This is a genomic window from Pseudoalteromonas sp. S2721, assembly GCF_005887425.1.
Taxonomy (GTDB): domain Bacteria; phylum Pseudomonadota; class Gammaproteobacteria; order Enterobacterales; family Alteromonadaceae; genus Pseudoalteromonas; species Pseudoalteromonas simplex.
In genome coordinates, this window is sequence record NZ_PNCZ01000009.1 from 1 (window position 1) to 57,671 (window position 57,671).

Consider the following 57,671-nt stretch of genomic DNA (forward strand, 5'->3'; position numbering starts at 1 on the left):
ATGACCACCTGATGCAAGTACTGCAAAAATATCTGCATTAATCATGGTATTTTCAGGTGTTTGCCACAGGTTCATGTTATCGCTTGATTGCTCTAACGCGGCAAGTACGTCGCCATTAGTGCCTATACGACCCGTATGAATGTGAGCAGCAGTGGCGTCACTCACACCTTCGGTTAATGCTCTCAATTCTAAATGGTAGTTATCCATGTTAACTAAGGCATAACCACTACCTGATGCCATCGTATCAACCGCTGGAACTTCTTGCATACCACTAAGTGGGAAAGTAACGAGTTGATAGTTATCTGTTAGGATCTGACCTCTAATTTCGCCACCCGTGTTAGCAGGTGTATGTACGTTAACGTAATGACCACCTGATGCAAGTACCTCGAAGATCTCTGCGTTGATCATGGTATTTGCTGGCGTCATCCACATGCCTGCATCAGTTGTTGACTGCTCAAGCGCTACTAGAACGTCGCCATTGGTGCCAATTCGGCCAGTATGAATGTGTACACCTGTCGCATCATCAACACCCATTGTGTTTACTAATAGCTCTAAGGCATAGTTATCCATGTTAATTAATGCATAGCCTTCACCACTTGCATCAGATTCGACTGCAGGAACTTCTTGCTCACCGCTTAGTTTAAAGCTCGTAAAACCATAGTTACTGGTTAGGATTTGCCCACGAAGCTCACCGCCAGCATTAGCAGGTGTATGAACATTGACATAGTGACCGCCAGAAGCCAGCACTGCAAAAATATCCGCGTTGATTTGCGTATTGCTTGGTGTCATCCAGACATTACTGTCGTCCATTGATTGTTCAAGAGCCACTAATACATCGCCATTAGTACCGATACGACCTGTATGAATATGCGCAGCACTTGCATCGTCTAAGCCTGATGTTACAACAGTAAGCTCTACGCTGTAGTCTGTTGTATCAACAAGGGCATAACCATCACCATCAGCCATGGTGCTGACCATAGGCACTTCTTGATTACCACTTAAGTCAAAGGTCGCAACTGCATAGTTGTCTGTTAAGATTTGGCCGCGAATTTCGCCACCGGCAAATTCAGGCGTATGAACATTAACATAGTGACCGCCGTCTAAAAGTACTGCCAAAGTGTCGCTGTCGATCATGGTATTTTCTGGTACGACCCAGTCAGTCATGACTTCGTCGTCTTGCTCTAAAGTTACGAATACGTCACCATTTGAGCCTAATTTACCCGTGTGGATATGAGCTGCTGTTGCGTCATCAACACCCATAGTCACCGCGCGAAGCCGTAATTCTGTCGTGGCGCTGTCATAAGATGCATAGCCATAACCCATTGCGTCACTGTCGTTCATAGGCACTTGCTGATCGCCATTTAAAACAAACGTGATAATACTCGTTGTATCTGGCACAATTTGCGCACGAAGTTCACCGCTTGCATACTGTTCAGTATGAAGGTTTATATACCAATCACCATCCATTAAATCAGCAATTAGGCTTTCATCAAGGTCGGTAATTGCGACTTCATACATACCATCGGTAGTGGCTTCAAATGCAAATGCAACATCGCCATTAGCGCCCAAATCGCCGTCGTGTATGTGTGCTGCGCTAAAACCTTCGACTGAGCTTGCATCAAGTGTTGCACGAAATTGCATTAAACTTTCGTCAAGCTCTACCGTTGCAGTCGCTGTTTGCATTGAGTCATTCATTGGCACTTCTTGTTTGCCACTTAAAGTTACAGAATAGGTTTTACTTGGAGTGAATTCTTGAACTGGGGGAGGGGTAACAACTTCGGTATTATCGTCATCATCATCGCTACACGCGGTGAGAAAAAGTAAGCTGCTAGCCAGTAGTATGTATTTCATCGTTGTTCCTTATATCTTTGTATGTTCGGACGTTACGACGTGTCCACTTCAATAAGGCGTACGGGCGGTGTTTAAAAAAAGATCAAAAAAGGTTGTTTAAAAGTTAAAAAGTAGTTCTTTAGTGTTGGTTTATTTGAAATGAGGATTCAAAAGTTAAAGTTTAATAACGCTAACTTTAGAGGATTTTACATATTTAGCCGCATAATGGTTTTTGGGTTTTAAACGGGTACGGATCGTGCATCTACTTTGATTTTAAAAAGTTTATAGCTAAACGCCAAAAAATTAACGATAGGAAAACTATGCAGCTAACTTCGTACACATCCTCATTCCTAAAAGAGCCATTATTAGATCAGCAAAATAAAAATGAGCTAAACCCAGCAAGTGAAAGAGCAACAAACCTTCAAGGCTCTAAACAACAAGAAGCGGGCGTTGATTCTGATCCACAAGCAGAAGCTCAATCAAAGACATCACAAACACAACAAGAGCTAGTAGTAAAAATAAAGGAGTTACAAAATAAGATTAATAGTTTAAAAAGCAATAAAGACCTAGCTCCAGAACAACGAGAAAGTGAGTTACTAGAGCTTAATAAACAACTTGATGAAGAAATAAATGCAGTCCAGCTTGCCGTAAAAAGTAATGTTTCTACGATGATAAACTCATTGTTTGCTCCTACTTCTAGTAATCACTCTGGTATGCTGTTTAACAATAAAGCGTAAGTTTAAGGCAAAGCGCTTGTTCGCAGTTACTTTGCCAATTGCATATTTATAAGTCCGCTAAATTACATACTTTATAAGTGAGTAGATGAGAGTACATATAAAGGTAAATAGGAAGAACCATTTTATGTGAACTGTTATTGGTGACCCGCGTTTGGCTGTTCTGATCATAGTTACTGGGTAATCATACTCAACAAGTGTCTTGAAAAGCTCAGGATGTTCTAAGCTCCAGTCATTTAAAGGAATTGAATCACCATAGCGAGTTTTAAAAATAACAGAAAATAGATAGGCACGCCTAGGTTGTGGATCGTTAATATCGTAGCCGCTTTTGGTGCGTGTAAAATTCCATACGGCCTCAACATTAAGTAAATCTTCTCTTTTAAGTGTTCGTGCTTTTCTGTCATCGAATAAAAGTGCAGGCAGGTAAACCTCTTCTTTATTTATTTTAATTTCGCACAAGGGAGATTCATGGATGAAATAACGCTTATTGGCAATAAACATCTGAATTAAAAAATAACTAAGATAAGTAATGACCACAGCGGCAATTGCACCTGCACCGGATTGTGTTTTCCAAACAAGGTGACATGCAATAATGAAAATAACGGCAGTAATTAATTTTGCCTTGAATTTCTGTGCTTTCGGTAAAGGCACTGCGCATCTTATGATAGGTATTTCAGGTTGCACTTTCGTTTTTATGAAAGTCTGAAAAAAGATTGAGTTAAAGTTATCACGGGTTAATTCAAAAGTAGGCGCTTCCATGTGTCCTCGGTTACAGATTTAGTATTAGACGTAAAATAGCAAACGCAGTGCTTTATTACCAACTAAAGGGTTGGCTTTGTTGTGTTATTTAAAAATGGTTTATTTATCATAACGAGTAGCCAACAGGCTCAGGTCTTTCTTTTTGCCCTTTAGCATATTGAAGCCTAATTTTTAGTTATTAACTAACCAAGATTGATACGTGCAAGGATGGCTAGGCTACTACGATTAGAGTTTGCAGGTGCTTTGTATCATGTTACACCGTAAGGGAATGAGCGCACACTCAGCTAGCTGAGGTCTAGACAAGTCCCCCCTTACAGCATTAAGCAACTTGAGTATTTTCTAGCTCATTTTTAAAGGGTAATGCATTTGCATTGCCTGTTCGTTCGTACTAAAATCAAAGCTAATGAAGCAAATAAAAGACAGAGGTTGTTATGGCACAAGTTGCTTTAGAAACTGAATCAACATTGACAGACCGTTTTCAAACTACGGTGCCTAGCCCTGTTCGTAAGGCGTTGCACTTAGGTAAAAAAGATAAAATTAAATACACGATTCAATCTGATGGCAGCGTTGTTATTTCGCGTGCAGCAGTGCAAGAAAGCGATCCTGTACTTGGCGAGTTTTTATCATTCATAGCGCATGATATGCAGGCTCATCCTGAAAGAATAGAACCGTTATCAGCAAGTATGCGAGAAAACGTTGATGTGTTGATTGAAGGTGTTGAAATCGATTTAGATGCTCCGTTATTGGATGAGGACGAGTAAGTTTGCAAAAAACGATACCAATGGTCGTACATGGTTGGACACTTTACACTCATCCATTGTTTAAAGAGCAATACATAAGCCTTAAAACACAAGTTGAGGCTCTTCGGAATAAAGATCCAAAGGGCTACCTTAAAAAAAATGCCACGAAACGATTAGCCGCTATTCAACGGTTAATCTTTGAACTCATACCGCATGATCCTACCAGCCCTGAGTTTCGCCAAGGAAGCACATTAGGTGATGATAACAAGCACTGGTTTCGAGCAAAGTTCTTCCAACAATACCGTTTGTTTTTTCGATATCATTTAGGGTCAAAAATCATCGTTTATGCATGGGTCAATGATGAAAATAATAAACGTGCATACGGTAGTAAAACCGATGCCTACAAAGTATTCGAAAAGATGTTAAATTCTGGTCATCCACCTGAGGGATGGGATGAACTTTTAAAAGCAGCTAAGGACGAGTTGCTCTTCCCATAATCAAGGCGCGTGTTTTTCCAGTTGTTGAAGTGTTGGCTTCTCTGTTATTTACCAATGCTCTGTATCTGAGCCATCCCCTCTTTTTCATTCAACTGCAACACTAACCACCCCTCAAAAAAGTTAAAAATTTTTTCTTTAGCCGCCTTTAACTAACTGCCCAAATCATAAGGGAAAATTTTTAGCTGTGTGCCATTTATGAAATTTCAGTATAAAAGTTATGCAAATATTGCCTATAACACTATTGCGAACTATTACCGTTTAGATTAATATGCTGACCATCAAGAGAAATGAGAGTGGTTTGCATTCATGTATATCTGTTTATGTCATGGTGTGACTGATAAAAAAATCGAACAAACAATTGATGATGGCGCTATGACAATGCGCGATTTATCAAAAGAGCTGCAAGTGGGTAGCCAGTGCGGCAAGTGTTGCGGTTGTTGTAAAAAAATTCTTAATCGCAAACTGATCGAAATTGCAGATATCACTGAGCAAGTAGCGTAATTACTTGCTCTTAAGCATGCGTGCTTAACAATTTTTCCTTCGTTTAATTGTTCTAATTAATCCCCATACTTACGAGTTTTTATTTGCTTTTAACCCCTTCATTTATTAGGGTTATAACAAAGCAGATACGTGTATCACACGGTCATTGGTAGGAAGCCATGATAATAGACTCTTCAAAATCACTTTTTTGTGCAGTACTCATTTTAATCACCGCGGGCTGCGCGCAATTACCTTCACGAGAGTCCATTCAACCAAGCTATGCCATTGCAGCAGATACACCCAGTACCATAGGAGATGCAGTGGGTAATAATCATCCTGGGTTATCAGGGTTTTATCCTTTAGCAGATGGGGTCGATGCCTTTGTAGCTAGGTTGGCGCTCATTGATTCTGCAGAGCACACCATTGATGTGCAGTACTATTTATACCACAGGCAGCAAACCACCATTTTATTTACGGCCTTTTTATTAAAAGCCGCAGATAGGGGGGTAAGAATTCGCTTGTTGCTCGATGACTTATCGCAAGCCGACAGTGAGCTTGATTTAGCCGCACTGGCTGTACATCCAAATATTGAAGTTCGATTATTTAATCCATTTCCTAACCGTCGTTTTAGGGCGCTCGGCTTTATTACCAACTTTAGACAGCTTTCTAGGCGCATGCATAATAAGAGCTTTATAGTCGATAATCGTATTTTTATTACTGGTGGGCGAAACATTGGTAATGCGTACTTTTCGGCTGAAGATCATTCTGAGTTTATTGATTTAGATGTTATGAGTGTTGGTGAAATTGTTCCAAATGCATCAAAAGCATTTGATTTATATTGGAATCATCAATTGTCTTACCGAGTTGAAGATTTACACGGTAAACGTGATGAACAATCACTCATAGATATCACTAAAACATTGTCGAGCTATGTTGAACAAAACCGACAGAGCAATTATGTTCAGCAGCTGCATGAAAGCGAGTTTGTTAAACGCTTGCTTGATGACGAAATTACATTTGACTGGCAAACCTCAGAGCTGTTTTTTGACCATCCTGATAAGGTTTTAAATGATGTACGTGAAAAGTCGTCAAATATGTCGCCACGTTTACTTAAAAGACTTGGGCAACCACAGCAAAGAGTTATTATCATTTCGCCTTACTTTATTCCCAAAGAGCAAGGCGTTAAGTTGCTAACAAACTGGGTGCGGCAGGGCGTTAACGTTACTGTGCTAACAAATTCACTAGCCGCCACGGATGTCTCAGCTGTGCATGCAGGATATAAAAAGTACCGCAAAGATTTAATTTCTGGAGGGGTAAAACTTTGGGAATTAAAGCCAAGTGACTTGATGGCCGTTAAGCGCAAAGCAGGGCGTAAGGTTACTGGGTCATCACAAGCAAGCCTACACGCAAAAACCATGACCTTTGATGATGAAAAGATCTTTGTCGGTACCATGAACCTTGACCCTCGCTCACTTGATTTAAATACTGAAATGGGTGTATTGATCAACAGCTCTAAATTAAGTCGATCACTATCAAAGTGGGTTGATACTGATATGGCTGAGTATGCTTGGAAAGTTGATTTAAAGGGTGATGATTTAGTTTGGCTCGACACAGTGAGTAATGAGCAATTTGATGAAGAGCCACAAACTTCTTCTTGGCGACGTTTTCAAGTGTGGTTTATTTCGTTATTCCCTATCGAGGATGAGCTATAAAGCATTCCTTCAGCATTTACACCTAAGCCCAACTTTTTAGTTGGGCTTTTTATTGTCAGCCTTTAGTTGTTAACCATTTTGGGATAAAAAATAGCGTTTGAGCTTACACGTGTAAACCCATTGTATTCAAGTGCTTAGCATGCAAAGAAAAAAGAAATATAAAAAAATGTTAAAAAAACTGGTTGGACCAATTGATCTATTGCTTATTTTATGACGTAATGTAGGTATTACTATCTGGTCGGATGAGTTTATTATGAGCTTACGTACAAAATTAAAAAAAGTATTACCTAGTATTTCAATTACAGAACAAGAAGCGTTAGATGCGGGTGATGTTTGGTTAGAAGGTTCAATCTACCAAGGTAAACCTGATTTCGATGCACTTCGTGACGTGCCAGCAGCTAAGCTGAGCGCTGAAGAGCAAGCATTCTTAGATGGCCCTGTGAAAGAATTATTATCAATGATTGATGATTCTGAAATTCAAAATGGTGTTCATCTTCCTGACTACATTCTTGATTTCTTGAAAAAAGAGCGCTTTTTCTCGCTTATCATTCCTAAATCATTCGGCGGTTTAGAATTCAGCCCATATGCAAACTCAACAATCGTTGCGACTATCGCGACTAAGAGTTCTGCGGTTGCGGTAACCGTGATGGTTCCTAACTCATTAGGCCCAGGTGAGCTATTACTTCACTTTGGTACTAAAGAGCAACAAGATCACTACTTACCACGTCTTGCAAATGGTCGCGACATTCCTTGTTTCGCACTAACTAGCCCAGAAGCGGGTTCAGATGCGGGTGGTATTCCAGATATCGGTGTTGTTAAACGTGGTCAGTTTAATGGCGAAGAAGTGCTAGGTTTAGAAATTACCTGGGACAAACGCTACATCACACTTGCGCCAATTGCGACAGTATTAGGTTTAGCATTTAAAGTAGTTGACCCTGATGGTTTACTCGGTGGCAAAGAAAACCTCGGTATTACCTGTGCGCTAATTCCTAAAGATCACCCTGGTGTTGAACTTGGTAATCGTCATGATCCTATGGGTATCCGTTTTTACAACGGTACGACTCGCGGTGAAAAAGTATTTGTACCAATGGACTTCATCATTGGTGGTCAAAAGAACATCGGCCGTGGCTGGCAGATGCTGGTTAGCTGTTTAGGTGCAGGCCGTGGTATCTCTTTACCGGCACTAGGTGTTAGTTCATCACAGGTAGCATTTAAAGGTGCTTCTGAGTACGCAGCAGTACGCGAGCAGTTTGGTCTGGCGATTGGTCAATTCGAAGGTATCCAAGAAAAGCTTGCTGATATTGCAGGTAAAACTTATCTTCAAGAAGCAATGCGTGTATTAACAACAGAAGGTTTAGGCATGGGCTTAAAACCATCTGTCGTCACTGCGATTGCGAAATACCACATGACAGAAATTGGTCGTAACGTGCTTGATTCAGCAATGGATATTCAAGCAGGTAAAGCAATTCAAAATGGCCCGCAAAATACATTAGCAAGTGGATATGTTGCACAACCAATCGCAATCACGGTTGAAGGTGCAAACATTCTTACTCGTAACCTAATGATTTTTGGCCAAGGTGTAATGCGTTGTCACCCTTACCTTCAATCTATGGTTGAGTCTATCCATAGCGAAGACAAAAATGCAGATAAAGAATTCAACAGCATCTTACGTAAAACAGTAGGTTACAGCGTAGCTAACAGCTTACGTGCTTTCCGTTTAGGTGTATTACCGTTTACTGCCGGTGCTAAATCGTCACTACCCGAAGTACGTGAATACGAAAAAGCAGCGCATAAATTATCTGCAAAACTAGCAGTTTACGCTGACTTCTCGTTATTGGTACTGGGCGGCAAACTTAAGCAAGCAGAAATGTTATCTGCACGTTTAGGCGACGTAATGAGCTTCTTGTATGCGGCGATGGCATCAATTAAATATTACGAGCAAAAAGTAGCAAGCAGTGAACGTGAGCAAGCTGCGCCTTACTTCCACTATGCGACTCGCTTTGCACTACAAAGCGCTGAAGAAGCATTGCATAAGTTCTTAGATAACTTCCCTGCAAGTGGTACTCGTAAGTTTATGCGTTTCATTACGATGAACTACTCAATGAAAATGCCTAAGATCAGCGATGATTTAATCCGTGAACTTGCGACTCAAGCGCAGATGGATACCGTATTTAAAGCGCAAATCACTCACTTGGTTAACCCAATTGAAGGTGATGGTCATTACATCAATGAGCAAGCGTACAAAGCGAAAATGGCGTGCCTTGATTTACTTGCAAAAGTTAAAAAAGCACTGCGTGCTAAAACTATTAAGCCGGGTGTTCGTTTTGCAGAAACGCTTGATAATGCACTTGTTGCAAGTGTTATCAACGAAGAAGAGTATGCAAAACTGATTGATTACAACAAGAAACGTGAAAAAGCGATTCGTGTTGATGAGTTCGACTTTGACATGAACTTACTGGATGACAATGCAAAGCCAGTAAACCCACTTAAAAGTGTGGTAAACGAGTAATTCAACAATGCAAGTCCTGAGCAGTATTAGGACTTTATCTTCGAAAACCCGTGCTTAGCACGGGTTTTTTATTGCTTATAGGTCGTTGTACCAATAGCCAATATCACCTACCATTGCCATCGGTTTATATAAATTACAGAGCGTTATGGATCTTAGGCAATTTGTTACTTCTCACTTTTCAAACATTACAGAGCTACAGCAAGCGGCATCAGTATGGAGCGGATGCGGTGAGATTATTCGTTGCCAAATGGATGGTGCTGCTAGGGTAATTAAAGCGATTGAAGTGCCAAGTCAGATCAATCATAGTCGTATAAAACAAAGTGATTTTGCGCTTGCCAGAAAGCGGCAATCTTACTTAGTCGAATTTAATTGGTATCGGCATTACGCTAAGCAATTGCCCCATGAAGCTGCGGCTATTCATTGTATTGAGGCAATCCAAGAGGGCAGTAAGCAAGCGCTGTTATTTAGTGATTTCAGTGCACTTGGCTACCAGCAAGCAAGTGCTACACACCGCGACATTGAAGCAATTATAAACTGGCTTGCACACTTTCATGCTTTTCATTTAGCAAGCTCTGCCGATGGCCTTTGGCCGCGAGGTAGTTATTGGCATTTAGCAACACGGCCCGATGAGCTAAAGCGTATGAGCGATTTAAGCTTAAAAGCGCAGGCACACGCTATTGATACTGCGTTGAATGAGTCACCTTACCAAACATTAATTCATGGTGATGCTAAGCTTGCCAATTTTGCTATTGCGCCACAAAACCAGCATGTTCTTGGCTATGATTTTCAATATGTAGGCAGGGGTGTTGGGGTGATTGATGTCATGTATTTTTTAGGCAGTTGCTTAAATGATACGGCATTAAAATCAGTTGCAGATGACTATTTAAATCGCTATTTTGACACCCTCACACAGGCACTAAAACGTTATCAACCAAATGTAAACCCAGCGCATGTTGTTAGCAGTTGGCGAGCGCTTTGGTGTTACGCATGGAGCGATTTTTATCGCTTTTTAGCAGGTTGGAGCCCTGCTCATGCAAAAATAAACGGCTACATGCAGCAGCAATTTGTAACGTACTTAAAAATAAAGGATTAGCAATGAATAAGCCAATGCGATTTGCCATTATCGGCTGTGGTGCTGTAACCGAAGTAAAAAGCGGCCCTGCTTATCAACAAGCAGAAGGTATTGCGCTTATTGGGGTGACACGCCGCGACCTAGAAAAAGCCCATGATTATGCTAAACGCCATAATGTTGCAAAGGTGTTCGCATCGCCAAGCGAACTCATTAACGATAACAGTGTTGATGCTGTGTATATTGCCACGCCGCCAGATAGCCATAAAGCGTATGCTCTTGAGGTTGCTGCGGCAGGTAAACCGTGTTGTATTGAAAAGCCACTGGCGCCAAGTTATCAAGACAGCCTTGATATTGTTACAGCATTTAAAGAGGCTAAACAGCCGCTATTTGTGGCTTATTATCGCCGTTCGTTACCGCGCTTTAATCACGTTAAGCAGTTACTTGAACAAGGTGCCATTGGTAAACCCCGGCATGTTAGTTGGCATTTAAGTAAAGCTCCTAACGCTCTTGATTTGTCGGGTGAATACAACTGGCGTACAGATCAAAACGTGGCACGAGGAGGTTACTTCGACGATTTAGCCAGCCATGGTCTTGATTTACTTGCTTACCTTTTAGGTGATTTTAATAAGGTGCATGGTTTATGTGCTAATCAACAAGGCTTATATTCTGCGTTCGATGCTATTACCGCGCACTGGCAGCATCAATCTGGTGTTACCGGCACTGGGAGCTGGAACTTTGCTTCAGCAAATCGTTTTGATGATGTGATGATTTATGGCAGTGAAGGCGAGCTTAGCTTTAGTGTTTTTGACGAAAAACCGATTTTGCTTAACAACGCACAGGGCAAACAAGAGTTCGTAATTGATAACCCTACACATATTCAACAATATCATGTTGAAAACATGGCGAACTATTTTCATGCTCAGCAACCACACCCATCAACTGGTGAAAGCGCACTTCACACAAGTTGGGTTATGGAGAAAATACTATCGGGTTGAAGAAGTTATACAGGTATGTTTGCTTTTTATTGAATAAAATTAAGTCATTTAAAAGAATTAATGCAAATGTTGTGCATTTTTTGCAGTAGAGCTCATTAATTTACGCTAAAATAGGCGTAATTTATTTCATTTAGGTTCTACTTATGTCTATCCATGTAATTACTCATCCGTTAGTTCAACACAAACTTGGCCTTATGCGCGCAGAAGGTATTAGTACTAAAAGTTTCCGTGAGCTAGCGTCTGAAGTAGGTACCTTGCTTACTTACGAAGCAACAAAAAACCTACCATTAGAAAGCGTACAAATCACTGGATGGGATGGTTCAACATTAGATGTAGAGCATATCAAAGGTAAAAAAATTACTGTTGTGCCTATTCTTCGTGCCGGCCTTGGTATGATGGATGGTGTAATGCAGTTATTACCTGCGGCAAAAGTAAGTGTTGTTGGTCTTCAGCGTAACGAAGAAACACTTGAGCCAGTTCCTTACTTTGAAAAACTCGTGGGTAAAATTGATGAGCGCTTAAGCCTCGTTATTGACCCAATGCTGGCAACCGGTGGTTCAATGATTGCAACTATCGATATGCTTAAAAAAGCTGGCTGTAAAGATATTAAAGTGATTGTATTAGTTGCAGCGCCAGAGGGCGTAGAAAAAACCCTTGCAGCCCACCCTGATGTTGAAATTTTCACAGCATCTTTAGATAGTCACTTAAACGAAAAAGGATACATCATTCCAGGCTTAGGAGATGCCGGTGACAAGATTTTTGGCACAGTGTAAGGCGCTCACGTGGAAAATCATCAAACATTTTCGTTAAAAACCATTCTAACTGGCGCGCAAATGCTGTTTGTTGCATTTGGCGCCTTGGTACTTGTGCCGCTACTGACAGGCCTTGATCCTAATGTGGCTTTATTTACCGCAGGTTTAGGAACCTTGTTGTTTCATGTGGTTACCAAAGGCCAAGTTCCTATCTTTTTAGCATCGTCTTTTGCTTTCATCGCACCTATTATCGCCTCGGTACAAATGTGGGGCATTCCCGCAACTATGGGCGGTTTGATGGTGGCAGGCTTTTGTTATGTTGCGCTTAGCTTGATTGTAAAATTTAAAGGCGTGAATGCGCTGCATAAAGTGTTACCGCCTGTGGTTGTTGGCCCTGTGATTATGGTGATTGGTCTAGCCTTAGCCCCCGTCGCTGTGAATATGGCAATGGGTAAAACAGGGGATGGCAGTGCACAATTAGTTCCTTATGATCAAGCAATTTTAGTGTCTGGTTTATCATTACTGGTTACGCTGATTTTTGCGGTATGGGGCAAAGGTGTATTTAAACTTATTCCTATTCTTGCTGGTGTGGTAGCAGGTTACCTTGCTTCGTTATTTATAGGTATTGTTGAATTTAATGCGGTCACTGAAGCAAACTGGCTAGCAGTGCCTGCATTTACTTACCCTGAGTTTAAGTGGCAAGCTATTTTGTTTATGGTGCCAGTAGCCATTGCACCAGCAATTGAACATATTGGCGACATGATGGCTATTAGCCAAGTAACAGGTAAAGACTATTTAAAGAAACCAGGTTTACACCGCACTTTACTAGGTGATGGCTTAGCAACCTCTGCGGCATCAATTTTTGGTGGTCCACCGAATACAACGTACTCTGAAGTAACGGGGGCGGTAATGCTTACGCGTAACTTCAACCCTCGCGTGATGCTTTGGACCGCTATCATCGCTATTGTGCTGGCGTTTGTGGCAAAAATGGGCGCGGGTTTACAAACTATTCCGGTTCCTGTGATGGGCGGCATCATGATTTTGCTATTTGGCTCTATCGCCGTTGTTGGTTTAAATACCTTAGTAAAATCAGGTGAAGATCTTACCGCGCCTCGCAACTTGACTATCATCGCACTGATTTTAGTGTTTGGTATTGGTGGCATGCATATCGGTGGTGATGAGTTTAGTTTGCAAGGTGTGAGCTTATGCGCAATTTTGGGGATTATCTTAAATGCTGTTCTCCCCAAAGCAGTGCAACAAGCTGATTAGAACTTAAAAACAGCTTGAATATTGCACCAAAAAAGCGCATTTAATATGCGCTTTTTTTGTAACTAACTAAAATTTAAGGAATTATAAAACTGGTCTACTAACTGCATTTATCTCTATGTCATACTGGTAGGAGCGATTATGCAAGAGGCAAATGTTGTGGATATTACCCCGTTTTTAGCGAAGCATCAGTTACCACTCAAGTATCAATACTTAAGTGAGCAGTTTTTTATACCCCTCGCGCACGATATCTTAAGCGCAAAAATGACCGGCCAACCTATGCTGGTGGCGATTAACGGCTGCCAAGGCTCAGGTAAAACGACCCTCGCTGACTTCTTAGTGACTTGGGTTAATAGCAATACCGAATTTAATGGCGTGTCATTATCAATCGATGACTTTTATTTAAGTCGTGATGCACGCAACGAGCTTGCTAAAGATGTTCATCCTTTGTTTGCGAGTCGTGGTGTACCGGGTACGCATGATACGCAATTAATGGAGCAAACCTTATCAGCTTTGTTGGCTGGTAAAGTGGATGTGCCATTACCTCAATTTGATAAGCTAACTGATGATCCGGTGCCAAAAGAGCAGTGGCCTAGTAACCAAAAGCCGATTGATATCGTGTTTTTTGAAGGCTGGTGTGTAGCCAGTACGCCCCAACAGCCTTATCAACTGCAAACTCCGGTAAATGAATTAGAGCAACTAGAAGATGCTGACGGCATTTGGCGCCGCTGCGTAAATAGTTGCTTAGCGAATGAATATCAACATGTATTCGCAATGGCCGATTACACCATTATGTTAAAAGCGCCTTCATTCGAAGATGTGTATGCGTGGCGCTTAGAGCAAGAGCATAAGTTAATTGCCAAAAAAGGCCAAGGGCAGGGCACATTTGACGAAGTGAGTTTAAAGCGTTTTATCTCTCATTTTGAACGTATTACGCTGGAAAACTTAGCCACTCTTGCGCACAGCGTGGATGCGTTACTATTACTTGATACTGAGCGTGATATCACCAAGATGGAACTTCTCGCAGACCAGATTGCTCAACCACTTATTTTTACTGATTTAGACGGCACATTGCTCGATCACGACAGTTACGAATGTGAAGTGATCAAACCATTTTTGGCAAAGTTGAATGATACCGGTGTCAATGTGGTTTTTAATACCAGCAAAACCTTTGCTGAAGTTACTGATATTCAAAAAGGTTTGGATCATCACCAACCCTTTATTGTGGAAAATGGTGCGGTTGTTTATATCCCGAAAGACTATTTTAAAGTAAAGCCAATTGGCTGTGATGAATATAAAGGTTATTGGCGCTTTGCCATGACGCAAAGTACCGATAAATTGCATGACGACCTTAAACAATATGCCAGTCAATTTAGCCATTGTGTACGCTTATTTAGTCAATTTAGTGCACAAGAAATAGCCAAATTAACAGGACTCCCCGTCGATAAAAGTGAATTGGCTCTACAAAGACAGTACTCAGATCCGGTTTGTTTTTCGGGCAGTGATGAAGAAAAGCAAGGTTTTATAGATGCAATGAGCCAAGCAGGCTACGAAGTGCTTGTTGGCGGGCGTTTTATCCATTTAACCAAAGGCAACAACAAAGGACTTGCACAAAAGTGGCTGTTAAATCAGTTCAAAAAAGCCTATCGCAATCCATTTACTGTGATAGCGCTTGGCGACAGTCAAAACGATGTAGCCATGCTAAAAGCGGCCGACACCGCTATTTTAATCAATAACCCTGGCAGCCAAGTGCAATCACAAATATTACAAAAAGCATGGCAGCTCAGCGAAAAGCCCGCCCCTGCAGGTTGGGTTCAAGAAGTTTCTGCGTTAACTATCATCAAAGCGCGTTTTGCAGCAAAACAGGAGCAATCTCATGGCTGATTTTTATCAAAATGGCATTATCACGACCTTACACAATATTGCTGATCGCCCAGTAGAAGAACTAGAAGAAGAGTTACTGAGCTTTTCAAAACAACGCCCAATGGGCCTAATTTTACCCTCGCTTTACAGTGAACTAGAGGGGCCCGCTTTGCAAAATATAATTGCAGAGCTGAAACATGTGCCTTATTTATCGCAAATTACCATTGGTCTAGATCGCGCCGATGAAAGCCAATATCGTCATGCTCTGCAGTTTTTTGCGGAGCTTGATCAGCCTCATAAGGTACTTTGGAATGATGGCCCGCGTTTACAAGCGCTCGATAAAGAACTACAAAAATTGGGCGTTGCGCCACGAGAGCTAGGTAAAGGTCGCAATGTTTGGTATTGCATGGGTTATAAGTTGGCAACCTCAAAAGTAGAGTCAATTGCACTGCATGACTGCGATATTTTGACTTACGACAGAGCGCTTTTAGCACGCTTAATTTACCCTGTTGCTCATCCTCGCTTTAACTATGAATTTTGTAAAGGGTTTTATCCGCGCACCGCTGAGGGCAAAATTAATGGTCGCGTGTCACGATTGCTGGTAACGCCGTTATTGCGTTCATTTAAAACCATTTTAGGCAGCAACGATTACTTAGAATATATGGATTCTTTTCGTTACCCGTTAGCGGGTGAGTTTTCATTCCGTCGCGATGTACTTAACGATATTCGTATTCCAAGTGACTGGGGCTTAGAAATTGGCGTGTTATCAGAGATGTATCGCAATTACTCGCATAACCGTTTATGTCAGGTCGATATTGCTGATAACTATGATCACAAACACCAAGACTTATCGCTAGAAAACCAAGCGGCGGGCTTGTCGAAAATGTCGATTGATATCACCAAAGCTTTATTCAGAAAGCTCGCTACCCAAGGCGTTACCTTTACGACAGAAACGATTCGTTCATTAAAGGCAACCTATTACCGAATTGCACTCGATTTTATTGAAACCTATCACAACGATGCGTTAATGAATGGCTTAACACTTGATATTCACCACGAAGAAAAAGCCGTTGAAATGTTTGCTCAAAATATTATGAATGCGGGTCAGCACTTTTTAGAAAATCCAATGGAAGCACCCTTTGTGCCGAGTTGGAACCGAGTAGCTTCGGCAATGCCGGAGGTGTTTGCTCGCTTAGAAGAAGCCGTAGAGCTTGATAACAAAGAATATATTTAACGGGGAAGGCACGTGACTTTAGAGCTTTTGCAACAAAGGGTTATTCAGCATTTAACCTGCATCTACAGCGAGGTTGAGCTATCAACAACGCTTGAACAACTCGCAGACAGACTAATTAGTACCATGTTAGGTGATGATCCTGTTCGAGACCCAACGCCGCATAAAAACCGTTGGGATGAGCAAGATATGATTTTAATCGCCTATGGTGATTCGATTATTCGTCATGCTAATACGGATGAAGCCGTTGCCAAGCCCGAAGAACCACCTTTGCAAACGTTACATCGCTTTGTAAAAAACCAATGCTTACCTGAACTTAATGCGCTGCACATCTTGCCGTTTTACCCATATAGCTCAGATGAAGGCTTCGCGGTAATGAATTATGTGCAAGTGAATGAAGCGTTAGGTAGTTGGCAACATATCCGTGATATTTCAGCGGATGTTAGGTTGATGGCAGATTTGGTGATCAACCATTGCTCTAGCCGCAGCGTTTGGTTTGAAAACTTTATTCAGGGTAAAGTGCCGGGAAAAGGGTATTTTAAAACGGCAAGCCCAAGTGACGACCTTGTACAAGTTGTTCGCCCGCGAACATCGCCCCTTTTACAAGCGGTTGAAACAAAAGATGGTTTGCAGCATGTGTGGTGTACCTTTAGTCACGACCAAGTTGACTTTGATTTTGCTAACCCAGATGTGCTCAATGAATTTGTCAGCATTATTCGTCATTATTTAGATAATGGTGTGCGTATATTTCGCCTTGATGCGGTGGCTTTTTTATGGAAAAAACTCAATACCCGCTGCATTAACTTACCTGAAACTCACGAAGTGATTAGGCTGCTTCGCACCCTTATTGAGCACTTTGAGCCTAATGTGATTATTATTACAGAAACTAATATCCCGAACCGCGAAAACCTATCGTACTTTGGTAATGCCAACGAAGCGCACTGTATTTACAACTTTTCATTGCCACCGCTGTTATTACACACTTTACTTAGTGGTGACAGCACCGCATTAAAGCACTGGATGATGAGTATGCCACCTCCTCAAGAAGGGACGGCATACTTTAACTTTATAGCTTCACACGATGGTATTGGCTTGCGCCCCGTTGAAGGCTTGTTGGAGCAAAGTGAAATTGCCGAAATGGTAAATACGACTGCGAAATATGGCGGTAAAGTCTCATTACGTACCGCCCCAGATGGCACTAATACCCCTTATGAGTTAAATATTGCCTTATTTGATGCATTGCAAGGTACCCATAAAGGCCCAGATAAATGGGGTGTTACACGATTTTTATGTGCGCATGCCATTATGTTTGCGCTTGAAGGTATTCCAGGTTTGTATATTCATAGCCTACTCGGTACTACCAATGATTATGAACGCTTTGAAAATAGCCAACATAACCGAGCGATTAATCGTCACCGCTGGCAAGAGTCAGATTTACTGGCCAAGTTAAGTAACGAAAATGCCCATCATCGTAATGTGTTTAAAGCGATGAAAAGCCTAATGGCTATTCGAAAGGCGCAAAGTGCATTTCACCCCAATGCGACGCAATATACGTTACATTTAAGCGAAGGGCTCTTTGGTTTTTGGCGACAAAGCATCAATCGTTCGCAAAGTATGTTTTGTGTTTATAACATTAGTGACGAGCCGCAAACGCTTACGCTTGCCGACTTAAATTTGATTGGTACCGAGCAATGGCGAGATTTAATTAGCGGTGAGCAAATTACCGAGCAGACAAAAACAATGTCGCTAACGCCATATCAAGCTGTATGGCTCAGTAATAAGTAATGTAAACGCCCTTTACAGTGCGCTTTTGGTTGCTTCTAACAGAAGTGATTCAACACTGAAGGGAAGGGGGTTTTCATTTGATTTACTGAAAACGCGAAAGTTAATTGCTAAGTTATCACTGTGAATTTGTTCAACAAGCTTGAGTGTTTGTTCGTTATGTTGGCTGAAAATAGCCACTTCATGATGCATAGGTGCGGTTTCGTGTTTATTCAATAAATCATAAATATTTACCAAAGCAAACGCCCCCAACGTAACATGGCCGCCGATAGTGACGTCTATCTTCTCTGCTACGGCTCTGAGCGGCCAATTTATTGCGCCAACTAATACATCTTTGCGTTTGTTTAACTCATCAAGCGCAGTAATTGCTCCTAATGCCATAGCATCGTTGGCAGCCCAGACAATATTCATGTTTGATTGATGGCTAAAGTAGCCAAGACTATGGCGATACGCTTGTGTTGCTGACCAGTTGGCAACCGTTTTTGCGGTGATATTAGCATTCTCATGCGTTTGAACACTTTGCTCTAAACCTTCTTCTCTATCAAGTGCTGCATGGGTGGTGTAATCGCCATTTATAGCGAGAAAATTGGCCGCGTACTGAGCTTTTTCAATCAGTTTATCTGCGAGTAATTGCCCTGCTTGTTTGTTGTCGGGTTCCACACTACCTGCGATTTTAATGCCATGATCAATCAAACGTTTTAGTTCTAATTCTGATGGGCGGTTAAGTAGAAAATAAATAGGTGTAGAGGTGCTATTTAAGCTTAAAAGTTGTTGGGTGAGCACGCTTTTTTCGTCAACTAAAATCAGCATATCAGGCTTTGCTTTAATCGCCTTAGCTACTAATGACTTCATTTCAATATGATTTCGATTGGCATAATGAATCGTTAAATCGAGATCAAAGTCTTTGGCAGCATCACGCATCAACTGAGACACTTCAAACCAAAATGGGCCTGTGACATTCGTATTTTCATAGCCAGGGTTTATAAAAATAATACTTTGTTTGGCAAAAACACTTGGTAAGTAAAATAGGCAAATAATGAAAAATACTGTTCTTAGCATAATCTGATTAGGTTAAAAGGTTGGTATGGTTAAGTATAGCGCGAATCGTTTGCTTTGAAGTAAATGATTGGAGTAGGCTTTGAGGGCTCATACAAAAAAGGGCTGCACGAATGTACAGCCCCAAGAGAATCAAATCTATTAACGATTAGAAATCGTAAGATAGTCTTAAATAGCCAAAACGACCGATGTTGTCGTAACTTGCACTACCAGAGCCGTCGCCTCGAGTACCGAATGGAAGCTCTCGGTTAAAGATGTTATCAACACCAACTTTAACACCAAGGCCGCTTTCGAAGTTATAACCTACTGTTGCATCAGAAATAACATAGCTACCAAACTTCATTAAGCTATTTGGATTTGGGTTATCTTCTAGCTCTTGGTCTGTATAAAGGCTTACTTCATCTAGGTAACGTGTATCAAACGTTGCAAAGAAACCATCACGCTTGTAAGAGATAGTTAAGTTAGCTTGCCATTTTGCCTCACCCGTTGTACCAGCATATTCGATGTAATCTTCAGGTTGGTCTTGGAATGGGAAGTCTTTGCGTTCAATAAGGTATGTACCAATTAAACGTGTTGAGAAGTCGCCATCTAGCGCGTCAAAGTCATATCCTAGCTCAAAATCAACACCCGATGCTTCTTGACCAGAAACGTTTAATACAGAGTTTTGAATTAAGGTAATTTCACTTGATGTGCTATCACGTGTAATTAGATTACAGTATTGGTTATTGATACCGCCTTCAGCGTCAACACAACGATCAAGAATTTCTTGAGAAGCAATCGTTGAGATAGCATCTTCTAGTTCAATTTTCCAGTAGTCAATTGTAACAACTGAGTTTTCTAAGAATGACGGCTGATAAACCAAACCAATTGTTGTACTGGTTGACTCTTCACCCTTAACGTCTCGGTTACCACTAACTAAACCTTCAAGTGTTTGCGAATCGTAATCTGATTCAAAACCTACTGGAACACCTAATGCTGCACAGTTAGCACGGCGAACTTCTGAGTTTTGTAAATCATCTAGATTATCAGCTAAACAAGGGTCATCAACGTTATAGAATGTTTGGCTAGGTGCACCGAAGATTTCTCCAATGTTTGGGGCACGTAGTGCTTCAGATTGTGTTGCACGAACACGTAATTGATCGTTAACAGTCCAATCTAAACCTACCTTCCAGCTTGTTGCATCGCCGATTGTGCTGTAGTCAGCATAACGTACCGCTGTATCTAGTACTAGGTCTTGCACAAGAGGCAAGTCAGCTAATAGTGGGATTGATGCTTCAAAGTAAATCTCGTTTACATCAAAATCACCTTTATCTTCGCCAAGCGCGTTAAAGAACGTACCAACTGCATTATCTGGCTCTTTAGTTTCACTTTCTTCTTTACGGTATTCAACACCGGCAGCAAAACCAATATAACCTGCTGGTAGTTCATAAATCGCTGAGTTTGCAAGTGATGCTGTGACTACTGTTTGAGTAATCTCAGAAGTACCTGTCGATACTGTGTTAATGTAATTAATTGCTTCTTGGCTTGGTGCGCCAAAGCCCATAATGTTTACCGGTACACAACCTTCAGCGCGTGCTTCTTCACTACGACAAACAACATTTCCTTCATCATCTTCAACAGCGTCAAGAGCATTGTAGTAGTTTGCCATGATCATGTTGGCGCCATTTATACGCTCTAATTCAGTTTGACCATGCACAATTGATGCATCTAATTCCCAGTCATTGAATACAGTGCCTCTTAAACCAGCAACAAAACGGGTTGTTTCACGCGTATTGTTTTCGATACGACGACCTAAATCTGTCATCATACGGTTAACCATGATTGAGCTAACACCTTCTTCTTCCATTACTGCTTTTACAGTTGGATCTAGGTAAGCGTTATCAATTTTGATGCTGTTATTAGGGTTAAAGAAGAAAAATGCCGGTTGACCAATACTTTCACCTTCGCTGTTAACATATTTTGCTTCGAAATACGCATTCATGTCTTCAGCAACATCATAGTTAACTTTAAAGTTTACGTTGTAACGCTCAAATTCTGGTTGAATTTCATTGAACTGTGCAAGGTTAAATGAGTCACAGTCAGCACATGCTAGGCCATCTACTCGGTCACCTATATAAATATCACGTAGGCTGCCATCAGGGTTGAATGAGTTAACATAGCCATTGCTTGTTGCAAAAACACCTGCGTTATTAATCGCATAATAGCCAGCATTTGGTGTGTAGATTTTATCTGGGAAGTTTGGATCGTCTTTGTTTTCTTCGTTTTGAGCTGGGTTACGCAAGCTAAAGAAAGAGCCATCAGTCCACGGGTGATCAAGCGCATTTAATGTATTTTGGCCTGAATACTCAACAGCAAAGGCAACATTACCACGGTCATTATCGAAGTTTGTACCATATGAAAACGTTGCTTTTTCATTTTTATAGTCACTTAATTCAGAGGCTCCTTTGGTAACACTAACACTTAAGCCTTCGATATTCTTTTTAAGAATGAAGTTAACTACACCTGTTACAGCGTCGGCACCGTATACAGCTGATGCACCACCTGTGATGATCTCAACACGCTCAACCCAAACACTTGGAATTGTATTGGTATCAACTGATTGAGAGCCTGCAGAGCTAGAAACATGGCGCTTACCATTAACTAGTACTAATGTACGATCAGTACCCATGTTACGTAAATCAAGAATGTTAAGACCGGCAGTACCGATAAAACGACCTGAGTTTGATAATGAGTAAGTATTACCAAGGGCCGGTAACTTATTTAGTGCCTCACCGATATTTACTGCGCCGGTGTTAACTAAGTCTTCACCACTGATAACAGTTACTGGAGCGGGGGCAATAGCACCTTCACGTAAAATACGTGAACCTGTTACCTCGATACGGTCGATAGATTTTGCGCCTTCTTCTTCAGCAGCTAAAGATTGGCTAGAAATGGCGAGGGCCGATGAGCATAGAGCAAGCTTAATGCTAGCACCTAAATAATTATTTTTTATCATTGTTTCACCTGTTACTTTATTGTTTTATCCCTGAATGGGTGTGTTAACGGTAGTTAATAAATGTTAACGATAAAGACTTTATCATTGTTCCTATTTTATGCAAATAAAAACTTCGTAGCATTTTGTAGTTTAAATAAACTTATTCATTACAATGACTTATAATATAGTGTGGTTTTTTGTTAATGTTGGTACTATTTATAGTTAGTTAATGATCAATGATAATTGTTATCAATTGATGCATTTTCTTTTATGGTAATATTGTAATTTAAATTGGTTTTGTTTTTGAATTATGCCAGTGGCATGTTTCGGTTTATAATGATCGCATGGTTTTTTGCATGAGTATTTTATGAGATTAATTCTTGTTATTTTTTTGTTTTTTTCGAGTGTGAGTGTAGCCTCTGATATTGATCTTGAGGCCAATATGAAAAATATGGGGCTTGCTTATAAAAACTCCGTACGGGCTACTGATTTAGCTACCTTTAATGCCGCTATTGATGAGTTTATTGTGTTGTTAGAGACAGCTAAAACAGCTGATTTTAAACAGCATAAAACAGCGTCTCTAGAAGGGCTTGATAAAGTCATAAATCAAGCAAAGCAAGCGAAGCAACTTGCAACGACTCGTGGCCTTGAAGCTGCAAAAGCGCCGCTTAAATCTATTGATGAGTTACGTAAAAAATACCATGAGCTACATGAGCCGCCAGGCTTTTGGGAGTTGTTATTTGGCAACTAAGCTATTGAGTTAGATTTACTTTAATTAAAAAAAAGGTGCCGAGGCACCTTTTTTAACGCTTTTTCTTTTTACCTTGAACTGCTTTAAAACGCGGGTTGTCTTTATTAATAACATAGACACGACCTTTACGTTTTACGATTTGGCAGCCCGGGCGGTTCTTAGCGCTTTTTAATGAACTTAATACTTTCATGTTCTTTCCTTAAAGCAACTATTTGCTCGCCAAGTTTTTGAAACGACGATTAAACGCTGCAACACGGCCATCGCTCGCAACGGCTTTTTGTTTACCGGTATAGAACGGGTGCGAATCGCTTGATACGTCAATTGGTACATAAGGATAAGTTTTGCCTTTAAGTTCGATCGTACGTGTAGTTTTGATTGTCGAACCAATAATAAAGTAGCTGTCTGCCGCTGTATCATGAAAAGCGACTTGCTGGTAATCAGGGTGGATATTTGGCTTCATAATGCACCTGTTTGTTATGTGATAATGTAGCGATTATAGGGTGGTTGACTATTTAGATCAAGATAAAAATGATTCTTATTTATATCGCATTGTCTTAAATTTGTACAAGCTGAACAATCAATAAGCAGTTAGATTTAAAAAGCTGGATATTGTCGATAAGGCTGTTATAACTAGGTATGCGTGCTTATTTTTAAGAGGGATATGGAAGTGAATGATAAAACTAGCCGTGAAGAACTAGATCAAAATGTAATGAACACGCTTCGCGATAAAGACCATTCTGTTTTAGCTAATCATGTAGACACCTTGTCGTGTACTCACAACGATATTATTGAATTATTGGCCCAGTATTTAGCGTTAAGTGAACAAGATGATGATGAGCGTTTCGATACCTGGTTTGATAATCTAAGTAAAGAGCAACACACTGTTGTGAAGACTTTTGAAGTGTATCGAGGTCAGTACGAGCATTTAGATTCTTAATACTTGATCATGTTGTTTTTACATGAAAAAAGCCACCCGAAGGCGGCTTTGCTGATTAGCGCTAACTAATTAATCTAACATGTAAGCTCGCATGGTAATTTGCTCTGCTTGGCTTGAACCATAATCTGAAACAATCGTTCGAATATGGACAAAGTCACCGACGTTTCCAGTATTAGGGATCGTAGCTACCCATTCACCGTCAATGTGTTCAACTTGTGCATCTAACCAGTTTTCGCTTGAGAACTTCGTTGATACAGGGCAATAGATATAAGCAGGCACGTTAGCAATCGTACATTCTTGGCCGTATGCATATTGTAACTGTACATCTGCCAGCGCCACTTCACCTACACCGTCTAGTAAACCCGTTAACTTAACTTGAGCGGCTTCACCTGCTTTCATGCTGTTGTTAATATCAACCGGTAAATCAATCATAGGCACTAAAATTGGCTGAACACCTTGTTGCTGCTCGTCAGCGGTAAATGTATAGAAACCTTGGTAAAGAGAACCTAGCTTATCATTTATTGGAGAGCGCTCACCAACACCACGGGCATAAGAACGCATTTCTAAGGTAATTTGATGAGAGCCCGGCTCAAGTGTTAACGTACCTTGATACGGAGATGCTGGCTCACCATTTACTTTTAAACCAAAGGCTGAGCTACCCATAAAGCCAAAAATACCATCATGGTTTGCGGCATCGCCAAACGAAGCAAGGTTAAAGTAAAGGACATTGGTATCTCGGCTAATAATCGCCGAGCCACTGCTGCCTAAGCTACCAGCACGTGGACCTTTAAACCAAGTGGTACTTTGCTCAGCACCTTCAGTCATAGCGCGTGGACCATCAAAATAAGCGCCTGCGCTTTGAATTTGATAGTTTGGCATAACGACATTCGTCCATGCATTTTTTGTACTTGCTGTGTAATATTCATCACGCTGATGAGGTAACATAATTAACTGTGAGCTACCTGTTGAGTAGAACTCCCCTGTACTGTTGGTCATTGCCATAACATCAGTCCATGCCGGGCGCTCATCATTTTGCGAGTGATAAGACGCACTTATTTTATGCATTTTATGTTCAGCAATATTGATTTGCCCAGATTGAATTCGGCCATCAACAATATGGTTTATTGAATAAGCATAAGGTGAGCGTTCAGCCGCAATACCAGACCAGCTAACAATATTGTTGCCAGCCTCTATTTCTGCCATTAAGGCTTCACCTTGTTCGGTACTAATACCAATCACGGGGACTTTTGGTGTGCCTGTGATTGCCCCTTTATATCGGCCGCCACGACCAGGACGATAAAAAATCACACCGCTGGCGCCATGTTTCATCGCATTACCGACCATGTAAGACGTGAGGTAATTAGGGTTAGCAATAAGCGCAATTTTTCCGTCTAACTCAAATTGACTCCAGTCAGTGCTGTAGCCTGCATCACCTACAGGTACGACTTCTGCGGAGCCTTCACCATGAAAAGACAGTGCTAAACCTTGTTTGATGTAATCAAGTTCAACCCCGTTTTGCATAGTGACGGTTGTTTCTGGAGCTACCGCGCGGGTGGTGATAAATGAACGAAAACGGTCGTCATGACCTTGTGACCATGCATACATATCATTTACGTAATCAGGTGCCATTTCGATAGCAGCAAGCTTCGCAACTTCTTGATCGTCAATCGCGTAAGTAAAGCCAAACGAATAACCTTGTGGATCAAGAGGCTGGTCAGCTTTAAAGGTAACAGGCTGAGCGTTACGTGCATCAAAGTTAATCTCTGTTTTGCCATCAATCTTACGATTTAATACAGCCATTTGTGCCGCTGATTCAACTAAACCAGAGCTGGTTTGCGGGTTATCGTAAGTCATAATGTTAGCAATCAACGTATAGTAACCAGCAGGTACATCGATATTGGCTTTACCGCCAGTGAGCCTAACAAGACTGCCCCAATCATCTTCTTCATTAATTAAGTAAAGCTTAGATGGAGAGCCTGCTTGATTACCCCAGCGATCAGTCAGGTTTACCGTTAAATTAACGTGAGGCTGGTCAATCCAAAATGACACTGGTACAGTCACTTGCTGATCTGTATTGCCAACGGTTGTGCCTGTGATACGACCTGTAATTGCACCATAAGCACTGTTATTAAGTGCCACACTTGGGTCAATCCACATAGGAACTTGAGCAACACCTTTGGCTGGGATTGTCACAGATTTAATATCTAATCCTGCTAGAGTTGCTGGCAATTGTGTTTTGCCATCTTCGCCAATTAAGTCTAATTTCAATTTTAATTTAATACTCTCATCAGACGTATTTGTCAGCGTGATCTGTGTTTCGGTAAATGCACTATTGGCATTATCAAAGTAGCCAAGTTCACGGTTTGCAGGGGCTACAATAGCTTGATCAATGGCACGGTCGATATTCATGGCACCGGCACCTTGCTCAAGTACGTGAGAGTTACCACTAAATACAGATGATGTAAGCACGTCTTTAATTTCTTTTGGTGTAAGGTCTTGGCGAGCTTGCATAACAATTGCAGCACCACCGGCAACATGAGGGGCTGCCATTGATGTACCTGAATAGACGCGGTAAGCCGTATCACCTAAGCCACCAGAAGCCGCAGCAACAACAGATACACCTTGCGAAGCAATATCTGGTTTTGCTGAGTGGCCATCTGGCGATGGACCGCGTGAAGAGAACGACGCCGTATTGCCATCACGATCAATGGCACCCACGGTTAATGCACTTGGCGCACAGCCCGGTGAACCAATCGTTTCACGGGTAAAGCTATTGCCCGCAGAGATAACAAATAAGGCCTTATCGCTCAGCGCTTCAACCATCTCAACCAGTGGGCCACTACAGGTTGTTGCCGTACCACCCAACGACATATTTACAATGTCAGCGTGCTCAGAAAGCACCGCCCATTGCATGCCATTTAAAATACCGTAAGTTGATCCTCCTCCTGTATTGCCAAGTACTTTACCGATTATTAAATCGGCAGCAGGCGCCACACCGACCCATTTACCTTCTGACTCATGGCCATTGCCTGCAACGGTTGAGGCTGTATGAGTACCATGACCATTTAAATCATCTACACCGTTGCTTGAGTAAGTAAAGTCTCGTGATGCTATTACTCGCCCCTGTAAATCAGGGTGCTCAATGTCGTATCCTGAATCGAGTACGGCAACTTTAATACCTTCGCCATTATAGTTAATCGCTGACTCACCATATGCGCCGGTAAGCGGGACTGTTGGAGTCAGTGTTTCTGACTGGGTAACCTTGTGAGCATGAACGACAGCATCAAGCCAAAGACCTTCAACGTCAGCTTGTTCAACTAGAGTTTGCCAAGTTTGCGCTGCTTTGTCTTTGCTGATTGAAAATGCGGCGCTATCGATAAGCTCAATTTCACCGGTTAATGACATACCAGCAAGCGTTGCTGGGACTGCCGGTCCTGCAAGGGTACCGTCGCGGTATTCAACAATGACGGGGAGCGCGTCGGTTGATGCATCATCGTAACCCGATTCATATAACTTATTAATGTTAAATAACTCTAAATCAATCGCATTTGAATCAACTAAGGCTTGAGCATGGTTTGGAACAACATAGGTGTTGTTACCACGTTTAAAGATACTGGTGAATGTATCTGAACCATCTGCATTCACTAATCGAATGCCGCCTAGCTTGCCGTCTTTATTGACAACAGCCGATACTTTGTCCCCAGTGATCAAAGTGAATGTAAGGGCATCCGCTTTACTTTGTTGTGTAACAAATGATTCTTCTGCGGTTGTTGGCTGGGCAATCGATAAGCCGAGCATGGCTAAGTAGGTCGCCTTTAAGCGACCAAGCCTTGGAAAAGGTTTCATTTTTTCATCCTGTATTTTGATGTAATTAGTTTGGAAGAAAGAAGTTATTGCTAGGTGTCAAAATAACAAATATGACAAGAGCAATAACTCGACCAGACCAATCTATCGATCAAGCAGATGAAAACCTACAAAACAAAAGTAGCAAATTGTATTAACCTATTTACAACAAAATAAACACAGTTGTAACTTTGTGCGGTCATTCAGTTTCGCTTCATTTTAAGCGCAAAAATGAGAGGTTATTTTACCGATAGATCGTACTTTGCCACTACGTCATCAATATAACGATGGCGTAAGGTATTTTTACCTTCGTTGCCCGTACCATGGCTTAACGCGCGATTTATTAGTTTTAGTGCCTTATGCAAGCTTTGACGTTCATCCATGTTTAAACCTGTTTTAGTGCGCATTTCAGTAATATCATCAATCAATAGCTTGGCCACATCTAGCTGAACGGCTTCTTCAACTAAGCCATTTTGTGTGAGCACACCGTATTTACTGCATAAAAACTGTTGCCAAACTTGCTGTAAGTGCTCGTCAATTTCACTGCCAAATAATTCTTCATTGATAGCAAAGCCTTGCTCGGCAAGCTTACTAAGTTGATTCGAATATTGCTGAGCAAAATAATTAAACGCTTGGCAGGATGAGGTTATGTCATGTTTGATAATTAATTGCCCCCAACTAGCGGCGCCACGAGGGTAATAGTCTTGATATTCTTCGCATTGATAAATGCCCGAATACGAACTGCATTCTAATTGACTCTGCAAACAGTAACTCGGTTTTGGAAATAAACTACTTTGTTGCCATGCCGATAGCGTTTCCTCATCAATTGATAGGGTATGGCACAGCTCTTCGGTAGTATAAAAGTAGGTTGCCAAAAATTTAGAAAGTTGCATTATCAAATACTCACAATAAATACTGTTAATTTATACAGTGTTTGATTTTGGCTTAACTTTGATTTTTTCTCAAGTATTTTTATTTATTGCAGCTCATTACTCGGAAAATGCCTGTGTTTATGATACAACTAGCGCAAATTTTCCAAACATTAAAAAAGTTATGCGCAACCTAGAAACAATTAAACAAGCAAGTTTGATCACCGCTATAAAAACACCGTATTTAACTAATGGTGACATTGATCTTGCATGTTATGACGACCTTGTTGAGCAGCAAATTGCAGCTGGTGTTGATGGCATCATCGTCGGCGGTACCACAGGTGAAGGCCAATTAATGAATTGGGAAGAACACTTGATGCTAATAGCACACAGTGTTAGCAAATTCTCTGATCGTTTATTAATTGTTGGTAATACAGGTAGCAACAACACGCGTGAAGCGATTAAAGCAACCCAGTATGGTTTTGCCACCGGTATGGATGCCGCGTTACAAATCAACCCTTATTACGGGCGCACGTCACTGGCGGGTGTGAAAGAGCACTTTAACCGTTTACTTGATATTGGTCCTGCGTTTATCTACAACGTAGCAGGTCGTACAGGCCAAGATTTAACACCAGATATCATTGAGCCACTCGCTAAGCACGAAAACTTTATCGGTGTAAAAGAGTGCGGTGGCAATGAGCGTATTGCTCATTATGAACAGCAAGGTATTGCTTGTTGGTCTGGTAATGACGATGAAGCACATGATGCACGGCACATTCATAATGCTCACGGTGTTATTTCGGTTACATCTAACATTATTCCGGGCTTGTTCCGTCAGTTAATGGATGAGCAAAATGATGCACTTAATGCAAAACTGCAGCCACTTATGGGCTGGCTATTCTGCGAACCTAACCCAATCGCTATTAATACGGCGCTGATGATGACAGGCGCCGTGAACCCTGTGTTCCGTCTTCCTTATGTGCCACTTACATGTGCGCAGCAAGAAATCGGTTTAGACTACATTAACGAACTTGATATTGCAGATATAGTAGGCGAAAAAGCACAACTTTTAGACGAAAAAGACGTTATTTTACGATAAAGATGAATGGGTGCTTAATTTCACTACAATTAAGCACCATTATTTTACTTTTTTATGCCTTATGGGTAAAATTAGCAATCGTTTGGCGCTAAAAGAATAATATTTGTGAAATTTGTTGTTAATAATTTGTGTGTATGGGTTGCGCCCGAGCAACAAATTGCAGAATTAAGCCATCTTGATCACCCTGACCTTGATTTAAGCTGGGTTGCACCAATGCAGCGCCGCCGTCTAAGCCCGTTTATGAAAATGGCACTTCATACTATGCATCAAGCGCAAGGTGAGCATCATCAGTTAGCCGTTAATTTTTCATCTCGTCATGGCGACTTACCTAAAACAGCGCAGCTATTGCATTCACTTGTTGAACAAGAACCGCTTTCTCCGACCGCATTTGGTTTGAGTGTACATAATGCTGCAACAGGCTTGTTCTCGATTATTGCAAAAAACAAAGCCCCGATGAATGCCATAGCAGGTGGTCAAGACAGCATTATTTCAGCCATGATTGATGGTTTTGCACGTGTCCAGAGTGGTGTTGAGCAGCAAATTTTGGTTGCCCATGCCGAAAGTGTATTACCTGATGAATACTTACCATTTAGCGATGAGCAACAAATCGCTCATAGTGTGTCGTTCATATTATCCAAAGTTCAGGTAGACAAACCGTATTTTGAATTAACAAAACTTCCTGAATCTGAACACTCTCAAAGTGACTCGTGCTTACCCTTGAGTCTACAGTTAGCAGCTGCTTTAGCAAGCAAAGGATCACAATCGCTGCTGACACATCAACAATCAGCTTGGATGCTACAGTACCATGGTGGCTAATTTATATAAAAAGCTGAACAAAATTTGGCGTGTATTAGCAACTGGTTTTTGCTTTGCTGTTTTTGGGTTTGGCGGTATTTTACTTACCTTGTTGGTTTTGCCTTTACAACGTTTATTTGAACCTTGCCAAGCTAAATGTAAGCAAAAAGCCCGTTTAACGGTTCACTATAGTTTTAAATTCTTTGTTGCCTTAATGCATTACACCGGTGCTATCCATTTCTCTGTGCAAGATAAACAGAAATTTCATGATCTTAAAGGGCAGTTAGTACTTGCCAATCATCCTTCATTAATTGATGTTGTAGTGCTGATATCTGTGATTAAAAATGCTGATTGCATGGTCAAAGCACACTTATTTAAAAATCCATTTATGCGCGGCGTAATTAAAGGCACAGGTTATATTAGTAATGAAGATCCGCAAGAGTTACTGAATGAATGTGAAGCGTCACTCGCTGCTGGAAATAACCTGATTATCTTTCCTGAAGGCACTCGCACAACCCCAGGTGAACAGTTAAAATTTAAGCGTGGTGCGGCAAATATTGCTGCGCGTTGTAAAGCCCCTATAACCTCAGTGCTGATTAGTATGAAACCCAGCACTTTGACCAAAGGCACACCATGGTATTGCGTTGCCGCAACAAAAGCGCATTTTGAGATGCGCTTTGCCACTGACCCATTTACGTTTAACGACACATTTAATAATGAACAACCCGCCATGCAAGCACGACAATTAACCCGTGATTTGCAACATTACTTTTCAGAGGAACTCAGGCACCTATGACTGAACTAAAGAACAAAATAAAACAATTAATCATTAGCAGCTTAGATCTTGAAGATATTACCGTGGATGATATTGAAAATGACCAACCTTTGTTTGTTGATGGTTTAGGCCTAGATAGCATCGATGCGTTAGAGCTTGGCTTAGCCATTAAAAAAGAGTTTAACGTTAAAATTGACGCAAACTCAGAACAAACAAAAGCCCATTTTGCATCAGTAGATGCACTGGCAGAATTTATTAACCAACACCAATCATAATACAGACTTAGAAGTAGGAATAAGCATGAAAACCGCTGCTGACATTTACAACGTTTTACAGGGCATTTTAGTAGATGAATTTGAGATTGATGCTGATGATATCAGCCTAGATGCGCACCTGTATCAAGACCTAGATCTTGATAGCATTGATGCTGTTGATTTAGTTGTAAAACTACGCGAAATCACTGGCAAGAAAATTGAGCCAGATGCATTTAAACAAGTTCGTACTGTGCAAGATGTTGTAAATGAAGTAGAAAAACTCGTTTCATAAACATTACTATGCTCAAAGCGATAACCACAACACTGCTTTTAGTGTGCTTATCTTTATACCCATTTATTGTGTATTTTGGATTACAGCATATCTCAATAAGGCAAGTGAGCTTGGTACTGATGGTATTGTTAGGTCTAAGGCTTTTGCTGAGCAAAAAGCTGCTCACATCTATGCCATGGATAAAGCCAGCCTCTATTTTGGCTATTATCGCTTTAGCAACAACGCAGTTTTTTAACAATGATCTGGGCTTGAAACTTTACCCGGTCATTATAAATACAGTAATGGCCATAACCTTTGCTTATTCGCTGAAAAGTGGCCCAACAGTCATTGAGAGTTTTGCTCGAATTAAAGAGCCTGAGCTTGATGAAAAAGGGGTTAATTACACGCGCCAAGTTACTAAAGTATGGTGCGCGTTTTTTATTATTAATGGCAGTATTGCGTTATACACTAGCCTATTTACTTCGTTACAGACATGGACACTGTACAACGGACTAGTAGCCTATATTTTGATAGCTCTCTTGGGCCTTGTGGAATGGCTTGTTAGACAAAAGGTTAAAAATAATGGTATCGAGTAACCTGAAATTTCACCCAGATGCTGCATTTGTTATTGCAGGGCAGCCAATAACACACACACAGTTTTTTGCTGATATTGCCGCTTATCAAAGTAAGCTTACGGCGCTTAAAGCTGGCAGTCATGTGGTGTTATTCCACCCCGATACCTACCAATTTGCAGTGCGCTTATTTGCCTTAGCGTGTAGTGGTCATAATGTTATTCTTCCGCCTAATGGTCAGCACGAAACCTTAAGTTTATTGCTTGCTCAGTCTGCTTTTTTTGCAGGCGATGCGACCAATATCGATGATGATGTGCTATTTACCAACCTTGAACACAGTCTGGGTCACACGCCTTTGCAAACTAACCGTTTACAATGGCCAACAAACACAGCAGTTATATTTTATACGTCAGGCTCATCAGGACAATCTAAACCAATAGTAAAACCGTGGCGGGTACTAAATCGAGAGCTTGCAGTACTTTCAATGTCATTTGACTTACCCAGCCAATTTACGTTTTTAGCAACTGTTTCGCATCAGCATATTTACGGTTTATTGTTTCGCTTACTTTGGCCGTTGGCGAAAGGCCATATAATTGATAGTGAACAAATTCAGTATCCTGAACATATTGCGCAAAGGCTAAAAAATATTCGTTATGCAGCGCTCGTTTCAAGCCCTGCGCAACTTGGTCGTTTATGCGCTGATAATGTGTTAATTCCTGAGCGCGACAAAATTAAATGGTTATTTTCCTCTGGCGGACCACTCAATAATGAGCATGCCGAAACTTTATTTAACCAGTTAGCTCGCCCAGCTACCCAAGTATTTGGCAGTACCGAAACCGGCGGTATTGCTTATCGACAAGTTACACAAGCCGCGGTTGATGTACCATGGCAGCCGTTTAATGGTAATTTTTTATCGCTGAATCATGAAGGACGCTTGATGCTAGATTCTGCGATTTTAGAGCAATCAAATTTCCCTTTAGACGATAGAGCACTCGTTCATAAAAATGGTCAATTTAAACTGTTGGGCCGTATAGACAGAACGATAAAAATTGAAGAAAAACGTTTGAATCTAGATGAGCTTGAGAGTTATCTGCAAAGCCATGACTGGGTAAAAGAAGTTAAAGTGGTGGTTATTCCAGCTAAGCGCGTGCAAATTGGTGCGGTGGTTGTACTCAGTGATGAAGCTAATAAAGAGCTTGAAGAGCAGGGTAAACTGGCAATTAACCGCACATTACAAGCGCACCTCTCAAACCGCTTTGAACGTATTTGCTTACCACGCAAATGGCGCTATATCGATGCACTTCCTTTTAACAGTCAAGCTAAATTAAGTTTAAAAACATTGGAGCAGTATTTTGCCAAGTCTGAATAACGTGACCCCAGAGGTGGCCGTTTTATCACAAACAGAAACTAGCGTGAGTTTAGCGTTAACCATTGCGGCTGATTTAGATTATTTTCGCGGCCACTTTCCAGATGCACCAATTTTAGCAGGCGTAGTACAGCTGGATTGGGCAGTAAAATATGCTCAGCAATATTTGGGTTTTGGCAAACTAGTACAAGATTTAGAAGTGTTAAAGTTTCAGGTGGTAACAACCCCTGATATGACGGTAAACCTCACCCTTGAGCGCAATGCAAAAGGCAAATGTTTGTTTAGCTATCAATCAGAAAAAGGCCAGCATGCGTCTGGTCGAATTGTATTTTGTGATTAAGCCATGAACCAGTTTTGTATTGTTATTCCTAATTACAATCACACCCATGCTATTGCTGCTGTACTCGATGAGCTAAAAGAGTTACAGCTGCCGATAATCATGGTTGATGATGGTAGTGACGCTGATGCCAAGCAAGTATTTGCAGAGCTTGACGCTAAGTACGATTTTTTAACCTTGATAAGCCACGCTCAAAATCAAGGTAAGGGTGGGGCAGTTCAAACAGGGTTGATGGCTGCCTACCAGCAAGGGTTTAGCCATGCCATTCAGGTTGATGCTGATGGCCAGCATTCGTTAGCAGATATTAGTAAGTTGATTGAACTGAGCAATGCATCACCTAACAAGGTGATCAGTGGTTGTCCAATTTATGATAGCTCCGTGCCTAAGCACCGTTATTTAAGTCGTTACATCACCCATTTTTGGGTTTGGGTAGAAACACTAAGCTTTGATATTGTTGATTCAATGTGTGGTTTTCGGGTTTATCCCTTAGCAGCCGTTGAGCAATTAATGGCTAAGCAAGCGCTTGGCAAGCGCATGGACTTTGATATTGAAATTTTAGTCAGGCTTTATTGGCAAGGTGTTAAAGTCACGTTTTTGCCAACCCAGGTTATTTACCCTGAAAATGGTGTATCTCACTTTCGTGCCTTACACGATAACGTGGGAATTTCTTGGCTGCATACGCGTTTATTCTTTGGCATGTTGCTACGCTCACCTAAGCTGCTTTGGCGTAAGGTGGCTGGCTAATGGCTGTAAAACACTGGTCAAAAATGCAAGAACGCGGCAACCGCTTAGGCATGCAGATATTGCTTATGTGTTATCGGGTATTTGGCCGAAAAGGCTTGTGGCTGGTGTTGTTTCCGGTGGTATTTTATTTGTTTTTAACTGGCAAAACTGCCCGCCAAGCGTCTCATGCATTCTTAACCCAAGCGCGCAAGGTGAATGGCAATAGAAAAGCGGTTACTTGGCGCGATAGCTTTCGTCATTTTCGCTGCTTTGCAGACAGCGCTTTTGACAAAATAGATGCCTGGCTTGGGCGAATTCAGCAACATAATATTCTTTACACCAACGAAGCCCTTTTTAAACAACTTGATGAGCAACAGCAAGGAGCTATTTTTATCGGCTCGCACCTTGGCAACCTAGAGGTATGTAGGGCCCTTAGCCAACACCGAAACAGTAAAACGATTAATGTATTAGTGTTTACGCATCATGCGGTTGAGTTTAATAAATTACTGAAAAGTATTAATCCGGATGTTGCGGTAAACCTCATTCAAGTAACCGATCTTGGCCCAGACATAGCAATTATGCTCAAAGAGAAAGTAGAGCAGGGTGAAATTGTGGTGATTGTCGGTGACAGAACCAGTACCACCACCGCAGGAAGAGTTATTGAAGCGGACTTTTTAGGTAAGCCAGCCCCTTTTTCACAAGGGCCATTTATTTTAGCTGCACTGTTAGATTGCCCAGTGTTTCATCTGTTTTGTTTAAAAGATAAAAAGCAAAATGGCGAGACATGTTACCGCGTGATTTTTGAAAAATACGCCGACAAGCTCGTTTTACCGCGTAAAACGAGGCAACAAACATTACAACAAATTGTTAGCGATTATGCGCAAAGGCTCAGTTTTTATGCTGCGGCCTATCCGTATCAATGGTTTAATTTTTATGATTTTTGGCAAAATGACGAGCAAGTGTCTCGTAGTCAAAACAAGGAGAACTAAGGTGTCAGAGCACTCGACTACCGTATTTGGCCAACAGCGTTTATCAATCGAAGATATTGTTCATATTGCATTAGAGCAAGGTGCTGTAGCGTTAACATCAGGCCGTCAATTTGCGAAAAAAATAGACAGCGCCGTGGCGTTTTTAGATAAGTTGCTTGAAGACGATGGCGTGATATATGGCGTAACCACAGGTTATGGCGACTCGGTAACCGTAAAAGTGCCGCTTGATTTAGTTAATGAGTTACCACTGCATCTTACTCGATTTCATGGTTGTGGCCTTGGTGATGTGTTTAATCAAGCCCAAGGGCGTGCTATTTTAGCGACGCGTTTAACTTCGCTTTCACAAGGGTATTCTGGCGTTAGCTGGGAGATGTTGAATTTATTACGTGACTTTTTAAATCACAATATCGTACCGGTGATCCCGCAAGAAGGGTCAGTGGGAGCCAGTGGTGATTTAACGCCACTTTCATATGTAGCCGGTGCTATGGTTGGCGAGCGTGATGTGTATTACAAAGGCGAAATTAAAAACAGTCTAGAGGTGATGCAAGAACTTGGTTTAAAGCCATTAAAGCTGCGCCCGAAAGAAGGGCTGGCAGTTATGAATGGCACGGCCGTAATGACAGCTTTGGCATGCCTTGCTTATGATAGAGCAGATTATCTAGCTAAATTAACCAGCCGTATAACAGCCCTTGCAAGCCTTGCACTAAAGGGTAACAGTCATCACTTTGATGATATTTTGTTTTCGGTGAAGCCACATCCAGGGCAACAGCAAGTAGCTGCATGGATCCGTGGAGACTTAAACCATGTAGAACACCCGCGTAATGCTGACCGCTTACAAGATAGGTATTCAATTCGCTGTGCTCCACATGTTATTGGTGTGCTGCAAGATAGTTTACCGTGGTTTAGGCAAATGATTGAAAATGAACTAAATTCGGCAAATGATAATCCAATTATCGATGGTGAAGGTGAGCACGTATTGCATGGTGGTCACTTCTATGGCGGTCATATTGCAATGGTTATGGATAGCATGAAAACCGCTGTTGCTAATTTAGCCGACTTAGCAGACAGACAAATCGCATCCTTAGTTGATACGCGCTATAACAATGGTTTGCCTTCTAATTTATCGGCGAGTAATGATGAACGTCGTTACATTAACCATGGTTTTAAAGCGGTCCAAATTGGTGCCAGTGCATACACGGCTGAAGCATTAAAACTAACCATGCCAGCAAGTGTGTTTTCTCGTTCAACCGAGTGTCACAACCAAGATAAAGTGAGCATGGGAACCATCGCTGCGCGAGATTGTTTGCGTATATTGCAACTTACCGAGCAAGTGGTTGCTAGTACCTTGCTTGCGAGTATTCAAGGTTTGCGTTTACGTATTAATAGTGGCGAGCTTGAGTTTGCTAGTTTAACCCCTGATGTACAAAGTATGTATCAAGACATTAGCGAGTTTTTCCCGCTGCTTGATGAAGACCGTCCTCTAGAGGCTGTTCTTCGTTTTACAGTTGACGCTATTCAAACAAAACGTTGGAGTTTATATGCATAGTCGTGGCTCGTTGCTGAGCACTCATGTTGAGATTGAAATTCCTTTTCATGATTGCGATCCAATGAATGTGGTATGGCATGGTAATTACCCGCGCTATTTAGAAGTCGCGCGCTGCGAATTACTGCGTTTGTTTGATTATGATTATGTGCAAATGCAAGAATCTGGCTATGCGTGGCCGATTATTGACATGCATATTAAGTACGTCGGCTCAGCATTGTTTACACAAAAAATCCGCGTTGATGCCTACTTAAAAGAATATGAAACACGATTACGTATCGATTACGTAATCACTGATTGCGCTACAGGTAAAAAGTTAACCAAAGCAACGACTATCCAAGTTGCGGTTGATATAGAGAAAAAAGAAATGCAGTTTGTTTCGCCGCCTGTGCTACAAGAAAAACTTCAAAAGGTGATTTAATGCGATTAAGCGTGTTGTTACTGAGTGTGCTCGTTTTTTTTCCTGTGTTTGCATCGAGCGCAGTGACAGAGCAAGGCACATTTAGCCAAGAAAAGCATTTTAAAGGGTTTAGTAAACCTTTTATATCAACAGGTTCGTTTGAACTTGCTGAAGATGGCCTCACTTGGCAGGTTGAATCTCCGGTTAAAAGCACGCTATTAATCAAGCAAGGGCAAGTATATACCCTTAACGCTAAAGGTGAGCCGCAGCTACAAAAAGGCGCTGAGCCTTACGTTAATTTACTGCAAGCGATTTTAAAGCATGATGAAGTGGCACTTGCTGAGCAATTTACGATGACAGATCATGCAGAGCCCGGTTGTCAGACTTTATTGCCTAAAGATGACTTGCTAAAACAGCTATTTAGTCAGTTCGAATTATGTGTAGCAGCAAAGCAAGTGAGCCGTGTGCGTCTTCAAGAAGCAAATGGTAACTTTACGGTATTACGCTTTGCGTATCCTCAAATTGAGCAAAAACAGTGAAAGCATGGGGCCTAACGCTTGCTTGGCTGAGCCTATTAGTTAGCGCCTTAGTGGTTGTTTTTATTCTAAAACAGCCTACGTTGAATAATGATATTTTGGCTTTGTTACCAAAGTCAGAGCCGCGCTTACAGCAAGTCGAAGAACACTTTTTTGCGGCTAATAAACAGCAGTTGAGCTTTTCTTTTCGTGGTGAGAATGCAGTAAAAGCTTATGATGATTTAGAACAGTGGCTTTCTAGCAAACATATTGAGCCTCGTTTTAAGTTACCAGAAATATCCCAGTTGGCAGCATTTTACGGTCAGTACGCCGGGCATTTAGTGTCCGAGGAATATAAGCAAGCGATTGGCGACGCTAATCGCTTTCAACAGTATTACTTTAGTCAGTTGAGTAAAGTCGCTGATCCTTTTGTTTCAAGTACTATCAACCAAGACCCAACACTTGCTACAGCAGGGTTCCTATCTGAGGCAATGGCGCACATGCAGCAATTTGAGCTGCAAGATGGCCGAATTAACATTAACTATCAAGGTGATGAGTATTTAATGTTATTCGTGCAAAGTGCTGACAATGCCTTTTCAATAAATCAATCAATAGCTTTAAGCAATGAGATTGTTGCCTATATCGCTGAGCTTGAAGGCCGCTATCCAGATACACAAATTCGCTATGCCGGTGCTTTATTTCACACCGCAGCAAATGCGCAGCAAGCCAAATTTGAAATGACCTTGTTTGGTTCGGTGAGCTTGCTGGCGCTTATTGTGATGGTGGTCTGGGTGTTCCGCTCGATAAATGCATTGTGGTTGGCCTCTGTAACCGTGATAAGCGCCGCTATTGGCGGCACCATTGCGCTGATCAGTATTTTTAGTCAGGTGCATGTATTAACCATGGTGTTTGCCGTGACACTGATTGGTATTGCCATTGATTATGCATTTCATGGCATGCTTGATTTAACCGAGCAGCTGCAAGGTTTTAGTCAAGGGCTTAAGCTGGCACTGTTGTTGTCGTTACTAACCACCACACTCGGTTACGCGAGTTTGTTTTTCTCACCGGTGCAGTTACTCAGTCAAGTGGGCGTGTTCGTTGTTGCAGGGCTAGTTACAGCTTGGCTTTGCACCCGTATTTTATTGCCTTATTGGCAAGCTGGTTTAACCATTAACACTGTTGCGCATCAGTTAGCAAACAGGTTAAGTGGTTATTTAGAACGATTAACGCATTATCGCGTCTCACTCAGCATGCTGATGCTAGTGTTTCTGAGTGCTTTTGCTTTACTAAAACCCCCTGTGATTAATGATGATGTAAAGCTGTTAAATGCAAGTCCTGCTGATTTAATGCAAAACGAAGCGCTGCATATGTCTTTATTAGGTAAAGATAATGGCCAAATCATGATTTTATTTGCCGATAATGCGCAGCAATTATTAGTAGAACAAGAAGCATTAAAAGCAACTATTCTCGGCCTTAATGGCACTGCTGTAATGCTTAGTGACTTAGTGCCTAGTAAACAATTACAACAGCAAAACTACGAGCAACTGCATTTGGCCCAGCAAGCGATGAGTGTGGTTAGCCAAATGACAGAGACGCCCGTTGAGCTTTCAACATCAATGCTTGATTTAAACGCGGCACTTAATTCACCGTTAGCGCCGTTAATCGCTAACCAAGTGATCTCAAACAATACACTAACCGCAAGCTGGTTTATGGTAACCGGTGTAAATAAATCCGAGCTGATGGATTTAGCCAACGCTTACCCAGATTTAATTGTTTACGATAAAGTCGCGATGATAAGCGAAGGTTTAAGCCATTACTCAAATTCGTTACTGGTGACATTGGCCATTGCGATGACCTTTGCGTTATTACTATTTAGCGTTAAATTTGGTTTTAAAACGGCGTGTAAGCAAACGTTAGTGCTTGTACTAACTACTGCAGCTGTACTGCTACTCTGCAGTGCATTGCAATCTCAGCTGTCGATTTTTAATTTATTAGGCTGTTTATTGATATTAGCGTTGGCAATCGATTACTTGGTGTTTTATCAAGTCAATAATTTAAGCCCTAGCAATGTACTCGCAATTAGTTTGTCAGCGGCATCATCGATGTGGGTATTTGGCATGTTGGCCGTTTCGAAAACGCCGGCCATTTTCAGTTTCGGATTAACGGTATTAGTGGGGCTAATATGTATCTATATATTTGCGCCGCTCAGTATTGCATTACCTAAAAATAAGGAAAAATAATAGGTGAATAATCAAGTTCAACAGGCTGATGTTGTTATTATTGGTGCGGGTCCTTCAGGTGCCGTGGCTGCCAGTTTACTGGTGAAAAAAGGTTGGCATGTGGTGGTGTTAGAGCAGCAAACCTTTCCGCGTTTTTCGATTGGTGAAAGTTTATTACCCCAGTGCATGAGCTTTTTAGCAGAAGCAGGCCTTGAGCAAGCGGTGCAAACACAGGCACTATCGCTTGGTTTTCAGTTTAAAAATGGTGCGGCGTTTCAGCGTCGTGGCAACCACACAACAATCGATTTTACCGAGAAATTTAGCGAAGGCCCTGGCACGACTTTTCAGGTAAAACGCGCTGACTTTGATAAATGCTTAGCCGATGCTGCTATGCAGCAGGGGGCTGAAATACGTTACCAACATAGCGTGTTAGCGTTCAGCAATTGTGAGGATGGCGCTTTACTTGATGTTACGGATGAAAACCAGCAAGGCTATCAAATTAAAGGGCGTTTTGTGCTTGATGCCAGTGGTTTTGGCAGAGTATTACCTCGCTTACTTGATTTAGAGTCAGCATCAAATTTCCCTGTACGTTGGGCTTTTTTCAGCCATTTTAAAGATAATATTAGCGATCCCCTGTTTGACCGCGAAAAAATCTTAATTAATGTTCATCCAGAGCATAAAGATATTTGGTATTGGCTGATCCCATTTAGTGATGGTACGGCAAGCATTGGTGTGGTCGGTAAACCAGAGCAACTTAATGATAAACAACCACTCGCTGGTTTAAATGAATTTATTGAACAAGATAGCTATTTAAGTGAGTTATTAGCCAATCGTGAAGCACTTGGTGAAGCGCGCGCTATCAAAGGCTATTCGGCTAATGTGTCGAGCTTGTATGGTGAGCATTTTGCACTACTTGGTAATGCTGGTGAGTTTTTAGATCCGGTGTTTTCATCTGGGGTGACGATTGCATTAAAATCAGCTTCATTGGTTGCTCCTTTAGTTGATAGCTACTTACGTGGTGAGCAAGTTGATTTCAAAAACGATTACAGTGAACCTTTGCAACAAGGGGTTAATTGCTTTAGAGCCTACGTCAGTGCCTGGTATGATGGCTCATTTCAGGACGTGATTTTTTACAGTGAGCAAAACCAACAAGTGCGCGAGATGATCAGTGCTATTCTTGCTGGTTATGCATGGGATTTACGAAACCCATTTGTAAAACAAAGCAACAAACGCTTAAATACGTTGGTTGAATTATGTCGCGATTAACACGCTCTTTGCTTTTAACCTTGAGCATATTAGTGGCAAGTTGTGCCAGTGAATTTGCAGTAAAAAAGGGTGTTGATTTAGCGCCAAATGCAGGGATTTATTTGCTTGATCCACCGCCATCATTAGTTGCCGATAATTGGCAGCAAGTACTTGAAGTACACCATGGCGATGAGCAGCATACATTACTAGCGCAGCTGAGTTTAAACAGTGAAACGGGTATTAACTTGGCTGTTATGACGGCTCAAGGTATGCCGATATTTCAGTTAGAAAAAGCGCCACTAGGGCCGATTAAAAGCGAAAAAATGCTCCCTATCAACGCGGTTGATCCTCGCTATATTCTTGCTGATATCATGCTTGTACACTGGCCAGTTACTGTGCTTAACTCGCAGCTTTATGATTTGAACTTGGTTGAACAAGGCTCAACGCGACGCTTATATCAAGGTGAACAGTTAATTAGTGAAATTCGCTATTTAGACGGTGCAACAGAACTTGTAAACTTTCAGCGAGATTACAAAATTAAATTTCAAAGGGTTAATTGATTATGCCATTTTGGCTTAACGACTTAGGTATTGTTAGTGCATTGGGGGTTGGTCATCAACAAACAATGCAAAGTATCAGCTTGCAACCTAAACAAACACTCACAGAGGTGACGTCGCTTGCATTTGAGCAGCGCCCAACGTTTGTGGGTTTGGTTAATGAACTGCCATTAACCGCATCAATGCGGTTTTATCAGCTAATCGATTTAGCGCTGGCGCAAATTACTGACACATTGACAGGCATAAACATTCCGAGTAGCCGTATTGCTGTGGTTATTGGTACCAGTACTGCTGCAATTCAAGAAGGTGAAAGAGGCCGAATTGCCCATGCAGCGAAGGGAAAGTGGCCAGAGGAATTTGATTATTACGACCAAGCGCTCGTCGCACCTGCCAATTATATTGCCAAAAAACTCGCTGCGAAGGGGCCAAGTTACAGCATTTCAACTGCGTGTAGTTCAAGTGCCAAGGCGCTTATTAGTGCGCGTGCCTTACTCAGTGCTGATTTAGCCGATGTGGTAATTTGTGGTGGGGTAGATAGCTTGTGTCAACTCACTATTAATGGCTTTGATTCGTTATCTTCGATCAGCGATGAAATCTGTAAGCCGTTTAGTGGCGACAGAGCTGGTATCAATATTGGTGAAGCCGCAGCATTATTTATTATGAGTAAAGAGCAGCACACAAAACAAAGTATTGCCTTTTTAGGTGGTGGTGAAAGCTCTGATGCTCACCATATTTCAGCACCGATTGCAGACGGTTCTGGTGCAATCGCAGCTATGACAATGGCATTGCAAGACGCGAATTTAACACCTTCAGATATTGACTACATTAATGCCCATGGAACAGCTACACCGCAAAATGATGCGATGGAATCTCTGGCAATCAGTGAGGTATTTGGAAAAAATACTAAAGTGAGCTCTTCTAAACATTTGACCGGCCATACTCTAGGTGCTGCAGGTGCCTTAGAAGCGGGCTTATGTTGGCTCTATTTGGCCTACCCGGAATTTAATCAATTAGTATGTAATCAGGTGATAAAAGACGACTCTTTGGCTGAAATTGGTTTAATAACACAGCCAGAAAAGGCAGTAATTAACACCTGTTTATCAAATTCGTTTGCCTTTGGTGGCAATAATGTCAGTGTAGTACTAGGACATCTAAATGAATCACTATAAAATTGAGCAAGTCGTACCTCATAGCGAACCAATGATATTGCTCAATCGCCTATCTAATTACAGCGAAGAGTCAGGTTGCTGTGAAGTGGATATTAGTTCACACAGCCCGTTTTATGACGAGAGCTTAAATGGGGTTGCCAGTTATATTGGCTGTGAATATATGGCGCAAACTATCGCAGCGTATGCTGGTGCGCTGGCAAAAGACAAAGGAAATGAAGTACAAATTGGTTTTTTAATTGGCACGCGTAAATATAAAACCTATGCACCGGTATTTAAAAACGAGCAAACGCTTAAAGTCTCGGTGACAAAATTATATCAAGAAGAATCAGGGTTAAGTGTATTTGAGTGTCAAATACACAGCGATGAAACATGCTTAGCAGAAGCAAAAATCAATGTGTTTCAACCACAAGACCCCATGCAGTTTATAAGAGAAAATCAATGACAAAACGTATTTTAGTCACCGGCTCAAGCCGTGGTATTGGCAAAGCAATCGCACTTAGATTAGCTAACGATGGCTTTGATATTGCTGTTCATTGTCGCAGTGGTGTGGCTGAAGCAGAGCAAACCTGTGAAGAAATTAGTGCGCTTGGTCGTCATGCAAGCCTATTGCAATTTGATGTTTGCGATAGAGAGCGTGCGAAACAACAAATTGAAGCTGATATTGCCGAGCACGGAGCGTATTATGGGGTGATCTGTAATGCCGGTATCACAAATGATATGGCGTTCCCTGCGATGCAAGGTGATGATTGGGATAAAGTGATCCGCACGGGCCTTGACGGTTTTTACAATGTGGTTCATCCAACGGTGATGCCAATGGTGCAAGGTCGTAAAGGTGGCCGGATTGTCACTATGGCATCAGTGTCAGGGATTGCTGGTAATCGCGGGCAAGTTAACTACAGTGCTGCTAAAGCGGGCATTATTGGTGCAACTAAAGCGCTTTCGCTTGAGCTTGCAAAACGTAAGATCACCGTTAACTGCGTAGCTCCTGGGTTAATCGAAACCGAAATGACAGACGATTTACCGGTTGATGAAATGCTAAAAATGATCCCATTAAAACGTATGGGGTCTGTTAGTGAAGTCGCGGGTACTGTGTCGTTTTTATGTTCAGAAGACGCTGCGTATATCACCCGCCAAGTTATTTCTGTGAATGGCGGTATGGTGTAATGAAGCGTGTTGTTGTTACAGGCATGTCTGCCATCACTGCATTAGGTGATACCTGGGACGAATTTAAAACCGCTTTGCTAAAAGGCGAAAATGCCGTTCAGTACATGACTGACTGGGATGTGGCGCCAGAACTAAACACTCGACTAGCGGCACCTGTTACTCATTTTACTAAACCAAGTCATTATAAGCGTAAACAAGTTCGCTCAATGGGGCGTGTTGCTATGATGTCGACCCGTACTACAGAGCTTGCTTTAGAAGAAGCTGGGCTATTAGAGCATCCAAGCCTAACCGATGGCTCTACAGGGATTGCTTTTGGCTCGTCAACGGGGTCAACACCACCATTATTGGCTTTTGCAAAAATGATGGAAACCGGCGAAATGACGGGCGTAACGGCCACCAGTTACATCCAGATGATGGCACATACGGCGCCTGTGAATGTGGGTGTCTTTTTTGGTTTAAAAGGTCGCGTGATCACCACCAGCTCTGCGTGTACATCAGGCTCGCAAGGTATTGGTTATGCTTACGAAGCGATTAAGTATGGCCGCCAAAAAGCCATGGTGGCTGGTGGCGCAGAAGAGTTATGCATTACAGAAGCTGCGGTATTTGACACCTTATACGCGACCAGCACAAAAAATGATGCTGCGAAAAGCACGCCTCGACCATTTGATCAAAATCGTGATGGTCTGGTTATTGGAGAAGGTGCAGGCACACTCATTTTAGAAGAGTATGAGCATGCCCTTGCCCGTGGAGCGACCATTTATGCGGAGCTAGTTGGTTTTGGTTGTAACTCAGATGGTCAGCATGTGACGCAACCTACCGCAGAAACTATGCAAGTGGCTATCGAAATGGCACTTAATGATGCACAGCTTACTGCGGATCAAATTGGCTATGTGAATGCTCATGGTACGTCAACAGATCGAGGTGATATTGCGGAGTCTCTAGCGACTTTCAATGCCCTTGGCAAGAAACCTATTAGTTCATTAAAAAGCTATTTAGGTCATACCTTAGGTGCGTGTGGCGCCATTGAAGCATGGGCGAGTATTAATATGATGAATGATGGTTGGTTTGCACCTACTATTAATTTAACAGATGTCGATGCTGAGTGTGCTGACCTAGATTATATCAAGGGCAATGGCCGTGAAATGCGAACAGATTACATTATGAGTAATAACTTTGCGTTTGGTGGTATCAATACCTCGTTAATTTTTAAAAAGTGGCAAGCATGATCAAGCGCTGCATCATAAGTATTTTATTTATTCTAACTTTTAATGCTTATGCTGCAGAAGATAGTGGAGAAAAGGGCACTGCAAAAATGGAGTTCGGTGCAGGCCTTTTTTATGCAGATATCCCGCATTATTTAGGTTCAGATGAAAGTGAGCAATACCTATTGCCTGTGCCTTATTTTCGTTATCAAAGTGACACAATGGCCATAGACCGTAATAGTTTCACTGGCTTTTTGTGGCAGCAAGAAAATCTCCATTTAGATTTATCTGCCAACGTAGGTCTTGCAGTTGATAGTGAAGACAACAAAGCCCGAGAAGGTATGGATGATCTAGATTGGGTGTTTGAATTAGGGCCTTCACTTAATTACTACCTAATAGGTGAACCAAACGCTAAACAGCATTTGTATTTAAGCTTGTTTGCGCGCAAAGCCATTGCGACAGATTTCTCTGGTATTGATGATATTGGCTGGCGTTATGGGCCAAGTGTGTATTATCGAGTGCCGATCATCGAAAAAGCGGATTCACAATTTTCATTAGCGTTTCGTGGCAATATCAACTTTGCTAGCGATAAATACCTTGATTACTACTATGGAGTGAGTGACTTACATAGCAATGAAACTCGCCAAGCATACTCAAGTCGTTCAGGTTTTTCTGGCGCTGATGTATCAATTGGGGTACATTTTGACACACCAAAGTATTGGTTAGGTGGTTTTGTTAAATATCATCACCTTACTAACAGTCAACAAGATGCAAGCCCACTCGTGAAGCAAGATTATAATGTTTCGGTTGGTTTTGGTGTTGCATGGAAATTTTATAGAAGGAATTTTTAAATGAAGTTATTGACCCTTGCATGTGTTTTAGCGGCTTGTTTATTTTCAACAAACAGTTTTGCACGTGATGATTTACAAACGCTACCTGTACAAGCATTACTTGAAACCACCAAAGCGAAACAAGCATTGTTAGATATTCCGCTGTATTTTGCTGATCAAAGTCATAACACGATTAAAACAACTTATGGTGAAGTGATCACCAACAAGAAAACCAATGCATTTAATAAAACTGACCGAGAAGCGTGTGAGTGGGTAATGCTAAGTGCTTTAAAAGCATTACAAGAGCGTGCTGTCCGTGAAGGCATGAATGCAGTTGTAAATATTCAATCGTATTACAAGAAGCGTGAGTTTGTTAGCCAAACAGAATATCAATGTGGTGCGGGTACGTTTATCGCTGGTGTGGCATTAAAAGGCACTTTAGTTAAGTTATAACTAACTAAAGTCATTTTTTTTCTGTATAATTTGCGACCCTTGATATGATGGCCGCAGGTTATACAGCATGAATTTTAAATCATTTAGTTTTTCTTCTGAGCTTTTACAGGCATTAGAAGAGCTTAATTTCGAAACGCTTACTCCCGTTCAACGTAGTGCAATTCCTGCAGTAAGAAAAGGCAAAGACGTACTTGTCAGTGCGCAAACCGGCACGGGTAAAACCGCTGCATTTGCTTTACCACTTATCCAAAAATTATCAGAATCAGCTGTTAGCGAAAATAATGCACCAAGTGCACTAGTGCTTGCACCTACTCGCGAGTTAGCTGAGCAAATCGCTAATAACTTTAAAGCGTTTGCAAAATACACCGAATTAAAAACAGTGTGCTTGTTTGGTGGTATTAATCTAGCGGGTCAAGCTAACGATTTGAAAGCAGGTGTCGATATTGTTGTTGCAACGCCAGGGCGCTTACTTGATCATATTCGTTTAGGTAACATCAGCTTAGCTAATGTTAAGCATTTAGTGCTTGATGAAGCTGACCGTATGCTAGACATGGGCTTTATCAGCGATATGCAAACGGTTATTAATGGCTGTGATGAAGCGCGTCAAATCTTGTTGTTCTCGGCCACTTTCCCTGCGGCAATTAAACAATTTGCGAGTAAAGTACTAAAGCAGTCTGAAATCATTCGTGTCGATCAAACAAACAGTACCGCAGAAACAGTGCAACACGTTGTGTATCCTGTAGAAGAGCGCCGTAAGCAAGAGCTTTTATCTGAATTGATAGGAAAGAAAAACTGGCAGCAAGTACTTGTTTTCGTAAACATGAAAGAAACTGCCGATGAGCTTGTAAAGGAGCTTAACCTTGACGGTATTCCAGCTGTTGTTTGTCATGGTGATAAAACCCAAGGTAACCGCCGCCGCGCTTTACGCGAGTTTAAAGAAGGTAAAGTTCGCGTGCTGGTCGCAACCGAAGTGGCTGCCCGTGGTATTGATATTGAAGGGTTACCACGTGTGATTAACATCGACTTACCTTGGCTTGCAGAAGACTACGTGCATCGTATCGGCCGTACAGGTCGTGCTGGTAAGCCGGGCCAAGCTATTTCGTTTGTGAGCCGTGAGGAAGAAAACACTTTATTCGATATCGAAAAGCTAATTGGACAGCGCATCAAGCGTGTTGTTTTACCAGGTTATGAAGTAAGCAGCCGTGAAGTACTGATTGATAAAATAGGTAAAAAGCCGTCGCATTTACGCCGTAGCCGTACAAATAAGGCTTCAGGTCAGGCAACGGGGGAAGCGCGTGCGAAGAATCGTTCACGTATCGCAAATGTTCGCAAATCTTTGAAAGGCAATAAATTAAGCCTTAAAAAGTAATGAATTTCGATAACAAACGATAAGAGCTTCTATAAAAAAGCCCCATTGCTGTTTGGCAATGGGGTTTTTTTGGCTCTGCTAATCGTACAAATGGAGTATTTTGTTAATTTTTATACAGTTAAATGCAAAATTAGATTAACAAATGTACCTTGATGAATTACAATCGCTTTGAAATCAGTCAAGTAGCGTTTCTAACGCGTTAGTGTCTAAATGGATGTTTATGCAGTACATAAAAAGAATAATAAATAAAATAATCGCCCCTACTTTTTTACTCAGTGTTGCTAGTGTGCCTTTTTCTGCTAATGCATTTGATAAAGCTGAGTTCTCCCTTGCCCATATTAAAGAGTCTATTAGCGTTGATGGTGTGATGGATGAGTCACACTGGCAATACGCCACTAAAGTGCCATTAAAATATCAGAACGAACCAACCGAAAAAGGCACACCGCTCGTGCAAACCGATGCTTACATGTACGAAGATGGCAAGTACTTGTATGTGGGTTTTATTGCAAAAGATAATGATCCTTCGCAAATTCGTGCCGCTCTTCGAGATCGCGACACACTTTGGCAAGACGACAATGTTGCCTTGATGATTGATACTTTTAATGATGAACGAACTGGCTATGAGTTTTATGTAAACCCATTGGGTGCGCAAGGCGATATGCGCATGACAGATATTGATGATTGGGTGGAAGACCCATCATGGGATGCTATTTGGGATAGCGCAGGGCAAATAACAGAGGACGGCTATGTTGTTGAAATGCGTATTCCATTCACTGCACTTCGCTTTCCAAAAGACCAGGCCGAATTAACGTGGAGTTTTGCAGTATGGCGAAATTACCCGCGTGATGTGTATTATCAAATGTCGAACGTTGGTTTTGACCGAGATGTAAAATGTAGCTTTTGTCAGTTTGATAAACTCACAGGTTTTGCCAACATGACAGAAAGCCAAAATATTCAGCTTACTCCCACTTTAACGGCGCTTCGTCATGATAGCAAAGACACAGTGCCGGGTGATTGGCAAAATGGCGATATAGATACTGAAGCGGGCTTGGACTTACGTTGGGGGGTGACGCAAGATGCGGTTATTAATGCCACCATTAATCCTGACTTTTCGCAGGTCGAGGCAGACTCACTCGAACTTGACGTAAATACTACTTACTCAATTTATTATGCTGAAAAGCGTCCATTCTTTTTAGATGGTGCGTCTTATTTTAATACCAGCCAACTAGAGCTTTTATATACGCGAATGATTGCTGAACCTGATGTAGGTTTAAAATTAACTGGTAAAACCGGCGCGCACAGCTATGGTTTTATGTACGCTGATGATCAGAATACCAGTGTTTTACTTCCGACAAATCAAGGGTCGGGCTTTGCTAATCTGGCAGATAAAACGCAAGCAGTAGCGGGGCGTTATCAGTTTGATATTGGCCAAAAAGGCACAATTGGTGTGATGAGTACTCATCGTGAAAATGATGATTACCATAATACCGTGTTATCGATTGATGGTAGTTATTGGTTTAACCAATCAGATAGTTTGCAGTATCAAGTTGCAAGCACAGATACCACTAATTCAGAATTTTTAGTTGATTATTATGGCGTTGATAAGAATCAATCCGATCAAGCTTATGCTATTGAATTTACTAGAACTAAGCGTGATTACGAAGTCTATGCTAATTACGAAAATATAGGTAAAGAATACCGCTCTGATTTAGGCTACCAAGCTAAAGTTGATTACGAACAAGTACAATTAGGTGGTGGGCAAACTTGGTATCGTGATGCTGATGATGCAATCACAGAGTACAGCTACAATGTAGAGTGGGATAAAACGTGGGCACAAAATGGCGACTTACTCGAAGAAGAATACGATGGCTTTATTACTTTTAAAGGTAAGATGCAGTCGCAAACAGAAATTGGCTTTATTCATCGTAATGAGTTTTATGCCGGCGAGTTCTTTAATCAAAATATAGGCTATATCTACGGTGGTTTTAGACCTATTCGTGATGTGCGATTCTTATTGTATGCTCAATATGGCAGCAAAATTGATTACAGTAATGCAGCTTTAGGTACCATGGTTCGTATTGAACCTGAGATGACATGGGATATTAACGATCATTGGCAGGTTCAACTAGAGCACAGTTACAGCTATCTAGATAACGAACAAAATGATCGTGTTTATACTGCAAATTTAACTGATTTACGTGTTTATTATAAATTTAATATGCGCTCAATGCTAAAACTCGTTTTGCAGTTTGAAGACGTCGATCGAAACAACGAAGCTTATCGATTTGATGTCAGTCAAACTAACCGCGATTATGGCAGTCAGCTGGTGTATTCATACAAAATTAACTCTCAGACGCTGTTTTACTTAGGTTATTCAGACAAAGGATATCAAGACGACTCTTTGAAAAGTCTTGAGCGTGACGAGCGTACCTTCTTCACTAAACTAAGCTATGCATGGCAGCTCTAAGTAATTATAAAAAAGGAAAATCATAATGAAATATTTAAAAATGTCAGCTGTTGCTGCTGCGGTAACTATCCTTGCTGGATGTGCGGCGAAACAGGATGTAAGTCGTTTTGAAGCGGAAAAACCAAAAACTGTGTGTATTGCAGAGCATCAAGCAGTTAAAGAAGGTGTTGTAACATCATTGCAAACAGGTTTTGCAAAACATAACGTGCAAACACGCGTGATACCGGCTAACTATGTTATGAAACACCAAGCGTATCAAACAGACATCTCAACTGCTAACACAGACGGTTGTGATGCAATTGCATTTTATGTTGCGAACTGGCATTGGGATTTAGCTCTTTATATGGCCTATGCCAATATCTGGGTCACTAATGTTGACCAATCTAAAACAATTGCGCAAGCAAGCTATCGAACGGGTGGTGGTTTGGATAAATTTATTGATGCAAACGATAAAATTATCGAATTAGTGGATTCAATGTTCCAGCAAGTTGAAGCCAAGAAACAACAAGAGAGTCAGAAAAAAGCAATATAAACTAATATGTTGGTCAGCTTATGGCTGACCAACCTCTTCGTTAACTTTGCTTCTTACCACCCCTTCAAGGCTTTTTAAGCCCCATTGTTTACCAATCTCAACAGCTTCATCAATTGGCTTTTTCAAGGTTACCGCATTGTATAGCGCAACGAGAGCACCGACACGGTTGCTGCTCGCGCAGTGAAGTAAGGTAGTTTGCTGTTGCTGTTTATTGAGTAAGGCCTGAAGTTTCGTAGCGTTTTCAATGGTAATATCAGCTTTAGATTGCACAGGAATATGGTAATAGTTCATACCAAGCTCAGTGACTAACTCTTGCTCAGACCAATTCGTTTCGTTATCACCACGAAGGTTTATGACGTTCTGAACACCAAGTTGTTTTAACTTGGCAAAATCCGTTTGACTTGGCTGCCCAGAAGTTAGCACATTCTCAGACTGCGCCTTAAGATTTAAAATATCCAGTTTTGTAGTAACGGTTTGTGCTGCAAATGCAGAAAAAGACAGCAGCGCAGCACAGGCTAATTGTATGAACTTATTCATGTTACTCCTTAAAGTGTGTTTAATTTTTGCTGTAGACGGTTTCACCACGACTAATGGTTTCTAACACTTGTAAGTTATGTAGCTCTACAGGCTTTATCTTTAGCGGATTCTTATCAAGAATTATCAAGTCTGCTTGCATCCCTTGTTTTAATTGCCCTTTTGAACTTTCTTCAAAATGTTGATACGCAGGCCATGTGGTCATTGCTTGTAGTGCAGTATACACAGAAACACGTTGCTCTGGCCCTAATACTTGATCTGTACGGGTTGTGCGGTTAACAGTTGCATCTAATACACGTAGTGCATCAGGTAGGGCGACTGGTGCATCATGATGGGTGCTAAACATTAATCCTTGTTTGCGAACAGCTTGAGTGGGTGAAATAAAATCGGCACGGGGGTGACCTAGCACTGAATTTACATGCCAGTCGCCCCAATAAAACGTATGCATTGGGAAGAGCGATGGAAATATGCCTAATTCTTTAAGACGATTTACCTGATCTTGACGAATTGTTTGACCATGAATGAGTACTGGGCGGCGATCTTTTTTGCCGAGCTTGTTATTGGCACTTTCAACGGCATTTAAAAACTGCTCAATGGCGGCATCACCATTTGCATGCGTCATTACCTGCCAGTCATTGGCAAAGGCCGTTTCAATATACTGATAAGCTTGCTCATCATTAAAAGTAGGGTAGCCTGCATAACCTTGCTCTTGGCCTTCGGGGGCTTTTAAGTATGGCTGAGATAACCAAGCGGTTTTCCCTTGTGGTGAGCCATCAAAGTTCAGCTTTACACCCCCAATGCGAAAATGATTTGTGTAGGTGTTACTGTTATAGGCTGAGTCCATAAATCCGCTGCTGGTGGCCATATCGGCATAGGCAACTATATCAATCACGAATTTATCTGCCTTTGATGCTCTTACCATCGAGTCATAAGCTTCTTGGGTCGCACGTCCTTCTTGGGCCGTTGTGTAGCCGTATTTTGTATAGAGCTTTTGCCCTTCTTGCAGCATTAAATCTTGTAAATCAGGATCAACAGATTTCATCAGTTTAAACAGTAATCCAAAGTGCGCGTTTTCTTCGAGCACCCCATTGGGCTCTTGTGAGTTTGTCATGCGACGAATTATCCCGCCGTCAGGATTTTCTGTGTTTTCATCGATGCCAGCCATGGCTAACGCTTTAGTGTTTGCCACACTTAAGTGCCCTGAGGTATGAATGATAATAACCGGCTTTTCGGTGCTAACGCGGTCTAAGTCCATTTTTGTAGGATATCTATCAAGCTCAGCATCATCGTACCCAAATCCTAAGATAGCGCCGGTTTTTTCAATAAAAGTGGTGTAATCAGGGTTATTCTGTGCAGCTGTGAGAATATTAACGATTTGCTCAACGCTGTTAGCATCACCATCTGGACTAGGTAATACATTGGCTACCATGGCTTGCAAGCCTACCGCGTACACATGACTGTGGCCATCTACAAAGCCAGGCATTAGGGTCTTGCCTTGTAAATCAATCAGCTTCGTTTTACCAAACTTATGCTCAAGGGCTTTAGTTTTATCACCCACAAAGATAATTTTGTCGCCTTGCGTTGCGATTGCTTGCGCATACTCTGGTTCATCGCCAGTCATTGTAAGAATATCACCACCATAATAAATGGTATCTGCTGCACTCACTTGCAGTGGAAGCGTTTTAGCTGTTTGTTCAGAGGTTTTATCGCAAGCCGTTAAGGCAAGCAATGAACATGCAATTGCGAGGTGATGTTTCATATAATCTTCCTTGAATTCTAAGTATGTCTAATAATATAGTCTGTTTGCTCAGTTTGTGTTTTTATATTGGACTTAAATTTCATTAAAGTACAAGACAATAGCAGCGCCATCTAGGCTACTGCCATTGTGAATGTTGATACCAATACCAAAGTTATCGAACCATGACGTCCATTTTCTGCTATCCCATAAAAAGCCAATACCGTATTCATAAAAGTGATCGGTCCCAAATGCTACCCGACTATCGCCGCCTAAATCGATACGTTGGCCTTTGATGTAAAAAGCTTGCTCAAAAACCCCGATTTTGAACATGTTAAATTTAGCTTTAATACCATTGAGTGTGCGCCATGTTTCAGGCGCCGCATTATTTATTCCATCAGGGTGAGAGAGTGCCCAGCCATAGTAATAATTAAAGTTAAGTTTGTACTCGTAATAGCCCCAATGCCTAGGTAAGCGATAGATCATGGTCGCATTAGGGTTTAACACCAGTGCATTACTATTGAGGTTGGTGTAAAGATTTTCAGCTAAAGGCTTAAAATTACGTCTAGACTCGGGAGAGTTGTACTCATAATCATTGTTGTAATGTAAGTAGTGAGTATTAAAACCAAATTGATATGACCATTTAGAGCCAAGTGCTTTTTCGGCATTAAAACCGATCATCCCGTTATACACTGTTTCTGAAATATAGTCGTCAGCCACATTATCAAAAAGCGAAATGAAATCTGATTGATTTAAATAGCTTACTTTGCTCGTCAGGCTTAGTTTGTGTTGATAAACAGGCTCATCAAGCTGCCAAGTGTAAGGAATACTGTAGAGTTTGAGTTCTTTTCTAAGCGCAATACTGTCTTCATCTTTGTTGGCATGTTGCGAGTCAAACAGTGTTTGTGGATCAAAATCACCAAAACCCAAGGTAATACTATCACCATCGGTTAAAACCAACGACGTGGCAAAGGCCGATTCGAGCTGCTTAGTCGGGTTGGCACATAAATTAAATACACTTAAAGTGTGCAGTAGAAGCCACAGCTTAAATAGTTTTCTCATAAAAAATAACAATAAAAATTAATGTCTTAATAATAGTCGCAAAGTTAGCTTTCAACAATCTCAGGTACAAAAAAGCCAAGCTTCAAAGCTTGGCTTTTTTACACCTTTAAGAAGCGCTTTAAGGCTGATAGTAAATCGGTGATTCAGGGCCAACTGGGAAACCCAGAACAAATACCCATAAGTAGAATAACGCGACCCAACCAACAAAGAAGATCATGCTGTAAGGAAGCATGGTCGCAACCAATGTACCAATCCCCATGTCTTTCTTATACTTAGTCGCAACAGCCAGTATCAAACCAAAGTAACTCATCATCGGGGTGATAAGGTTAGTAACCGAGTCACCAATTCGGTACGCCGCTTGAATAGTCTCTGGCGCATAGCCGATTAGCATTAACATTGGTACGAAGATGGGGGCCGTTACAGCCCATTGTGCAGATGAAGAACCTAAGCTTAAGTTTACTAATGCACACATTAAAATGAATAGCACGAATACTTCAGGGCCAGTTAGGTTTAATGCTTGTAAAAGAGCAGCACCGTTAATGGCTAAAATTGTGCCTAGGTTGGTCCATTTAAAGAAGGCAACAAACTGTGCTGCAAAGAAAACCAGCACAATGTACATACCCATCGAGCTCATACTTTTACTCATGGCATCGATGACATCTTTATCGTTTTTCATGGTGCCAACAACGCGGCCGTAAACAAAACCCGGAATACCAAAAGTCACAAAGATAAATACCACAATGCCTTTTAAAAATGGTGAATGTGCCACAAGGCCTGTTTCTGGATTACGTAAAATGCCGTCTTCAGGAACAATTGTCCAAGCAAGTAATAGTGACACCACTAACAGTGACACACCCGCCCATTTTAGTCCTGACTTTTCTTTATCGGTTAAACCGGCAATATCATTTTTAGGCAAATCGTTGCTTGCTTCATCAGGGTTGTACTTACCAAGGCGCGGCTCAACGATTTTCTCGGTAACAAACGTACCTAAAATGGCAATTAAAAATACCGAAATCATCATGAAATACCAGTTTGCTTCAGCGCCAACTTGATAATTTGGATCAATCATTTGTGCTGCTGGCGTGGTGATACCAGCAAGTAGCGGGTCAATGGTACCGAGTAATAAATTGGCACTGTAACCACCAGAAACACCGGCAAATGCCGCAGCAAGACCGGCAAGAGGGTGACGACCAAGGCTGTGAAAGATCATGGCTGCTAATGGAATAAGTACGACGTAACCAAGCTCAGACGCCGTATTTGATAAAATCGCAGCAAACACCACCATAAAAGTAACTAAACGCTTAGATGCGCCCATTACCATGCCGCGCATAGCAGCAGAGAGTAAACCTGAGTGTTCTGCAACACTTACACCTAATAAAGCGACTAATACCGTACCAAGTGGTGCAAAGCTGGTGAAGTTCGTAACAAGGCCAGTAACGATACGCTGCAGGCCTTCGGCACTAAGTAGGCTGACAACTTCAATAACACCATCAGGGTCTCGACCAGCAGCGCCTTCAGGGCGTGGGTCGATAGCGCTTAAACCATACCAATCGGCAATGCCGCTAAAAACGATAATAGCAACGCAGAACATTGCAAATAAAGTGATTGGGTGGGGGAGCATATTACCCAAAAATTCAACGGTGGCTAAAAATCGGTTAAACAACCCATTATTGCCACCTTCATGGGTGTTGTGAGAGTTTATAGTTTTTGACATGTCCAGTTCTCGTTATTTCAAAATGGCGCTAACCTAGCATTTTTTACCGGACAGATCATGTTTTAGCGGTGGGAGAACTAATAGGTACGTTCCAAAATGCCCTTGTACAGCAAGGGATAGCGGCGCAAACGTTTGCCAATGTAATCATCGGCTAGAATTTGCGCACAGATTTGCTCTACATCGTTACTTGCTTCAAATACCCAATCAAAACGCTCAATAGCAAGCAAAAAGCCACGCTTGAGGAACTGTTGTTCACGATAGTAACTAAGGTTTTCGCGAATGATATCTAACTTAGCTGGGTTAGATTTTAGCTCATTAATAACTTGGTTAATAAACGCTTGCTGTTGCTTTGACTCAGCTTTTACCCGTCGTTTCATTACTTCTTTACAGTTCCTGTTCTGCGATATAAAGCACTTTCTTTAAAAAGTCCTCTTTGTTCTTTTCATGTTGATAGTCAAGGTGATAAGTATTGTGAAAACCAAAGCGCAGTAACACGCCACTGCCTTTTAGATAGACCGTATAACCATCGATATCCGAAAAAGCGCAAATACCCTCATAAAGCTTTCCATCTTCATGATCTTCACCGTGTTGAATGATTTTTTCATACGCTGAGAGGATCAATTTACCGTCTAGCTCATTTTTCATAATGACTCCTTTTTTGTGTAATACGTTTCAAACCTATAAAGAGTTTAGTGTTATTTTATGTAGGTATTAATTGTGTTGTTATATTTTTAAAGCCCTACTTTGTTATAAATCAGTAAAATCATATTGAGTAAGAAGATGTCGAAAATTTACAATATTTTCTCTTACCCTAAACTTAAGATAGATTTTATTTGAGGGACGCACAATGAAATATAAGTTTATACCCCTGATACTACTAGTAGGCTTGTTGCTTGTAAGCCAAAGCATATCAGCAAATACAGCACCATTGGTGTTAAAAAATGAAGCAGGAAAAATAGTCAACCTTGACAGTTACTTAGGCAAAAAACCAGTTTACTTAAAGTTTTGGGCTACTTGGTGCAAGCCATGTATGGAGCAAATGCCACATTTTCAGCATGCTTATGAGCAGTATGGCGATAAAATTCAATTTGTGGCTATTAATATTGATCTCAATGATGATGCAGACGC

55 protein-coding genes (1 of these 55 running past the window's edge) are annotated in these 57,671 nt (G+C 41.5%); 41 read left to right on the top strand and 14 right to left on the bottom strand.

Features of this window, described 5'->3' with window-relative positions:
* A partial coding sequence (locus CWC02_RS03720; protein WP_138616453.1) for a CHRD domain-containing protein occupies positions 1–1,851 on the bottom strand: 1,851 nt, incomplete at its 3' end.
* A 299-nt stretch (positions 1,852–2,150) separates the two neighbouring features.
* Here CWC02_RS03720 and CWC02_RS03725 point away from each other — a divergent pair.
* Positions 2,151–2,567 carry a hypothetical protein gene (locus CWC02_RS03725; protein WP_138616455.1) on the top strand — a complete coding sequence of 139 codons (417 nt, stop codon included), beginning with the start codon at positions 2,151–2,153 and terminating at the stop codon, positions 2,565–2,567.
* A gap of 57 nt (positions 2,568–2,624) precedes the next feature.
* Here the strand turns inward: CWC02_RS03725 and CWC02_RS03730 are convergent, their stop codons facing one another.
* Positions 2,625–3,323 carry a hypothetical protein gene (locus tag CWC02_RS03730; RefSeq protein ID WP_054554583.1) on the bottom strand — a complete coding sequence of 233 codons (699 nt, stop codon included), beginning with the start codon at positions 3,321–3,323 and terminating at the stop codon, positions 2,625–2,627.
* Positions 3,324–3,754: 431 nt separating this feature from the next.
* Between CWC02_RS03730 and CWC02_RS03735 the strand changes: the two genes are divergently transcribed.
* The 12 genes from CWC02_RS03735 (at position 3,755) to CWC02_RS03790 (ending at position 18,225) form a co-directional block, all read left to right on the top strand.
* Complete coding sequence (locus tag CWC02_RS03735; RefSeq protein WP_138616457.1) at positions 3,755–4,084, top strand: type II toxin-antitoxin system PrlF family antitoxin; 330 nt, start codon at positions 3,755–3,757, stop codon at positions 4,082–4,084.
* Positions 4,085–4,104: 20 nt separating this feature from the next.
* On the top strand, positions 4,105–4,560 hold the full coding sequence (locus tag CWC02_RS03740) for a type II toxin-antitoxin system YhaV family toxin (protein WP_171043815.1): 456 nt from the start codon (positions 4,105–4,107) through the stop codon (positions 4,558–4,560).
* 306 nt (positions 4,561–4,866) lie between these two features.
* Positions 4,867–5,061, top strand: a complete 195-nt coding sequence (locus CWC02_RS03745; RefSeq protein ID WP_054554573.1) for a (2Fe-2S)-binding protein — start codon at positions 4,867–4,869, stop codon at positions 5,059–5,061.
* Between the two features lie 158 nt (positions 5,062–5,219).
* The gene (locus CWC02_RS03750; RefSeq protein ID WP_138616461.1) at positions 5,220–6,752 is read left to right on the top strand and encodes a phospholipase D family protein; all 1,533 of its coding nucleotides are present in this window, start codon (positions 5,220–5,222) and stop codon (positions 6,750–6,752) included.
* Positions 6,753–7,005: 253 nt separating this feature from the next.
* Entirely contained in the window at positions 7,006–9,261 is a 2,256-nt protein-coding gene (locus tag CWC02_RS03755; RefSeq protein ID WP_138616463.1) for an acyl-CoA dehydrogenase, read from the top strand.
* Positions 9,262–9,406: 145 nt separating this feature from the next.
* The gene (locus tag CWC02_RS03760; RefSeq protein ID WP_138616465.1) at positions 9,407–10,354 is read left to right on the top strand and encodes an aminoglycoside phosphotransferase family protein; all 948 of its coding nucleotides are present in this window, start codon (positions 9,407–9,409) and stop codon (positions 10,352–10,354) included.
* A 2-nt stretch (positions 10,355–10,356) separates the two neighbouring features.
* Complete coding sequence (locus CWC02_RS03765) at positions 10,357–11,328, top strand: Gfo/Idh/MocA family protein (RefSeq protein WP_138616467.1); 972 nt, start codon at positions 10,357–10,359, stop codon at positions 11,326–11,328.
* A gap of 143 nt (positions 11,329–11,471) precedes the next feature.
* A complete protein-coding gene (gene upp, locus CWC02_RS03770) occupies positions 11,472–12,101 on the top strand; it encodes a uracil phosphoribosyltransferase (RefSeq protein ID WP_054554568.1) in 630 nt (209 codons plus the stop codon).
* Positions 12,102–12,110: 9 nt separating this feature from the next.
* The gene (locus CWC02_RS03775; RefSeq protein WP_138616469.1) at positions 12,111–13,349 is read left to right on the top strand and encodes a uracil-xanthine permease family protein; all 1,239 of its coding nucleotides are present in this window, start codon (positions 12,111–12,113) and stop codon (positions 13,347–13,349) included.
* Positions 13,350–13,487: 138 nt separating this feature from the next.
* Complete coding sequence (locus CWC02_RS03780) at positions 13,488–15,230, top strand: HAD-IIB family hydrolase (protein ID WP_138616471.1); 1,743 nt, start codon at positions 13,488–13,490, stop codon at positions 15,228–15,230.
* On the top strand, positions 15,223–16,443 hold the full coding sequence (locus CWC02_RS03785) for a glycosyltransferase family protein (RefSeq protein WP_138616473.1): 1,221 nt from the start codon (positions 15,223–15,225) through the stop codon (positions 16,441–16,443). Before CWC02_RS03780 ends, CWC02_RS03785 begins: the two co-directional genes overlap by 8 nt.
* A 12-nt stretch (positions 16,444–16,455) precedes the next feature.
* On the top strand, positions 16,456–18,225 hold the full coding sequence (locus CWC02_RS03790; protein WP_138616475.1) for a sugar phosphorylase: 1,770 nt from the start codon (positions 16,456–16,458) through the stop codon (positions 18,223–18,225).
* A 12-nt stretch (positions 18,226–18,237) separates the two neighbouring features.
* On the opposite strand, the gene CWC02_RS03795 is transcribed toward CWC02_RS03790, so the two are convergent.
* Positions 18,238–19,281 carry an ABC transporter substrate-binding protein gene (locus tag CWC02_RS03795; RefSeq protein WP_138616477.1) on the bottom strand — a complete coding sequence of 348 codons (1,044 nt, stop codon included), beginning with the start codon at positions 19,279–19,281 and terminating at the stop codon, positions 18,238–18,240.
* A 145-nt stretch (positions 19,282–19,426) separates the two neighbouring features.
* A complete protein-coding gene (locus CWC02_RS03800; protein WP_138616479.1) occupies positions 19,427–22,273 on the bottom strand; it encodes a TonB-dependent receptor domain-containing protein in 2,847 nt (948 codons plus the stop codon).
* Between the two features lie 346 nt (positions 22,274–22,619).
* Between CWC02_RS03800 and CWC02_RS03805 the strand changes: the two genes are divergently transcribed.
* Positions 22,620–23,003: a cytochrome b562 gene (locus CWC02_RS03805; protein ID WP_138616481.1), complete on the top strand. Its 384-nt coding sequence runs from the start codon at positions 22,620–22,622 to the stop codon at positions 23,001–23,003.
* Between the two features lie 52 nt (positions 23,004–23,055).
* Here the strand turns inward: CWC02_RS03805 and ykgO are convergent, their stop codons facing one another.
* Together ykgO and CWC02_RS03815 are read right to left on the bottom strand one after the other, a co-directional pair.
* Positions 23,056–23,193 (bottom strand): type B 50S ribosomal protein L36, encoded by a 138-nt coding sequence (gene ykgO / locus CWC02_RS03810; protein ID WP_054554561.1) that lies wholly within the window; start codon positions 23,191–23,193, stop codon positions 23,056–23,058.
* Between the two features lie 18 nt (positions 23,194–23,211).
* Positions 23,212–23,463 (bottom strand): type B 50S ribosomal protein L31, encoded by a 252-nt coding sequence (locus CWC02_RS03815; RefSeq protein ID WP_054554560.1) that lies wholly within the window; start codon positions 23,461–23,463, stop codon positions 23,212–23,214.
* Between the two features lie 249 nt (positions 23,464–23,712).
* Here CWC02_RS03815 and CWC02_RS03820 point away from each other — a divergent pair, with 249 nt between their 5' ends.
* Positions 23,713–23,940 carry a hypothetical protein gene (locus CWC02_RS03820; protein ID WP_220095044.1) on the top strand — a complete coding sequence of 76 codons (228 nt, stop codon included), beginning with the start codon at positions 23,713–23,715 and terminating at the stop codon, positions 23,938–23,940.
* 69 nt (positions 23,941–24,009) lie between these two features.
* Here CWC02_RS03820 and CWC02_RS03825 read toward each other — a convergent pair whose 3' ends face one another.
* Both CWC02_RS03825 and CWC02_RS03830 read right to left on the bottom strand, forming a co-directional pair.
* Positions 24,010–27,786, bottom strand: coding sequence for a S8 family serine peptidase (locus CWC02_RS03825; RefSeq protein WP_138616483.1), 3,777 nt, complete (start codon positions 27,784–27,786; stop codon positions 24,010–24,012).
* Between the two features lie 236 nt (positions 27,787–28,022).
* Positions 28,023–28,676: a DUF6058 family natural product biosynthesis protein gene (locus tag CWC02_RS03830; protein ID WP_138616485.1), complete on the bottom strand. Its 654-nt coding sequence runs from the start codon at positions 28,674–28,676 to the stop codon at positions 28,023–28,025.
* A 160-nt stretch (positions 28,677–28,836) separates the two neighbouring features.
* Here CWC02_RS03830 and dapA point away from each other — a divergent pair, with 160 nt between their 5' ends.
* The 25 genes from dapA to CWC02_RS03955 all read left to right on the top strand — a co-directional run bounded on the left by dapA (position 28,837) and on the right by CWC02_RS03955 (position 51,498).
* On the top strand, positions 28,837–29,751 hold the full coding sequence (dapA, locus tag CWC02_RS03835) for a 4-hydroxy-tetrahydrodipicolinate synthase (RefSeq protein ID WP_138616487.1): 915 nt from the start codon (positions 28,837–28,839) through the stop codon (positions 29,749–29,751).
* Positions 29,752–29,856: 105 nt separating this feature from the next.
* Positions 29,857–30,567 (top strand): beta-ketoacyl synthase chain length factor, encoded by a 711-nt coding sequence (locus CWC02_RS03840; RefSeq protein ID WP_138616489.1) that lies wholly within the window; start codon positions 29,857–29,859, stop codon positions 30,565–30,567.
* Complete coding sequence (locus CWC02_RS03845; protein WP_138616491.1) at positions 30,557–31,342, top strand: lysophospholipid acyltransferase family protein; 786 nt, start codon at positions 30,557–30,559, stop codon at positions 31,340–31,342. The genes CWC02_RS03840 and CWC02_RS03845 overlap by 11 nt, the downstream gene beginning before the upstream one ends.
* A complete protein-coding gene (locus tag CWC02_RS03850) occupies positions 31,339–31,596 on the top strand; it encodes a phosphopantetheine-binding protein (protein ID WP_054554555.1) in 258 nt (85 codons plus the stop codon). Before CWC02_RS03845 ends, CWC02_RS03850 begins: the two co-directional genes overlap by 4 nt.
* A 25-nt stretch (positions 31,597–31,621) precedes the next feature.
* Positions 31,622–31,867, top strand: a complete 246-nt coding sequence (locus CWC02_RS03855; RefSeq protein ID WP_054554554.1) for an acyl carrier protein — start codon at positions 31,622–31,624, stop codon at positions 31,865–31,867.
* Between the two features lie 8 nt (positions 31,868–31,875).
* Positions 31,876–32,442, top strand: a complete 567-nt coding sequence (locus tag CWC02_RS03860) for a COG4648 family protein (protein WP_138599435.1) — start codon at positions 31,876–31,878, stop codon at positions 32,440–32,442.
* A complete protein-coding gene (locus CWC02_RS03865; RefSeq protein WP_138616493.1) occupies positions 32,429–33,787 on the top strand; it encodes an AMP-binding protein in 1,359 nt (452 codons plus the stop codon). The genes CWC02_RS03860 and CWC02_RS03865 overlap by 14 nt, the downstream gene beginning before the upstream one ends.
* Positions 33,771–34,124: an ApeI family dehydratase gene (locus tag CWC02_RS03870; protein WP_054562418.1), complete on the top strand. Its 354-nt coding sequence runs from the start codon at positions 33,771–33,773 to the stop codon at positions 34,122–34,124. The genes CWC02_RS03865 and CWC02_RS03870 overlap by 17 nt, the downstream gene beginning before the upstream one ends.
* Before the next feature lie 3 nt (positions 34,125–34,127).
* Positions 34,128–34,865 carry a glycosyltransferase family 2 protein gene (locus tag CWC02_RS03875; RefSeq protein ID WP_138616495.1) on the top strand — a complete coding sequence of 246 codons (738 nt, stop codon included), beginning with the start codon at positions 34,128–34,130 and terminating at the stop codon, positions 34,863–34,865.
* Positions 34,865–35,833, top strand: a complete 969-nt coding sequence (locus CWC02_RS03880) for a lysophospholipid acyltransferase family protein (RefSeq protein WP_138616497.1) — start codon at positions 34,865–34,867, stop codon at positions 35,831–35,833. Before CWC02_RS03875 ends, CWC02_RS03880 begins: the two co-directional genes overlap by 1 nt.
* 1 nt (position 35,834) lies before the next feature.
* Positions 35,835–37,379, top strand: coding sequence for an HAL/PAL/TAL family ammonia-lyase (locus CWC02_RS03885; protein ID WP_171043813.1), 1,545 nt, complete (start codon positions 35,835–35,837; stop codon positions 37,377–37,379).
* Positions 37,372–37,797, top strand: a complete 426-nt coding sequence (locus CWC02_RS03890) for an acyl-CoA thioesterase (protein WP_138616499.1) — start codon at positions 37,372–37,374, stop codon at positions 37,795–37,797. The genes CWC02_RS03885 and CWC02_RS03890 overlap by 8 nt, the downstream gene beginning before the upstream one ends.
* Positions 37,797–38,315 (top strand): outer membrane lipoprotein carrier protein LolA, encoded by a 519-nt coding sequence (locus CWC02_RS03895; RefSeq protein WP_138616501.1) that lies wholly within the window; start codon positions 37,797–37,799, stop codon positions 38,313–38,315. The genes CWC02_RS03890 and CWC02_RS03895 overlap by 1 nt, the downstream gene beginning before the upstream one ends.
* A complete protein-coding gene (locus CWC02_RS03900; protein ID WP_138616503.1) occupies positions 38,312–40,531 on the top strand; it encodes an MMPL family transporter in 2,220 nt (739 codons plus the stop codon). Before CWC02_RS03895 ends, CWC02_RS03900 begins: the two co-directional genes overlap by 4 nt.
* Before the next feature lie 3 nt (positions 40,532–40,534).
* Positions 40,535–41,776: an NAD(P)/FAD-dependent oxidoreductase gene (locus CWC02_RS03905; protein ID WP_138616505.1), complete on the top strand. Its 1,242-nt coding sequence runs from the start codon at positions 40,535–40,537 to the stop codon at positions 41,774–41,776.
* The gene (locus CWC02_RS03910; protein WP_138616507.1) at positions 41,764–42,315 is read left to right on the top strand and encodes a DUF3261 domain-containing protein; all 552 of its coding nucleotides are present in this window, start codon (positions 41,764–41,766) and stop codon (positions 42,313–42,315) included. Before CWC02_RS03905 ends, CWC02_RS03910 begins: the two co-directional genes overlap by 13 nt.
* A 2-nt stretch (positions 42,316–42,317) precedes the next feature.
* Positions 42,318–43,481, top strand: a complete 1,164-nt coding sequence (locus CWC02_RS03915; RefSeq protein ID WP_138616509.1) for a beta-ketoacyl-ACP synthase — start codon at positions 42,318–42,320, stop codon at positions 43,479–43,481.
* Positions 43,468–43,923 carry a hotdog family protein gene (locus CWC02_RS03920; protein ID WP_062565713.1) on the top strand — a complete coding sequence of 152 codons (456 nt, stop codon included), beginning with the start codon at positions 43,468–43,470 and terminating at the stop codon, positions 43,921–43,923. Before CWC02_RS03915 ends, CWC02_RS03920 begins: the two co-directional genes overlap by 14 nt.
* Positions 43,920–44,645: a 3-oxoacyl-ACP reductase FabG gene (gene fabG / locus CWC02_RS03925; RefSeq protein WP_138616511.1), complete on the top strand. Its 726-nt coding sequence runs from the start codon at positions 43,920–43,922 to the stop codon at positions 44,643–44,645. The genes CWC02_RS03920 and fabG overlap by 4 nt, the downstream gene beginning before the upstream one ends.
* Complete coding sequence (locus CWC02_RS03930; protein WP_138616513.1) at positions 44,645–45,871, top strand: beta-ketoacyl-ACP synthase; 1,227 nt, start codon at positions 44,645–44,647, stop codon at positions 45,869–45,871. The genes fabG and CWC02_RS03930 overlap by 1 nt, the downstream gene beginning before the upstream one ends.
* Complete coding sequence (locus tag CWC02_RS03935) at positions 45,868–46,698, top strand: MipA/OmpV family protein (RefSeq protein ID WP_138616515.1); 831 nt, start codon at positions 45,868–45,870, stop codon at positions 46,696–46,698. Before CWC02_RS03930 ends, CWC02_RS03935 begins: the two co-directional genes overlap by 4 nt.
* Positions 46,699–47,130, top strand: a complete 432-nt coding sequence (locus CWC02_RS03940; protein ID WP_138616517.1) for an excinuclease ABC subunit A — start codon at positions 46,699–46,701, stop codon at positions 47,128–47,130. It abuts the gene before it with no gap.
* Positions 47,131–47,197: 67 nt separating this feature from the next.
* Positions 47,198–48,499 (top strand): DEAD/DEAH box helicase, encoded by a 1,302-nt coding sequence (locus tag CWC02_RS03945; RefSeq protein ID WP_138616519.1) that lies wholly within the window; start codon positions 47,198–47,200, stop codon positions 48,497–48,499.
* A gap of 220 nt (positions 48,500–48,719) precedes the next feature.
* Positions 48,720–50,966, top strand: a complete 2,247-nt coding sequence (locus CWC02_RS03950; RefSeq protein WP_138616521.1) for a carbohydrate binding family 9 domain-containing protein — start codon at positions 48,720–48,722, stop codon at positions 50,964–50,966.
* A 25-nt stretch (positions 50,967–50,991) separates the two neighbouring features.
* On the top strand, positions 50,992–51,498 hold the full coding sequence (locus CWC02_RS03955; protein ID WP_138599449.1) for an Sbal_3080 family lipoprotein: 507 nt from the start codon (positions 50,992–50,994) through the stop codon (positions 51,496–51,498).
* Between the two features lie 18 nt (positions 51,499–51,516).
* Here CWC02_RS03955 and CWC02_RS03960 read toward each other — a convergent pair whose 3' ends face one another.
* From CWC02_RS03960 to CWC02_RS03985, 6 genes are all read right to left on the bottom strand, one after another.
* Positions 51,517–52,035: a protein tyrosine phosphatase family protein gene (locus tag CWC02_RS03960; protein WP_138599450.1), complete on the bottom strand. Its 519-nt coding sequence runs from the start codon at positions 52,033–52,035 to the stop codon at positions 51,517–51,519.
* A 19-nt stretch (positions 52,036–52,054) separates the two neighbouring features.
* A complete protein-coding gene (locus tag CWC02_RS03965; protein ID WP_138616523.1) occupies positions 52,055–53,791 on the bottom strand; it encodes an amidohydrolase in 1,737 nt (578 codons plus the stop codon).
* Between the two features lie 72 nt (positions 53,792–53,863).
* On the bottom strand, positions 53,864–54,829 hold the full coding sequence (locus CWC02_RS03970; RefSeq protein WP_138616525.1) for a Solitary outer membrane autotransporter beta-barrel domain: 966 nt from the start codon (positions 54,827–54,829) through the stop codon (positions 53,864–53,866).
* A 118-nt stretch (positions 54,830–54,947) separates the two neighbouring features.
* Positions 54,948–56,543, bottom strand: coding sequence for an AbgT family transporter (locus tag CWC02_RS03975; RefSeq protein ID WP_135926342.1), 1,596 nt, complete (start codon positions 56,541–56,543; stop codon positions 54,948–54,950).
* Between the two features lie 77 nt (positions 56,544–56,620).
* Positions 56,621–56,920 (bottom strand): hypothetical protein, encoded by a 300-nt coding sequence (locus tag CWC02_RS03980; protein WP_138616527.1) that lies wholly within the window; start codon positions 56,918–56,920, stop codon positions 56,621–56,623.
* A gap of 7 nt (positions 56,921–56,927) precedes the next feature.
* A complete protein-coding gene (locus tag CWC02_RS03985) occupies positions 56,928–57,188 on the bottom strand; it encodes a DUF3081 domain-containing protein (RefSeq protein WP_138616529.1) in 261 nt (86 codons plus the stop codon).
* Between the two features lie 202 nt (positions 57,189–57,390).
* Here CWC02_RS03985 and CWC02_RS03990 point away from each other — a divergent pair, with 202 nt between their 5' ends.
* Positions 57,391–57,671 carry the 5' portion of a TlpA family protein disulfide reductase gene (locus CWC02_RS03990; protein WP_138616531.1) on the top strand. The gene runs 586 nt beyond the window's last position, so 281 of the gene's 867 nt are visible here — the first part of the coding sequence; its start codon is at positions 57,391–57,393; its stop codon lies beyond the right edge, outside the window.

Excerpts from the sequence above, each read along its gene's own strand:
- CWC02_RS03725 (WP_138616455.1), top strand. The coding sequence starts at position 2,151 with ATGCAGCTAACTTCGTACACATCCTCATTCCTAAAAGAGCCATTATTA.
- CWC02_RS03730 (WP_054554583.1), bottom strand. The coding sequence starts at position 3,323 with ATGGAAGCGCCTACTTTTGAATTAACCCGTGATAACTTTAACTCAATC.
- CWC02_RS03735 (WP_138616457.1), top strand. The coding sequence starts at position 3,755 with ATGGCACAAGTTGCTTTAGAAACTGAATCAACATTGACAGACCGTTTT.
- CWC02_RS03740 (WP_171043815.1), top strand. The coding sequence starts at position 4,105 with ATGGTCGTACATGGTTGGACACTTTACACTCATCCATTGTTTAAAGAG.
- CWC02_RS03745 (WP_054554573.1), top strand. The coding sequence starts at position 4,867 with ATGTATATCTGTTTATGTCATGGTGTGACTGATAAAAAAATCGAACAA.
- CWC02_RS03750 (WP_138616461.1), top strand. The coding sequence starts at position 5,220 with ATGATAATAGACTCTTCAAAATCACTTTTTTGTGCAGTACTCATTTTA.
- CWC02_RS03755 (WP_138616463.1), top strand. The coding sequence starts at position 7,006 with ATGAGCTTACGTACAAAATTAAAAAAAGTATTACCTAGTATTTCAATT.
- CWC02_RS03760 (WP_138616465.1), top strand. The coding sequence starts at position 9,407 with ATGGATCTTAGGCAATTTGTTACTTCTCACTTTTCAAACATTACAGAG.
- CWC02_RS03765 (WP_138616467.1), top strand. The coding sequence starts at position 10,357 with ATGAATAAGCCAATGCGATTTGCCATTATCGGCTGTGGTGCTGTAACC.
- upp (WP_054554568.1), top strand. The coding sequence starts at position 11,472 with ATGTCTATCCATGTAATTACTCATCCGTTAGTTCAACACAAACTTGGC.
- CWC02_RS03780 (WP_138616471.1), top strand. The coding sequence starts at position 13,488 with ATGCAAGAGGCAAATGTTGTGGATATTACCCCGTTTTTAGCGAAGCAT.
- CWC02_RS03785 (WP_138616473.1), top strand. The coding sequence starts at position 15,223 with ATGGCTGATTTTTATCAAAATGGCATTATCACGACCTTACACAATATT.
- CWC02_RS03795 (WP_138616477.1), bottom strand. The coding sequence starts at position 19,281 with ATGCTAAGAACAGTATTTTTCATTATTTGCCTATTTTACTTACCAAGT.
- CWC02_RS03800 (WP_138616479.1), bottom strand. The coding sequence starts at position 22,273 with ATGATAAAAAATAATTATTTAGGTGCTAGCATTAAGCTTGCTCTATGC.
- CWC02_RS03805 (WP_138616481.1), top strand. The coding sequence starts at position 22,620 with ATGAGATTAATTCTTGTTATTTTTTTGTTTTTTTCGAGTGTGAGTGTA.
- ykgO (WP_054554561.1), bottom strand. The coding sequence starts at position 23,193 with ATGAAAGTATTAAGTTCATTAAAAAGCGCTAAGAACCGCCCGGGCTGC.
- CWC02_RS03815 (WP_054554560.1), bottom strand. The coding sequence starts at position 23,463 with ATGAAGCCAAATATCCACCCTGATTACCAGCAAGTCGCTTTTCATGAT.
- CWC02_RS03820 (WP_220095044.1), top strand. The coding sequence starts at position 23,713 with ATGAACACGCTTCGCGATAAAGACCATTCTGTTTTAGCTAATCATGTA.
- CWC02_RS03825 (WP_138616483.1), bottom strand. The coding sequence starts at position 27,786 with ATGAAACCTTTTCCAAGGCTTGGTCGCTTAAAGGCGACCTACTTAGCC.
- CWC02_RS03830 (WP_138616485.1), bottom strand. The coding sequence starts at position 28,676 with ATGCAACTTTCTAAATTTTTGGCAACCTACTTTTATACTACCGAAGAG.
- dapA (WP_138616487.1), top strand. The coding sequence starts at position 28,837 with ATGCGCAACCTAGAAACAATTAAACAAGCAAGTTTGATCACCGCTATA.
- CWC02_RS03845 (WP_138616491.1), top strand. The coding sequence starts at position 30,557 with ATGGTGGCTAATTTATATAAAAAGCTGAACAAAATTTGGCGTGTATTA.
- CWC02_RS03850 (WP_054554555.1), top strand. The coding sequence starts at position 31,339 with ATGACTGAACTAAAGAACAAAATAAAACAATTAATCATTAGCAGCTTA.
- CWC02_RS03855 (WP_054554554.1), top strand. The coding sequence starts at position 31,622 with ATGAAAACCGCTGCTGACATTTACAACGTTTTACAGGGCATTTTAGTA.
- CWC02_RS03860 (WP_138599435.1), top strand. The coding sequence starts at position 31,876 with ATGCTCAAAGCGATAACCACAACACTGCTTTTAGTGTGCTTATCTTTA.
- CWC02_RS03865 (WP_138616493.1), top strand. The coding sequence starts at position 32,429 with ATGGTATCGAGTAACCTGAAATTTCACCCAGATGCTGCATTTGTTATT.
- CWC02_RS03875 (WP_138616495.1), top strand. The coding sequence starts at position 34,128 with ATGAACCAGTTTTGTATTGTTATTCCTAATTACAATCACACCCATGCT.
- CWC02_RS03880 (WP_138616497.1), top strand. The coding sequence starts at position 34,865 with ATGGCTGTAAAACACTGGTCAAAAATGCAAGAACGCGGCAACCGCTTA.
- CWC02_RS03890 (WP_138616499.1), top strand. The coding sequence starts at position 37,372 with ATGCATAGTCGTGGCTCGTTGCTGAGCACTCATGTTGAGATTGAAATT.
- CWC02_RS03895 (WP_138616501.1), top strand. The coding sequence starts at position 37,797 with ATGCGATTAAGCGTGTTGTTACTGAGTGTGCTCGTTTTTTTTCCTGTG.
- CWC02_RS03910 (WP_138616507.1), top strand. The coding sequence starts at position 41,764 with ATGTCGCGATTAACACGCTCTTTGCTTTTAACCTTGAGCATATTAGTG.
- CWC02_RS03915 (WP_138616509.1), top strand. The coding sequence starts at position 42,318 with ATGCCATTTTGGCTTAACGACTTAGGTATTGTTAGTGCATTGGGGGTT.
- CWC02_RS03920 (WP_062565713.1), top strand. The coding sequence starts at position 43,468 with ATGAATCACTATAAAATTGAGCAAGTCGTACCTCATAGCGAACCAATG.
- fabG (WP_138616511.1), top strand. The coding sequence starts at position 43,920 with ATGACAAAACGTATTTTAGTCACCGGCTCAAGCCGTGGTATTGGCAAA.
- CWC02_RS03930 (WP_138616513.1), top strand. The coding sequence starts at position 44,645 with ATGAAGCGTGTTGTTGTTACAGGCATGTCTGCCATCACTGCATTAGGT.
- CWC02_RS03935 (WP_138616515.1), top strand. The coding sequence starts at position 45,868 with ATGATCAAGCGCTGCATCATAAGTATTTTATTTATTCTAACTTTTAAT.
- CWC02_RS03940 (WP_138616517.1), top strand. The coding sequence starts at position 46,699 with ATGAAGTTATTGACCCTTGCATGTGTTTTAGCGGCTTGTTTATTTTCA.
- CWC02_RS03945 (WP_138616519.1), top strand. The coding sequence starts at position 47,198 with ATGAATTTTAAATCATTTAGTTTTTCTTCTGAGCTTTTACAGGCATTA.
- CWC02_RS03950 (WP_138616521.1), top strand. The coding sequence starts at position 48,720 with ATGCAGTACATAAAAAGAATAATAAATAAAATAATCGCCCCTACTTTT.
- CWC02_RS03955 (WP_138599449.1), top strand. The coding sequence starts at position 50,992 with ATGAAATATTTAAAAATGTCAGCTGTTGCTGCTGCGGTAACTATCCTT.
- CWC02_RS03960 (WP_138599450.1), bottom strand. The coding sequence starts at position 52,035 with ATGAATAAGTTCATACAATTAGCCTGTGCTGCGCTGCTGTCTTTTTCT.
- CWC02_RS03965 (WP_138616523.1), bottom strand. The coding sequence starts at position 53,791 with ATGAAACATCACCTCGCAATTGCATGTTCATTGCTTGCCTTAACGGCT.
- CWC02_RS03970 (WP_138616525.1), bottom strand. The coding sequence starts at position 54,829 with ATGAGAAAACTATTTAAGCTGTGGCTTCTACTGCACACTTTAAGTGTA.
- CWC02_RS03975 (WP_135926342.1), bottom strand. The coding sequence starts at position 56,543 with ATGTCAAAAACTATAAACTCTCACAACACCCATGAAGGTGGCAATAAT.
- CWC02_RS03980 (WP_138616527.1), bottom strand. The coding sequence starts at position 56,920 with ATGAAACGACGGGTAAAAGCTGAGTCAAAGCAACAGCAAGCGTTTATT.
- CWC02_RS03985 (WP_138616529.1), bottom strand. The coding sequence starts at position 57,188 with ATGAAAAATGAGCTAGACGGTAAATTGATCCTCTCAGCGTATGAAAAA.